This window comes from Sphingomonas bacterium (assembly GCF_903644135.1).
In the GTDB taxonomy this organism is placed as follows: domain Bacteria; phylum Pseudomonadota; class Alphaproteobacteria; order Sphingomonadales; family Sphingomonadaceae; genus Sphingomonas.
The window spans coordinates 1-56,559 of the sequence record NZ_CAHJXA010000001.1 but is presented as its reverse complement, the minus strand read 5'-3'; the positions used below and the strand labels follow the sequence as shown (position 1 = coordinate 56,559).

Annotated in this window: 51 protein-coding genes and 1 pseudogene (1 of these 52 only partly in view); 25 read left to right on the top strand and 27 right to left on the bottom strand. The window is 67.3% G+C overall.

Translation table 11 applies throughout. The features are described 5' to 3' along the window. A protein-coding gene (locus tag HUU96_RS00260; RefSeq protein WP_174290855.1) for a hypothetical protein crosses the window boundary here: on the bottom strand, positions 1-184 show its start. It extends 953 nt beyond the left edge of the window; only the first 184 of its 1,137 coding nucleotides appear in the window; it begins with the start codon at positions 182-184; its stop codon lies beyond the left edge, outside the window. A 22-nt stretch (positions 185-206) separates the two neighbouring features. Between HUU96_RS00260 and HUU96_RS00255 the strand changes: the two genes are divergently transcribed. Continuing rightward, positions 207-524, top strand: a complete 318-nt coding sequence (locus HUU96_RS00255) for a hypothetical protein (protein ID WP_174290854.1) — start codon at positions 207-209, stop codon at positions 522-524. After that, on the top strand, positions 521-1,375 hold the full coding sequence (gene kdsA / locus HUU96_RS00250; protein WP_302480206.1) for a 3-deoxy-8-phosphooctulonate synthase: 855 nt from the start codon (positions 521-523) through the stop codon (positions 1,373-1,375). The genes HUU96_RS00255 and kdsA overlap by 4 nt, the downstream gene beginning before the upstream one ends. Positions 1,376-1,410: 35 nt before the next feature. On the opposite strand, the gene HUU96_RS00245 is transcribed toward kdsA, so the two are convergent. Genes HUU96_RS00245 through HUU96_RS00235 form a run of 3 tightly spaced genes read right to left on the bottom strand, consistent with a single transcriptional unit; the run spans position 1,411 to position 3,805 of the window. Continuing rightward, on the bottom strand, positions 1,411-2,016 hold the full coding sequence (locus HUU96_RS00245) for a histidine phosphatase family protein (protein WP_174290852.1): 606 nt from the start codon (positions 2,014-2,016) through the stop codon (positions 1,411-1,413). After that, positions 2,013-2,819, bottom strand: coding sequence for a 3-deoxy-manno-octulosonate cytidylyltransferase (locus tag HUU96_RS00240; protein ID WP_254604802.1), 807 nt, complete (start codon positions 2,817-2,819; stop codon positions 2,013-2,015). The genes HUU96_RS00245 and HUU96_RS00240 overlap by 4 nt, the downstream gene beginning before the upstream one ends. After that, positions 2,816-3,805 (bottom strand): KpsF/GutQ family sugar-phosphate isomerase, encoded by a 990-nt coding sequence (locus tag HUU96_RS00235; RefSeq protein WP_174290851.1) that lies wholly within the window; start codon positions 3,803-3,805, stop codon positions 2,816-2,818. The genes HUU96_RS00240 and HUU96_RS00235 overlap by 4 nt, the downstream gene beginning before the upstream one ends. A gap of 334 nt (positions 3,806-4,139) precedes the next feature. On the opposite strand from HUU96_RS00235, the gene HUU96_RS00230 reads away from it, so the two are divergent. The 5 genes from HUU96_RS00230 (at position 4,140) to HUU96_RS00210 (ending at position 10,687) form a co-directional block, all read left to right on the top strand. Beyond that, the gene (locus HUU96_RS00230) at positions 4,140-5,423 is read left to right on the top strand and encodes a glycosyltransferase family 4 protein (protein ID WP_302480205.1); all 1,284 of its coding nucleotides are present in this window, start codon (positions 4,140-4,142) and stop codon (positions 5,421-5,423) included. Next, complete coding sequence (locus tag HUU96_RS00225; protein ID WP_174290849.1) at positions 5,420-6,622, top strand: hypothetical protein; 1,203 nt, start codon at positions 5,420-5,422, stop codon at positions 6,620-6,622. Before HUU96_RS00230 ends, HUU96_RS00225 begins: the two co-directional genes overlap by 4 nt. Next, positions 6,619-8,229, top strand: a complete 1,611-nt coding sequence (locus HUU96_RS00220; RefSeq protein WP_174290848.1) for a capsular polysaccharide export protein, LipB/KpsS family — start codon at positions 6,619-6,621, stop codon at positions 8,227-8,229. Before HUU96_RS00225 ends, HUU96_RS00220 begins: the two co-directional genes overlap by 4 nt. Positions 8,230-8,435: 206 nt before the next feature. Then, positions 8,436-9,491 carry a capsule biosynthesis protein gene (locus tag HUU96_RS00215; protein WP_254604800.1) on the top strand — a complete coding sequence of 352 codons (1,056 nt, stop codon included), beginning with the start codon at positions 8,436-8,438 and terminating at the stop codon, positions 9,489-9,491. A gap of 47 nt (positions 9,492-9,538) precedes the next feature. After that, on the top strand, positions 9,539-10,687 hold the full coding sequence (locus HUU96_RS00210) for a glycosyltransferase family 4 protein (RefSeq protein ID WP_254604798.1): 1,149 nt from the start codon (positions 9,539-9,541) through the stop codon (positions 10,685-10,687). A gap of 6 nt (positions 10,688-10,693) precedes the next feature. Here HUU96_RS00210 and HUU96_RS00205 read toward each other — a convergent pair whose 3' ends face one another. Then, positions 10,694-12,007, bottom strand: a complete 1,314-nt coding sequence (locus HUU96_RS00205; protein ID WP_174290845.1) for an SAM-dependent methyltransferase — start codon at positions 12,005-12,007, stop codon at positions 10,694-10,696. A gap of 134 nt (positions 12,008-12,141) precedes the next feature. Here HUU96_RS00205 and HUU96_RS00200 point away from each other — a divergent pair, with 134 nt between their 5' ends. Next, positions 12,142-13,308: a lipopolysaccharide biosynthesis protein gene (locus tag HUU96_RS00200; RefSeq protein WP_174290844.1), complete on the top strand. Its 1,167-nt coding sequence runs from the start codon at positions 12,142-12,144 to the stop codon at positions 13,306-13,308. 73 nt (positions 13,309-13,381) lie between these two features. Here HUU96_RS00200 and HUU96_RS00195 read toward each other — a convergent pair whose 3' ends face one another. Beyond that, positions 13,382-14,575, bottom strand: a complete 1,194-nt coding sequence (locus HUU96_RS00195) for a polysaccharide biosynthesis/export family protein (RefSeq protein ID WP_174290843.1) — start codon at positions 14,573-14,575, stop codon at positions 13,382-13,384. Between the two features lie 187 nt (positions 14,576-14,762). Between HUU96_RS00195 and HUU96_RS00190 the strand changes: the two genes are divergently transcribed. After that, the gene (locus HUU96_RS00190; protein WP_174290842.1) at positions 14,763-15,218 is read left to right on the top strand and encodes a phasin family protein; all 456 of its coding nucleotides are present in this window, start codon (positions 14,763-14,765) and stop codon (positions 15,216-15,218) included. Between the two features lie 9 nt (positions 15,219-15,227). Here the strand turns inward: HUU96_RS00190 and HUU96_RS00185 are convergent, their stop codons facing one another. The 3 genes from HUU96_RS00185 to HUU96_RS00175 are packed head-to-tail and all read right to left on the bottom strand — an operon-like array spanning position 15,228 to position 21,383. After that, positions 15,228-16,889, bottom strand: coding sequence for an efflux transporter outer membrane subunit (locus HUU96_RS00185; RefSeq protein WP_174290841.1), 1,662 nt, complete (start codon positions 16,887-16,889; stop codon positions 15,228-15,230). Then, positions 16,889-20,200: an efflux RND transporter permease subunit gene (locus HUU96_RS00180; protein ID WP_174290840.1), complete on the bottom strand. Its 3,312-nt coding sequence runs from the start codon at positions 20,198-20,200 to the stop codon at positions 16,889-16,891. Before HUU96_RS00180 ends, HUU96_RS00185 begins: the two co-directional genes overlap by 1 nt. 7 nt (positions 20,201-20,207) lie before the next feature. Further along, positions 20,208-21,383 (bottom strand): efflux RND transporter periplasmic adaptor subunit, encoded by a 1,176-nt coding sequence (locus HUU96_RS00175; RefSeq protein WP_174290839.1) that lies wholly within the window; start codon positions 21,381-21,383, stop codon positions 20,208-20,210. 252 nt (positions 21,384-21,635) lie between these two features. Here HUU96_RS00175 and rpiA point away from each other — a divergent pair, with 252 nt between their 5' ends. Genes rpiA through HUU96_RS00145 form a run of 6 tightly spaced genes read left to right on the top strand, consistent with a single transcriptional unit; the run spans position 21,636 to position 28,167 of the window. Beyond that, positions 21,636-22,322: a ribose-5-phosphate isomerase RpiA gene (rpiA, locus tag HUU96_RS00170; RefSeq protein WP_174290866.1), complete on the top strand. Its 687-nt coding sequence runs from the start codon at positions 21,636-21,638 to the stop codon at positions 22,320-22,322. 51 nt (positions 22,323-22,373) lie between these two features. Beyond that, the gene (gene tkt / locus HUU96_RS00165; RefSeq protein WP_174290838.1) at positions 22,374-24,455 is read left to right on the top strand and encodes a transketolase; all 2,082 of its coding nucleotides are present in this window, start codon (positions 22,374-22,376) and stop codon (positions 24,453-24,455) included. Next, the gene (tal, locus tag HUU96_RS00160; protein WP_174290837.1) at positions 24,455-25,579 is read left to right on the top strand and encodes a transaldolase; all 1,125 of its coding nucleotides are present in this window, start codon (positions 24,455-24,457) and stop codon (positions 25,577-25,579) included. The genes tkt and tal overlap by 1 nt, the downstream gene beginning before the upstream one ends. Positions 25,580-25,605: 26 nt before the next feature. Further along, complete coding sequence (gene gnd / locus HUU96_RS00155) at positions 25,606-26,592, top strand: phosphogluconate dehydrogenase (NAD(+)-dependent, decarboxylating) (RefSeq protein WP_174290836.1); 987 nt, start codon at positions 25,606-25,608, stop codon at positions 26,590-26,592. Between the two features lie 34 nt (positions 26,593-26,626). Next, complete coding sequence (locus HUU96_RS00150; protein ID WP_368039717.1) at positions 26,627-27,424, top strand: Cof-type HAD-IIB family hydrolase; 798 nt, start codon at positions 26,627-26,629, stop codon at positions 27,422-27,424. Continuing rightward, the gene (locus HUU96_RS00145) at positions 27,421-28,167 is read left to right on the top strand and encodes an HAD-IIB family hydrolase (protein ID WP_174290834.1); all 747 of its coding nucleotides are present in this window, start codon (positions 27,421-27,423) and stop codon (positions 28,165-28,167) included. The genes HUU96_RS00150 and HUU96_RS00145 overlap by 4 nt, the downstream gene beginning before the upstream one ends. Position 28,168: 1 nt before the next feature. On the opposite strand, the gene HUU96_RS00140 is transcribed toward HUU96_RS00145, so the two are convergent. The 4 genes from HUU96_RS00140 to HUU96_RS00125 all read right to left on the bottom strand — a co-directional run bounded on the left by HUU96_RS00140 (position 28,169) and on the right by HUU96_RS00125 (position 32,991). After that, positions 28,169-28,897 carry an NTP transferase domain-containing protein gene (locus HUU96_RS00140; RefSeq protein WP_174290833.1) on the bottom strand — a complete coding sequence of 243 codons (729 nt, stop codon included), beginning with the start codon at positions 28,895-28,897 and terminating at the stop codon, positions 28,169-28,171. A 4-nt stretch (positions 28,898-28,901) separates the two neighbouring features. Then, positions 28,902-29,993 carry an inositol-3-phosphate synthase gene (locus HUU96_RS00135; RefSeq protein WP_174290832.1) on the bottom strand — a complete coding sequence of 364 codons (1,092 nt, stop codon included), beginning with the start codon at positions 29,991-29,993 and terminating at the stop codon, positions 28,902-28,904. Continuing rightward, entirely contained in the window at positions 29,993-30,871 is an 879-nt protein-coding gene (locus HUU96_RS00130) for a CDP-alcohol phosphatidyltransferase family protein (RefSeq protein WP_174290831.1), read from the bottom strand. Before HUU96_RS00130 ends, HUU96_RS00135 begins: the two co-directional genes overlap by 1 nt. A 65-nt stretch (positions 30,872-30,936) precedes the next feature. Continuing rightward, positions 30,937-32,991, bottom strand: a complete 2,055-nt coding sequence (locus HUU96_RS00125) for an NAD(+) synthase (RefSeq protein WP_174290865.1) — start codon at positions 32,989-32,991, stop codon at positions 30,937-30,939. A 113-nt stretch (positions 32,992-33,104) separates the two neighbouring features. Between HUU96_RS00125 and HUU96_RS00120 the strand changes: the two genes are divergently transcribed. The 6 genes from HUU96_RS00120 (at position 33,105) to HUU96_RS00095 (ending at position 38,372) form a co-directional block, all read left to right on the top strand. Beyond that, positions 33,105-33,386 (top strand): DUF427 domain-containing protein, encoded by a 282-nt coding sequence (locus HUU96_RS00120; protein WP_174290830.1) that lies wholly within the window; start codon positions 33,105-33,107, stop codon positions 33,384-33,386. A gap of 40 nt (positions 33,387-33,426) precedes the next feature. Continuing rightward, positions 33,427-34,287, top strand: coding sequence for a 3-methyl-2-oxobutanoate hydroxymethyltransferase (gene panB, locus HUU96_RS00115; protein WP_174290829.1), 861 nt, complete (start codon positions 33,427-33,429; stop codon positions 34,285-34,287). An 88-nt stretch (positions 34,288-34,375) separates the two neighbouring features. Beyond that, positions 34,376-35,089, top strand: coding sequence for a tetratricopeptide repeat protein (locus HUU96_RS00110; RefSeq protein WP_254604796.1), 714 nt, complete (start codon positions 34,376-34,378; stop codon positions 35,087-35,089). Further along, positions 35,086-36,414 carry an outer membrane protein assembly factor BamB family protein gene (locus HUU96_RS00105; protein WP_174290827.1) on the top strand — a complete coding sequence of 443 codons (1,329 nt, stop codon included), beginning with the start codon at positions 35,086-35,088 and terminating at the stop codon, positions 36,412-36,414. Before HUU96_RS00110 ends, HUU96_RS00105 begins: the two co-directional genes overlap by 4 nt. A gap of 40 nt (positions 36,415-36,454) precedes the next feature. Further along, a complete protein-coding gene (gene der / locus HUU96_RS00100; protein ID WP_174290826.1) occupies positions 36,455-37,825 on the top strand; it encodes a ribosome biogenesis GTPase Der in 1,371 nt (456 codons plus the stop codon). 109 nt (positions 37,826-37,934) lie between these two features. Further along, complete coding sequence (locus HUU96_RS00095) at positions 37,935-38,372, top strand: Hpt domain-containing protein (protein ID WP_174290864.1); 438 nt, start codon at positions 37,935-37,937, stop codon at positions 38,370-38,372. 93 nt (positions 38,373-38,465) lie between these two features. Here HUU96_RS00095 and HUU96_RS15005 read toward each other — a convergent pair. From HUU96_RS15005 to HUU96_RS00075, 4 genes and pseudogenes are all read right to left on the bottom strand, one after another. Next, positions 38,466-38,891: pseudogene (locus HUU96_RS15005) on the bottom strand (DUF418 domain-containing protein); the annotation flags it as partial. Positions 38,892-39,607: 716 nt separating this feature from the next. Further along, positions 39,608-40,081, bottom strand: a complete 474-nt coding sequence (locus HUU96_RS00085; RefSeq protein WP_174290825.1) for a cytidine deaminase — start codon at positions 40,079-40,081, stop codon at positions 39,608-39,610. Continuing rightward, complete coding sequence (locus HUU96_RS00080; RefSeq protein ID WP_254604795.1) at positions 40,078-40,746, bottom strand: GH25 family lysozyme; 669 nt, start codon at positions 40,744-40,746, stop codon at positions 40,078-40,080. Before HUU96_RS00080 ends, HUU96_RS00085 begins: the two co-directional genes overlap by 4 nt. After that, positions 40,739-41,236, bottom strand: a complete 498-nt coding sequence (locus tag HUU96_RS00075) for a UPF0262 family protein (protein WP_254604793.1) — start codon at positions 41,234-41,236, stop codon at positions 40,739-40,741. Before HUU96_RS00075 ends, HUU96_RS00080 begins: the two co-directional genes overlap by 8 nt. Positions 41,237-41,334: 98 nt before the next feature. On the opposite strand from HUU96_RS00075, the gene HUU96_RS00070 reads away from it, so the two are divergent. Beyond that, a complete protein-coding gene (locus HUU96_RS00070) occupies positions 41,335-42,837 on the top strand; it encodes a replicative DNA helicase (protein ID WP_174290823.1) in 1,503 nt (500 codons plus the stop codon). Here HUU96_RS00070 and HUU96_RS00065 read toward each other — a convergent pair. The 8 genes from HUU96_RS00065 to HUU96_RS00030 form a co-directional block, all read right to left on the bottom strand. After that, positions 42,834-44,309 (bottom strand): DUF4403 family protein, encoded by a 1,476-nt coding sequence (locus HUU96_RS00065; protein WP_174290822.1) that lies wholly within the window; start codon positions 44,307-44,309, stop codon positions 42,834-42,836. The two genes, HUU96_RS00070 and HUU96_RS00065, sit on opposite strands and share 4 nt — an antisense overlap. An 84-nt stretch (positions 44,310-44,393) precedes the next feature. Then, a complete protein-coding gene (locus HUU96_RS00060; RefSeq protein WP_174290821.1) occupies positions 44,394-45,152 on the bottom strand; it encodes a phosphoadenylyl-sulfate reductase in 759 nt (252 codons plus the stop codon). Further along, on the bottom strand, positions 45,145-45,612 hold the full coding sequence (locus HUU96_RS00055; protein ID WP_174290820.1) for a DUF934 domain-containing protein: 468 nt from the start codon (positions 45,610-45,612) through the stop codon (positions 45,145-45,147). Before HUU96_RS00055 ends, HUU96_RS00060 begins: the two co-directional genes overlap by 8 nt. Next, positions 45,605-47,236, bottom strand: coding sequence for a nitrite/sulfite reductase (locus HUU96_RS00050; protein WP_174290819.1), 1,632 nt, complete (start codon positions 47,234-47,236; stop codon positions 45,605-45,607). Before HUU96_RS00050 ends, HUU96_RS00055 begins: the two co-directional genes overlap by 8 nt. Next, positions 47,236-47,532, bottom strand: a complete 297-nt coding sequence (locus HUU96_RS00045) for a DUF2849 domain-containing protein (RefSeq protein ID WP_174290818.1) — start codon at positions 47,530-47,532, stop codon at positions 47,236-47,238. Before HUU96_RS00045 ends, HUU96_RS00050 begins: the two co-directional genes overlap by 1 nt. After that, positions 47,529-48,320 carry a uroporphyrinogen-III C-methyltransferase gene (cobA, locus tag HUU96_RS00040; RefSeq protein ID WP_174290817.1) on the bottom strand — a complete coding sequence of 264 codons (792 nt, stop codon included), beginning with the start codon at positions 48,318-48,320 and terminating at the stop codon, positions 47,529-47,531. Before cobA ends, HUU96_RS00045 begins: the two co-directional genes overlap by 4 nt. 73 nt (positions 48,321-48,393) lie before the next feature. Then, complete coding sequence (locus tag HUU96_RS00035; protein WP_174290816.1) at positions 48,394-49,806, bottom strand: succinylglutamate-semialdehyde dehydrogenase; 1,413 nt, start codon at positions 49,804-49,806, stop codon at positions 48,394-48,396. Positions 49,807-49,849: 43 nt separating this feature from the next. Beyond that, positions 49,850-51,208 carry a protein adenylyltransferase SelO family protein gene (locus HUU96_RS00030; RefSeq protein WP_174290862.1) on the bottom strand — a complete coding sequence of 453 codons (1,359 nt, stop codon included), beginning with the start codon at positions 51,206-51,208 and terminating at the stop codon, positions 49,850-49,852. A gap of 37 nt (positions 51,209-51,245) precedes the next feature. Here HUU96_RS00030 and HUU96_RS00025 point away from each other — a divergent pair, with 37 nt between their 5' ends. From HUU96_RS00025 to HUU96_RS00015, 3 genes are all read left to right on the top strand, one after another. Further along, the gene (locus tag HUU96_RS00025; protein WP_174290815.1) at positions 51,246-52,103 is read left to right on the top strand and encodes an alpha/beta fold hydrolase; all 858 of its coding nucleotides are present in this window, start codon (positions 51,246-51,248) and stop codon (positions 52,101-52,103) included. Between the two features lie 6 nt (positions 52,104-52,109). After that, positions 52,110-53,246 (top strand): glycosyltransferase family 4 protein, encoded by a 1,137-nt coding sequence (locus HUU96_RS00020; RefSeq protein WP_174290814.1) that lies wholly within the window; start codon positions 52,110-52,112, stop codon positions 53,244-53,246. A 69-nt stretch (positions 53,247-53,315) separates the two neighbouring features. Beyond that, complete coding sequence (locus HUU96_RS00015; protein WP_174290813.1) at positions 53,316-54,719, top strand: NAD(P)H-dependent flavin oxidoreductase; 1,404 nt, start codon at positions 53,316-53,318, stop codon at positions 54,717-54,719. Here HUU96_RS00015 and HUU96_RS00010 read toward each other — a convergent pair. Beyond that, positions 54,682-55,998, bottom strand: coding sequence for a hypothetical protein (locus tag HUU96_RS00010; protein WP_174290812.1), 1,317 nt, complete (start codon positions 55,996-55,998; stop codon positions 54,682-54,684). The genes HUU96_RS00015 and HUU96_RS00010 overlap by 38 nt on opposite strands. 36 nt (positions 55,999-56,034) lie before the next feature. Beyond that, on the bottom strand, positions 56,035-56,559 hold a 525-nt coding region (locus tag HUU96_RS00005; RefSeq protein ID WP_302480204.1), incomplete at its 5' end, for a 2-hydroxyacid dehydrogenase.

Below are 56,559 nucleotides of genomic sequence, written 5' to 3'. Positions count from 1 at the left end.
CTGCGTTCTCGATCGTCCAGTCGGCGCGGGCCGGCGATGCCGTCTTGCGGTTGGAGACGGCGAGCGGGACGCCGGTGCGCTCGCTCCAGCGCGCCGCCGACTGGCGGTACAGGGCGTGGTAATGCCGCACGCCGCGCGGATCGAAGCCGCCCATGTAGAATATTTTACGCTTGAACACGGTCACTCCCGACGCCTACCCGGCAGCCATGGCTGAAAGCGTACCAGATGGTTCCGGGGCCCCGGTCCGCGACTACTGCTATTTCCTTGACCACCGCAAATATAACCGCAACCGCGGCTGCCGCCGGCACGACAACCTGTACGGCATCAACGGCGGCGGGGGGGAGCTGGATCGGTGGCAGGCGGACCGCGAACTGCGTGAGCATATGATGGGCGAGGGCGATCCGATGGCGTGGCCGACCTGGCTAGGGTGTGCGGTGTTCGGCTGGTTTTTCTTCAACTATCACGGCGGACGGTGGGCATGGCGTGGCCAGCTCGTGCGCCGCTTCATAAGGGCACCGCAGTGACTGACTATCCGTATCCCGAACCTTCTCCTGCTCACCACGTCCACGTCGGTGAGAGCGCGGGTGCGGTTACGTTCGGCAACGACCTGCCCTTCGTGCTGATCTCCGGCCCCTGTCAGATCGAGAGTCGCGACCACGCGATGATGATGGCCGAGGCGCTGAAAGCGATCGCGGCCGAGGCGGACGTGCCGTTCGTGTTCAAGTCGTCCTACGACAAGGCCAACCGGACCTCGCTCTCGGGCAAACGCGGCATCGGCCTCGACGAAGGTTTGCGCGTGCTGGCCGACATCCGCCGGGAGCTGGGCGTACCGGTGCTGACCGACGTCCATGACGTGGAGCAGGCGAAGGCGGCGGCGGAGGTGGTAGACATCATCCAGATCCCCGCTTTGCTGTGCCGCCAGACTGATCTGCTGCTCGCGGCCGGCGAAACCGGAGCGGCGGTGAACATCAAGAAAGGCCAGTTCCTCGCACCGGAGGACATGGCGCAGGTAGCAGCGAAGGTCGCCTCGACCGGCAACAATCGCATCCTGCTGACCGAGCGGGGGACGTCGTTCGGCTATCATAAGCTGGTGACGGATTTCCGTGCGTTGCCGATCATCGCGCGAACCGGCTGGCCGGTGATCTTCGACGCGACCCATTCGGTGCAGCAGCCGGGCGGCCTCGGCGGTGCCAGCGGCGGCCAACGCGAGTTCGCGCCGGCGCTGGCGCGGGCGGCGCTGGCAGTCGGGTGCGCGGGTGTGTTCGCGGAGGCGCATGATGATCCTGATGCGGCACCGTCGGATGGGCCTGTGATGCTGCCGTTGACGTGGATGCGGCGGGTGTTGGGAGACCGCAGGCTCGTGGTTCCCGGCTGATCGAGCCAGCGTGGCCGAAAGTCGATTAGGGCAGACTATCTCTGCGGCGGTCGGACATCCCAGGCAGCTACACGTAGCGCCCCGGAAGGCTCTTCAATTATCTGGCCGAAAGCGCCAGTGCGTAGTTTCAGCGAGGATGGCCGGTCCATTGAACACGCCAGCAGGGCGAACCGTGCCGCGCCGTTGCTGGTCACCAACAGGACGTCGCCGCGCGGACGTTCGGCGAAGAGGTGTCGCCACGCGGCAATCCTGGCTTCGGCAGCCACCTGCCATCCTGCGGGCGCGAGGGCCTGCTCATCCCAAGCGCGGAGTGCTGCAGCGCCGACCCGGGCGGCGATCAGATCATCCGGCTTACCCTCGTCCTCGCCGTGATCGATTTCTGTCAGCCAGTCCGCGACTTGTACCGGCGGAGAAGGCTGCAGACTTGCTACGATCAGTTCTGCTGTGCGACGCGTCCGTTTCAGTGAACCGGCGAGCACGCGGTCGAAGGCGATGCCGAGATTGGTGAACCATTCCCCCAATGCGGTCGCTTGCCGCTCGCCCTCTTCGGTCAGCGGCAGGTCGCTCGCCGACCCGATCCGCACGGCCGGCACCCCGGGCGGGAAAGTATTGCCGTGACGGACAAGGTAGAAGCTGATCATCCGCTTAAGGTATCCGCCCCGCCCGCGATCAATCGCTCCGCGCGAAGAATATCGGCTGGCGTGTCGATGCCGCTCATAGTGAACGGCCCGCTTTGCAGTTCCACAGTCTGGATCGTCAAACCCAGTTCGAGGATGCGTAGCTGTTCGAGCCCCTCCAACACTTCGTTAGTCGACGGAGGGACGGCTTCGATCGTTATTAAGGCATCCAGCGTGTACGCGTATAGGCCGAGGTGCTGGTAGACCGGTGAAGTCGCGGCTTCGCGCCGTAATAGCTCCTCACCGCGTATCTGTGGTAGCATGGCCTTGGAGAACCATAGCGCACGGCCGTCATCAGCGCGAACGCAGGTGGTACCACTCGTCGGTGACGAGCATTTGTGAGCCCGCAACGCATCGAGCGCCTCCCAGCCGAGCCGCACGACCGGCGTGGCGCAGTCACAATCTCCTCGAGCGAGGCGCTGCAATACCAATTGGATGGCGTCCGGTGGTATAAACGGGGTATCGCCTTGTAGGCAGCAGACGATGGTCGGAGGTGCCGGCCGATCAAGGGCCGCGACAAGCGTCCGGGCAGAGCCGGTCGCTAAGGTTTCGTCCGTCATCACCGCGGTGCAGCCAAGGTCCCGCGCGTGTTTGAGAACGCGCTCGTCGTCCGTTGCCACCAACAGCTCGGTGTCGTCCCCCGCGATCGCTGCCCGCCCGACATCGACTACGCGCGAGAGAAGCGTGCGGCCGCCGATCATCATCAACGGCTTGCCGGGTAGTCGCGTCGACCCCCAACGAGCCGGAATGACCACCAGCGCTGTCACGCTACGCCGACGCGTAGAACGTCATGGACATGAACGATGCCGATCAGCTGGTCGTTGTCGCAGACGAAAAGCTGCGAAATCTTGTTCATGTTCATCACAGCCAGAGCTTCGGTGGCGAGGGCGTCCGCCGAGACGACGAACGGTTGCAGGGACATGTGATGCTTTACGGGATTATTGATGGAGGCGGAGGCGAGACTCCGTCTCAGGTCGCCGTCTGAGAAGGCACCGGCGAGTCCGCCGTCTTTATCCAGAACTGCGGTAATGCCAAATCTCTTCGTCGTCATTTCTAATGTTGCTTCGGCGATGGAAGCGTTCAGCGCTACCTCGGGAATCTCGTGACCCGTGCTCATGATGTCCGCGACTCTGACCAGCCGCGCTCCTAATTGCCCGCGAGGGTGCAGGACGCGAAAGTCATCGGATGAAAAGCGCCGGCGCTCAAGTGCTGCCACCGCGAGAGCATCGCCCAGGCAGGCCTGGATCGTCGTCGAGCTGGTCGGCGCCAGGTCGTTCGGGCAGGCCTCCTGCACCTGTGGCAAAACCATAGCTAAATCGCTGCAGCGAGCCAGTGTGGAGGTCCTACCAGCGGTAACGCCGATCAGCTTAATTCCAAACCTCGCGCAATGGTTCAAGATGTCTGCCAGTTCGGATGTCTCCCCGGACCACGACAGGGCAAGGACAATGTCGCCGCCGGTGATGACGCCGAGATCGCCGTGACTGGCTTCGCTGGGGTGGAGGAACATTGATGGCGTACCCGTGGAGGCCAACGTTGCCGCAATCTTTCGGGCTACCAGGCCGCTCTTACCCATACCGGTGAGGATGATCCGTCCGGGCGTTGAGACAATGAGTTCAACAACGTGTGTGAACACGGCACCGAGATCGGTCCCGTCCATCTGTTGCGCCAACGCATCCAGCGCGCGACGTTCGATCTCGATCGTCCGCAAGGCCGAGGCAAGAGGTGAGCGAGTGACAGCAGGCGTTTCGATCATGAGGCCCGATATAGGGTAATTCTGGAACGCCAGCCAAGCCGGTCGAACCGTTCGGCCGAAGCTCCGCCTGGATGAGCTGCTGCCGGTCCGATGGACACGAGGTTAAGCTACCTGCGTCTGCTGCTCGAAGTCCATGGGGCCGAAATAGCCTGATTAGCGCAACAAACTGCTCGTTAAACGCGCCAGTCAACCGGGCGCTAAGTTGCATCCTTTCGGGCGGCACCCTAACGCTCTCATATGGTGACTGAGGGCAAGGCACGTGCGGATCGGGGTTGATGGGTACAACCTCGCCATGCCGCATGGGACGGGGATAGCCACTTACGCGACGGAGTTGGTGGAGACGCTGCATACGCTCGGTCACGAGGTCGACGGAATTTTTGGCATTAATGTTCCTGCGAACAAGTCGCTGCGTCAAGCGACTTTCTTTCATTATTATCAACGGCTGCCCGATCTGCCACTCCTAAAAGCGCGAAGTGTTCGCTCGGCCAGCAGGACCAAGCGAGTGGTTCGCGCATGGCGGAACGGCCGCGATTATTTGCGGGCGTTCGTTGCGCATCGCTCACGCGAGGTGCCGCGCGATAGTGACGTGTTGACGAATGATGGCGTTAATGTAATTCCCGCGTTCGACCGTATCTTCACCACCGACCGTTTGTTCGATGATGCGATGTTTGTCTTTGCGCGTACTGGGCGGTTCTCCACCTTCAGGGTGCCTAATCCTCCCGAGATCATGCACTGGACCTATCCGGTGCCAGTGAAGCTGGCAGGCAGCAGAAATATCTATACGCTCCACGATCTTGTCCCATTAAAGCTTCCCTACACGACACTCGACGACAAGACTCTGTATGGAAGCCTCATTTCGGGGTGCCTGAAGCACGCTGCGCAGATTTGTACCGTCTCAGAGGCAAGCAAGTGCGACATCATCGATCGATACGATGTTGACGCTACGAAGGTCACCAATACCTATCAAACGGCAACCGTAGCGCAGAGATTGCTCGACAAAAATGTAGATCAGAATGCGCAGGACATTGAAAGCATCTTCGGATTGGAGCGCCGCGGCTACTTCCTTTTCTTTGGCGCGATCGAGCCCAAGAAGAACATCGGTCGGTTAATCGAAGCTTTTCTCTCTTTGCGAACCAAGACACCCCTTGTGATCGTCGGTGCACGAGCGTGGCAGAGCGAGAGAGAACTACAACTTATGCCCGGAGGCGGCGCGAGCGGAGCAGCTGGGACGTTCGTGGGTCCTCGCGATCAGACGATCATCCGCATCGACTATCTATCGCGTGTGATGCTAGCCAAGTTGACGCGTGGTGCGAAGGCGGTGGTGTTCCCTTCGCTGTACGAGGGGTTCGGCCTGCCCGTGCTCGAGGCGATGCAACTCGGCACGCCAGTCATCACCTCTAATACGAGCTCGCTACCCGAGGTAGCGGGTGGTGCCGGGCTGCTGGTCGATCCCTATGACGTCGACTCGCTGGTGAAGGCAATGCGCCGGCTTGATCGTGACGAGGCGCTCTGCGCGGCGATGGCGGCGCGCGGGCTTGAACAGGCGAGGCTCTTCTCGCGCGAGCGGTACGGTGAACGGCTGACGGAGCTCTACCGAGCGGCTATGGCGTCGCAATGATCCACGAAAGCCGCGTCATCGCCACGGAAGGCGACGCGCTCCTCCTCAACCCGTTCGCCTTCTGGCCCGATATTGCTAGCCGTCTGGTCGGATTGGGAGGAAGCGAGGCTGGCGAGAACCCGGACTACGTACTTCATACGCTCTATGTCTCGTGCGGAGCAGGTCCGATCCTGTTCACGCTACGCTTCGCTGGACTCAAGGCAGACCGCGGCACCTTAATCCTCCGCGTCCATGAACTACCGGAGGTTATGGGTGCTCATGCGCGGCAGATCGCGCTGTCGCAGACACAGCTTACCGAGCTTATCCGCAACGGCGGCACCGTGTCGCTCGGCGCGACAGCGCGCCCGGGGCATCACTACGCCATTCTCGGCTACATCTATGGCGACACCGTCGCTACCGCTGACGAACTGGCGGTGGAGGTGGTGCGACGCACCCCCGACCCGAACGACCCACTGCGCCCGACCGCTTTCCGGGCGGAGGCGAGTCGGGTTTCCATGGCACCGCAGATCGTCGGCGAGCGCGAGGGTGTTCTTGCCACGCCAGTATCGCAGCTGTGTACTGCGCAACAATTGGCGGAGCCGGTGTTCAAGGCGCTACTCGACCAGCTTGGCGGCCTGCCAGGCCGGTCAAGGATCGATCGGTGGGAGCAGGTGTTTCTGGCCCGTGTGCTTGACCGCTACGACGTCGCCCGTTCGGGCGCGCGGGGACTGGGCATCGGCGCACTTGACGATGCAATCGCTCCCTGGTTGGTCCAGCACGGTTGTTCGCTGCTGCTCACTATCCCCAACGACCCGCCCGCGGACCTCGATCTATCCCCGCAGGTCGAGGTGCGGCGGCTCGATCCGCTCGCGATCGACGAGATCGACGGTTTCGATTTCGCTTGGGCGACGCGCGCCGGCGGGGTGGGTGGACGTGAACGACAGGAGGTTCTGCGCTTCATCGAGGACAGCTTGCGGGCGCTTAAGCCGGCCGGCTTGCTGACGCTGGTCGTGCCGATCGACGTCGCGCCACGGCCGATCGGCGAAGACAGCGGACCAATGCTGCGGCGGCCAGACATCGATCGCACGGTGCTCCTGTTGCTATCGCGCGGGCATCAGGTGGCACAGATCTGCCCTTGGGGCGATGCGGTCGCTGACGCGGACGAGAGCGAGGCACTGATGGTCTCGGCGTTTGGACTGATCGTTCGCAAAGCAGCGTGACCCTCGTGCGGGTGCCGATCCGCGTGCTGCGCTCGCCGCCCTTTCCGGGGGTGGACCCTGCCGTGGCCACAATCGAGGCAGCCGCGGCCGACGAGCGCGATGCCGATCCAAAGCTTAGGCAGACCCCGGCGTCGGAGATGGTGCGGGCCGCCGTGGGCGGCACCTTCTGGGGCCGGCGTGTCGTAGGGCGGGCGCGGCTAATCGTCACCGACGGGGACCCGCCCGGGGCCGACCTGAGCGACGCGGTTGTCGTGGCCACCGGTGACGTGCGGGCCGCACGGCGTCGCGGAGCGCTGGTCGTGGCCTCTGGCGAGTTCGATCCTTGGCCGCTGATCGTTGCGGCGCGGACGGTCACTGCACCAAGCGCCAGCGAGATCGCCGCGTTAGCGCTCGCCGCTGGCAAACCGGTGACCAACCCGGCGGGTATGGAGATCGTTGACGCTGATCGGCTGGTCGCGCGGGCACTCGGCGACCGCTACCGCGACCCGTTTACCGGCGGAATTATAGGCGTTGAAGCCGCCATTGCGCTACTCGCGCACTGGCGCGCTCTGATCGATGCAAATCGGGGCATCTCGGCCGCGACCGGGATGGCGTTCTGGAAACGCAGCGAAGTCGCCCGCCTTCTCTGGGACGGGCGCCCCAGCAAGCTGCCCTTCCTGAAGCCTGATGCGGCGATCGCTCGGGCTCGGCGTGAGGGTGGAGCGGTTGCTGCCTGGCCGGCGCGGGTACCGGCCGACTTTGCTGAGCGGGCGATGGCTGCAGGGGTGCCGGTGCGTTGGGTCGAGGACGGGTTCCTGCGCTCGGCGGGACTCGGTAGCGACCTGCTGCCGCCGCTGTCGCTGATCGTCGATGACCTGTGGCCCTATTTCGATCCCGCCCGGCCGAGCCGGCTCGAGACGCTGCTCCAGACCACTGAGTTCGGCACGGACCTTCTCGCCCGTGCCGCTACCTTGCGGAGGACTATCGTTGAGCGGCGGATTGGCAAGTACCGGGTCGGCGGCGTTGCCGAGTCGCTCGATCTGCCCGCCGACGCGCGACTCGTGGTGGTCATCGGACAAGTCGAGGACGATCTGTCGGTGTTGCGCGGCGGTGGCGGCCTGACCAATCTGTCGGTGATCGAGCGTGCTCGCGCGGAAGAGCCGAACGCCTTTATCGTCTACCGCCCTCACCCTGATGTCGAGGCGGGCCACCGCAAGGGAGCGATCCCCGATCCGGTCGCGCTGGCGCTGGTCGACCGGATCGATCGCGGCGGCTCGCTCGACGCGCTGCTCGCTCGCGCTGCCGCGCTCCACACGCTGACGTCGTTGACCGGCTTCGAGGCGCTCATGCGGGGCGTGCGGGTGGTAGTGCATGGCGGCCCATTCTACGCCGGCTGGGGGTTGACCGAAGATCGCGGCGCTCCGTTTCCACGTCGGACGCGCCAGCTTACCCTCGATCAACTCGTCGCGGTCGCGCTAATTCTGTACCCTCGGTATCTCGATGCCCGCACCGGTTTGCCCTGCACCCCGGAGCAGTTTACCGAGGGGTTTGGAGGTGTTGGCGTTCATGGAGGTTGGTTGGTGCGTCTACGTCGCTGGCAGGGCCGAGTGCGGCGGCTGTTCGGCTAGAGTGGATTAATATGCGGCATGACCGGCGTTCTAGGCGGCACGGCTTCCTATTTCTGCAGGGGCCACATGGCGTCTTCTTCCGTCGTCTTGGTGACCGGCTCGCTTGGGAGGGCCAGCGGGTTGAGAGGATCAACTTTAATGCCGGCGATCGGCGAGATTGGGGCCGGGGTGGGCACGACTTCACCGGTTCAGAGGAAGAGTGGCCGTTGTTCCTCGATGGCTTCATAGAGACGTACGGCATTACCGACCTGGTGCTCTACGGCGACTGCCGCCCGCTTCACCATGCGGCGCATGGTATTGCCCGGTTGCGGGGCTGTCGCATCCACGTTTTCGAGGAAGGCTATATTCGGCCTGACTTCATGACGCTGGAGCGCGATGGGGTTAATGGCAATTCAACGCTGTCGCGCGATCCGGACTGGTATTGTGCGCAGGCGGCGAGCCTACCACCCGCACCCGACTTGTCGCCAATTCCCGGGAGCTTCGAACGGCGGCTGGGTGAGACGATGCGCTACCATTGGTTGATGACCACGCGGCGGGTACAATTCCGGCATTACCGCAACCACCGGCCGCTGAACACGCCTGCCGAGGCGGCCGGCTGGCTGTGGAAATGGGCCAAGCGACCGCGCGACAGGAGTCGTTCTGCTGCGGCGCTGCGCTCGCTAGGCGATCGCCCTTTCTTCTGCTTGCCGCTCCAGCTGTCGTCGGACGCGCAGATTCGCATCCATTCGCCTTTTGCCGACATGGCCGTCGCGATCCGCTACGTTGTGCGCAGCTTTGCTCGCCATGCGCCGGCGGACACGGTGTTGGTGGTGAAGCAGCATCCATTGGCCGCGGACATGGTCAATTACGAGCGGATCGTGTGCACGGAGGCGAAGCAGGCCGGGGCGGCGGCGCGGATCCTATATCTGGAACGGGCCAACATCGATATGCTGGTCAGCCGGGCGCTCGGCGTCGTCACCGTCAACAGCACCACCGGCACGCTGGCACTGCGGCAGGGCACGCCGACCAAGGTGCTGGGCCAGGCGGTCTACGACATCCCGCGCATCACTCATCAGGGCTCGCTCGACGCCTTCTGGTCGCATCCGGTAGCGCCCGAGCGTAAGGTATACGAAGCCTTCTGCCGAGTGCTGCGCGATCGCTGCCTGGTCTATGGCGGCTATCACAGCGACGAGGGGCTCGACCAACTGGTGGAAGGGTCGGCCCGGCGGTTGCTCGCCGAAGACAATGTCGCTGAGCCGATGCCGACCCTAACCGCGCTATGAACGGCGACGCGGGTCATGCGCCAGAGATCGTCCTCGATTTGTCGCGATTGCTCGCCCGGCTGCTGCGTACGACCCCTACGGGGGTCGACCGGGTCGAGCTGAGCTATGCCCAGACGCTACTTAAATTGGTACCCGAACGGCTGGTATTTGGTGCCCGCTTTCCCAAGGGCCTGTATGGCCGGCTTGATCCGGCTGCGGTCAAGCGCTTCATCGATCATACGGCCGAGCTGTGGAAGGCTCCCAAACGCATAACACGGCGGCAGCTTCGGCCGATCGCTGCGCGCCACCTGTTTGCGCTGCGTCCGCGCCGCATCCCGCCGCGGCAGGGTCGGCGGGTGTTCCTTCAAACTTCGCCTCATCAGATCGAGCGAACCCAGCGAATGGCGCGCATCCTCGCCGGGGAGGATGCGAAGTTCGTCACGATGGTCCACGACCTCATTCCCATTACGAACCCCGAATATGTCCGTCCAGAGAGTGATGCCGCTCATCGCCAGCGCATCGCCACCATTAAGCTGCTGGCCGACGGCGTGATCGCCAACTCGGCAGCGACGCGCGATGCGCTGGTTGCTCATGTCGGTCGCGAGCGGGCGCTGCTGGTCGCCATCGCCCATCTTGGCACCGACCTGCACGGGCCCGTCGTGCCAATGCCCAGCGAGCAACCATATTTTGTGTGCGTCGCCACGATTGAGGCGCGCAAGAACCACCTGCTGCTACTGAACATCTGGCGGCGCATGGTCGAAGAGCAAGGGAAGGGTGCGCCGATGCTCCACCTTATCGGCAAGCGCGGCTGGGAGAATGAGCAAGTCGTTGATATGCTCGAACGCTGTCGCTCGCTACAGGACCATGTCGTCGAGCATCACGATCTCGACGATCGAGCGATGCGGGCGATAGTGGCGGGGGCACGGGCGCTGGTTCTTCCATCGTTCGAGGAGGGATTTGGAATGCCGGTCGCCGAGGCGCTGGCGGCGGGAACGCCGGTGATCGCAGCCGATATCGCGGCCCTTCGCGAAGTCGGCCGGCAGGTGCCCGACTATCTCGATCCGCTCGACGGCCTTGGCTGGCGCGCTGCGGTCGAGGATTATGGCCAAGCTGATTCGCCGCGCCGAGCGGCTCAGATGGCTCGACTGAAAGGCTGGCGGCCCTGCACCTGGGAGCACCATATGGCAATCGTACTGGAACTCATCGATTCATTATGATGGCCGTTACCGCCTCTTGCGGATCGCCAGCCCAAATGAGGTCGTGACGTAGCTGCCTAAGGCCAGCTTGAAATGGACGTCGGCGGCGTAGGGGGGCATGTCGACGACCTGATCCTCGGGCTGGTCGCCCTGATCGAATGTTATCGGCAGCACCTCATGGCCTGCGGATGCCATCTTCCTGGCAAAATTTTCGATGTCGCTGCGGCGGAACAAGACCGTCCCGCCCTTCCTGATCGTCCGCGTGTCGGAGGTCAGGTTGAACTCGGTGGTGTGCACCGCCACGCCGCCCGGCTTGAGCGTATCGAGCGAGCGCTCGATAAAACGAAGGCCCGCATCGATCGAGCCGAGGTGCTCCAGCGAGCAGGACGACCAGCAGAAATCATATCCTGTTCGGTTATCGGGAACCGCGTTCATGTCGATGGCGTCGACCTCAACCCGCTGAAAGAACTGCTCGGAGGGGCAGACCGCCGAATCGCTCAGCGCATCAACGGAAAGAAGATGTTGCGCCGATGCCTGCCAGCGTTTGGCACGCCGGTCTTCAGCGCCCAGATCGGTTGCGGTGACGAACGCGCCGTATGCAGCGAAAAGCGCGGGTAACGGCTCGATTCCGCAGCCAAAGCCAAGACCCCGTGCTCCCTCCATCAAACTGCCCATCGTTTCCAGAACGCGGCAGATCCAGACATATTCCCATTGCTTGCGGTGCTGATGCTTGGGACGGTGCATGAGCGCCAGCCAGCGGTCATAGTCCGGCTCGTCGAATTGAGCAGCAGTGCACATCTGCGATCGAACGTCCGCAAGCGTCGCGGGACCATCGACGACCAATCCCGACGAGCTGCCGCGGGGTCCGAAAATGATCGCCTTGGCGGCGGCGAGCTTGCGTGCGAAAGCGGGTCCATCGACGTGCTGATCGGTCTGCAGCGTCAGCGCGGAGGCGCTCGCATCCGTATCATCGAGGATACGACCAAGAAACGCGTAGGCGTATCCCTGCTTGACCATGATCGGCAAGCGATGGCGGCCGCCGGCCGCTGCCAGTTCGGCCAGGTCGATCAACAACCTGCTCTGTACCTTGGCCGGACCTCCGTCTTCGGGCGATGCCATCGCATAGAGCGTCAGCGTTCCTCGCGTGGCTTTCAACTGTGCAAAGATCAAATCGATCGTCAGCGGACCGGGATCGAAGCTCGTATAATTAGTGTGAAACGCCGCTTTCGCATCGACGGGCGCGATCGAACCGCCCAGCCCTGCGATGCTGCTCTTCGCCTCGGGCCAGAAGGCAAACGGGTCGAGAGAATACGCGGTCGACGCGCCATACTTGCCGAACATGCGCCGGGCGTTAGCCGACCACTTGGCAGGCGTCATCAGCAATCGTTCACTCCCCTGTCGACCAGACGATCTGTCTGAGCTAAACCGCTGAAGTCAAGCGAGGGTCCCTCGCCAGGAACAAGGTTGATCGATCGATGCATGGTGTCATCCAGCCGGTGGGCATGGACGTTCGGCGGCACGAGACCCGGCTGACGCGCCTGCGCGAGAGCCTGTACGGCTATCGCTGGTTCCTTGGCCTGGTGGTCACGCCGACGCTGCTGGTAGCGGCTTATTACTACCTCATCGCTTCGAACCAGTATCAGTCGGAAACCCATATTCTGGTTCGCGCTGCCGAGCAGCAGAAGCCGCAGGCGTCGGGCTTGGGTGCGCTGCTGTCGGGCGGCAGCGTTGATGCGGCGGGACCGGAGGGAATGAGCGTCGCCGACTACCTCACCTCGCACGACGTAGTGGCGACGCTGCGCAGCAAGCTTGACCTGGTGAACCGCTATCGGCGACCCGGAGTCGATTGGTTTTCCCGGTTGTGGGGCGGCGACCAGCCGACCGACGAGGCGCTGCTGAAATACTATCTCGCTCAGACCAAGGTCGAAGTGAACAGCGGCACTGGAATAACCGTGATCCAGGCACGCGCATTCACTCCTCAAGACGCCTATGCGATCGCGACGGCGCTGCTCGACCTGGGCGATCAGCGTGTGAACTCGCTCAATAACGCCGCCTACAAGGATGCAATCGCCTCACAGGAGCGGCAGCTGCGTCAGGCGCAGGATAATCTCGCGCGAGCGCAGGGGGCGATCAGCAGCTTCCGCGCTAACCAAGCCGATATCGACCCGACCGGCACCGGGACGGCTCAGACCGCACTCGTTACGCAACTGACCGGCGCGCTCGCATCCGCGCGAGCGCAGATGGTCAGCGTCGGCCAGACCATCAATCGCTCCAGCCCACAATATATCGCGCTCGCCCGTCGCACGGCGGCGTTGCAGGCACAGGTCGATGCGCAACAGTCAAAGCTGGCGGGGAGCGGTGGCTCCACTATCGCGTCACAGGTTGCTGGCTACAATGAGTTGCTGATGCGCCAGCAATTTGCGCAACGTCAATACGAGACAATCGCAACTGCACTAGACCGAGCCCGTCAGCAAGTGATCGACAAGCATCTCTACTTAGTGCGTGTAGTTAATCCCAATGTGCCCGAGAAATCGCAATTTCCGCAGAGGGGCAGGGTGACTCTGACCGTCTTCTTCTCGCTACTGGTTGCTTACGGCATCGGATGGATGCTGGTCGCCGGCGTGAAGGAACACGCTGCCTGATTGGCGTGGCTGGAGCAGACTTCAAGAACATTGCCTGGATGCTATGCGACGGTTTCGATCTAGCTTCTCAGCTTTAGTTCGAGACCGTCGCCTTCACCGTGAATACCGGCGTGAACAACAAGTTGAACAACTCGATCAATTTCCTGGTCTGGTTGATCTTGGCGTTGGCGATATAGATCACGTCCTTGTCGCGCATCGCAAAGCGCTGGGCCAGGAAGTAGCTCGACGGCTTGTCCATATCCAGCCGGTATACCATCGGTGAACCGGCGAGGGCGGCACGGCTCTGGCCCTGCACATCGGGCGGCGGCGCATTGTCGCGGAAGACGAACACCGCTGTCGGGTTGGCGCGGTTGTCGTCGGGGCCGCCCGCCTGGGCAATGGCCTCGGCCAGTGATAGCGAGGCGGAAGGGAAAGGTACCTGAGCCACCTTGTTGGCGGCACCGAACACCTCGAACGTGCGCGGCCGGCGGATCACGTCGATGCGGTCGCCGGGCAGCAGGATGATGTCGCCCGCCCCGCCCGACTCCACCGCGGCTAGATAGGCCTCGGCGAACTCACCGCCGCGACGGACACGGACGACGGTGTTCTCCGGGCCGCCCAAGGTACCGACTCCGCCGGCGGCGGCGATCGCGTCGAGCAAGCGTTCGCGCTCAAGGCTGAGCTGCTGGCGACCCGGCCGCGCGACATAGCCGCTGACCAGCACCGTGTTGTGGACGTTCTGTGCCACGGCGACCAGCACCTGCGGCGACTGCGACAACCCGCGCAACCGCTGGACGATCGTTTTCTCCAGGTCTGCGGACGTGTGGCCGGTTGCGGTCAGCCTACCGATATACGGCAGCACGATGGTGCCGTCGTCGCGCACGGTCACGCCGTTGAGGCTCTGCGCACGGGCGGTCGGATCTGGAGCGGCGCCAGACACCGCACCGCCAGCCGCTCCCAGGCTCTGCGAACCGCCGAACAGCGTCACGCCGACTTCGAACACGGTGATCGACAGCACGTCCCCCGGCCCGATCAGATCGACTCGCCCCGGCCTGTCCAGCGCGGTCAGCTGGCTCGCGCTCATCAACGCCACCGCGCCGCCGGCCGGCAGCGAGGAAGCATCGAGGTTGACGATCTTGAACCCGATCTGCAGCGCCTCCTTGCGCTCGCCCGCCACCACCTGGCCGGCATCGGGACCGCTATGGGGCAGGGACGAGCAGGCGCTGACGGAACAGCACAGGAGCGCGACCAGAGCCCGGATGGGCCGGCGCGGGTAAACAATTGACATCACGTTACTCGATACCCCGTAGAGGAGCCGCTTCTAGTCGGCCCGATAGGTCAAGCCAAGCCGCTTGCCCGATCCCTTCTCCTTCGATGCACGCCGGGACCATGCCGTGCAACCGGTGCCGGGGTCGGCCGTTAAGGCCGGGAAAGCAGCGCCGGCGCTTTTGCCGGCGGATCGAGGGACCCTGACCATGGCCGACGATATCCAGCAAGCGATCGACGGGAACGACGCTGCCGCGCACGGTGCCACCGACCAGGCCGCGGGCGCTGCGAAGAGTACGGTCGATACGCTGCGCCAAGGAGCGGAACAGGCTCGCAACGCCTTCAACGATCACGTTGTCGAGCCGGCCAAGCGCGCCGGCGAGGCGCTGAAGGAGTCGGGGCAGAAGATCGCGGAGGGCAGTTCGGCGCTCGGCTCCAAGCTGATCGACCAGGCGGAGACTAACACCAGCCAGGCGTTCGCGGCAATGCGCGCCGCCGCCAGCGCCAAGGACCTGTCGGAGGTGATGAGGATTCAGGGCGACTATCTGCGTGAGCAGGGCCAGCGGTCGATGAACCAGGCGCGCGAGGTCAGCGACCTGATCATGCAGTTCGGCCGCAACGCCGTCGCGCCGCTCCGCGGCGGGCAGGATGGGCCGCAAAACTGATCGGGTGGTTCAGGGTCTCGCCGTCGGCCGCGATCCTGGATTGGCTGGGGGCAGCGGGTCCTCGTTCCGGGGAGCGCCGGTCGGAGTGACCGGCTGCGGTCCGTTACGCGCGGCGTCCAGCGTCGCATCGCCGCCCAGCACCCGGTATAGCGTGGCGCGATTGCTGCCGCCGTTGAGCAAGGTCGACACCAGCGTTTGCTGCGAGGTGTAGAGCGTGCGCTGGGCGTCCAGGCTCGACAGGAAGGTGTCGATACCGCCGCGATAGCGGGCGTTGGTGAGGTTCAGCGTGTCCTGCGCCGCGGCAACGCCCTGGCGGTTGGCGCGCAGCTGATCGACCAGCGTGCCCTCGCGGGCCAGTGCGTCGCCGGTCTCCTGAAAGGCGGTCTGGATCGATTTCTCATAGGTCGCCAGGGCCACGTCGCGCTCCGCCCGGGAGTAGCGGACGCCAGCGATGCCCGCGCCGGCGCGGAAGATCGGGTAGCTCACGCTGGGCGACACCGAATAGGTGAACGCGCCGCCGGTGAAGAGCGACGACAAGGCCCCGCTCGCCAGCCCGGCCAGCCCGGTCAGGGAGATGCGCGGCAGCAGCGCCGCCCGCGCCGCGCCGATCTGGGCATTGGCGGCGCGTAGTTGATACTCCGCCTGGACCACGTCCGGCCGGCGCAGCAGGACGGTCGAGTCGAGCCCCGCCGGCAGCGGCGCGATCGTTCCCGACGCCTGCTCGATGTCGGTCGACAACAGCGCCAGGTCGACCGGCGCGCCGACCAGCAGCTGGAGCGCATTGGCGTCCTGCGCCAGCAGGGTACGCTGCTGGGCGAGGTCGGCCTGGGCGGTGGCGAGGATCGACTGCGCCTGGCTGAGGTCGGTGCGCGGGGCGATGCCGCCCTTCAGCCGCGCCTGGGTCAGGCGGACGCTGCTCTGGGCGACATCGGCGGTCTGCTGGGCGACCTTCAACAGCGTCGCGTCGGCGGCATAGGTGAGCCACGCGGTGGCGATGTTGCCGATCAGCGACAGCCGCGTCGCGCGCGCCGCCGCCTCCTGTGCGAAATACAGGTCCTGCTGGGCGCGGGTCAGCGAGCGGACGCGGCCGAACAGGTCCGCCTCGAACGCAGTGACACCGACGTCGAGCAGGAAGGAGTTGCCCGACGTGCTGGTGACGGTGGAGGTGCCCGCCGCGCCGCCGTTGGTCGTACCGGTCCCGGTCGTGCCGCTGCCAGTGCCGCCTGTCCCGATGGTGCCGGTACCCGTTCCCGTCCCGGTGCCGGTTCCACCGGTGCTGCCCGACGAGGCGATCGTCGAGGTGCCGCTGCCGCCGCCGCTGCGGGTATAGCGAGCGGCACCGTCGACCTCGGGCAGCAGGTTGGCGCGCTGGATGCGATATTGCGATCGCGCCGCGGCGATGTTGGCGACGGCGACGCGCAGGTCGCGGTTGTTGACCAGCGCCTGGTCGATGATCTTCTGCAGGCGCTGGTCGAGGAACACCTGCCGCCAGGTCACGCTGGGCAGCGTCGCTTCCGACTGGGCCAGATAGGGATCGCCCTTCGGCCAGGACGGCGGCACCGGCAGGTCCGGGCGGAGATCCTTGGGGGCGAGATTGCACCCCGACGCGGCGAGCGCGATCAGCGCGAGCAGGCCGGCCAGCCGCCATTGGCGCAGGACGGAACGGGGCATCAGCTGGGCTCCGGCGCGGGCAGGGCGGGGGTGGCGGGAGGACCGGCGAGCAGTGGCTGAGGCGGCGTCCCGCCCTGCGGACCGTTATCCCGACCATTGCCGCGATTCTCGCCGTCATCGTCGCCCTGATGGCCGGTCGGTCGCCCGCGCAGCTTGGCGATGCCGTCGCGCACGCCGCGGCGGACCAGGACGAAGAACAGCGGGATGTAGAAGATCGCGAGCACCGTCGCGGTCAGCATCCCGCCGATCACCGCCGTACCGATCGCGATCCGGCTGTTCGCGCCCGCGCCGGTCGAGATCGCCAGCGGCAGCACGCCGAAGATGAAGGCGAAGCTGGTCATCAGGATCGGGCGCAGACGGATGCGGGCCGCCTCCAGCGCCGCCTCGATCACCCGCTTGCCCTGCTTTTCCGCCTGCTCGGCGAACTCGATCATCAGGATCGCGTTCTTCGCGGCGAGGCCCATCGTCGTCAGCAGGCCGATCTGCAGGTACACGTCGTTGGTGAGGCCGCGCAGCGTCACGAACACGATCGCGCCGACCAGCCCGAGCGGGATGATCAACAGCACCGCGACCGGAATCGACCAGCTTTCGTACAGCGCCGCAAGGCACAGGAACACGACCAGCAGCGAAAGGCCGTACAGCACAGGTGCCTGCCCCGAGGAGACATTCTCCTGATAGGACAGCCCGGCGAGCGAGATGCTGGTGCCGGGGATCTGCCCGGCCAGCTTGCGCATCGTCTCCAGCGCCTGGCCGGAGCTGGTGCCGGGCGCGGACTGGCCCTGGAATTCATAGCTCTGGACGCCGTTGAAGCGCGACAGCGATACCGGTGCCTGCCCCCAGTGCGTGGTCGCGAAGGACGAGAACGGCGTCATCTGGTTGGTCGAGCCGCGCACATACCATTGGTTCAGGTCGGACGGCTGCGACCGATACGGCGCATCGCCCTGCACATAGACGCGCTTGACGCGGCCGCGGTCGAGGAAGTCGTTGACGTACGAGCCGCCCCAGGCGGTCGACAGCGTCGCGTTGACGTTCGCCTGGGTCAGGCCGAAGCTCGACAGCTTCTGTGGGTCGACATCGACCTTGAGCGTCGCCACATCGGGCAACTCGGACAGCCGCACCCCGACCAGGCTCTGCTCGCCCGCGGCTGCGGCGAGCAGCTTGTCGCGCGCCGCCTGGAACTTGTCGAGGCTCATCCCCGAACTGTTCTGCAGCTCCACCGTGAAGCCGTTGGACTGGCCGAGGCCGCGGACTGCCGGCGGTGCCAGAGCGTATACCTGAGCGTCGCGAAAATTGGCGAACGCGCCCGAGGCACGCTCGCTGATCGCATCGGCGGTATTGACCTTGCCCTTGCGATCCTTCCAGTTCTTCAGCGCGGTGAAACCAAGGCCGGTATTCTGCCCGCCAGGGCCACCGCCCAGCGTCCGCCCCGCCGACGAGAATACCGCAACTACGTTCTTCTCGCTGTTGAGGTAGTAATGCTCGACCGCCTGCTGCACCTCCTGAGTGCGGTTGAGCGTCGCGCCGGGGGGGAGCTGGAACTGGACCAGGCCGATACCCTGATCCTCGGTCGGTAGGAACGCGGTCGGCAGCCGCAGGAACAGGATCGCCAGCAGCGCCACCACGCCGGCATAGATCAGCAGGAACAGCCATTTGCGGTCGATCGCCGTCTTGACAGTGGCCGTGTAGCGCTCGATCCCCTTGTCGAAGGTCGTGTTGAACTTGTCGCGGCCGGTCGCCACCCACTGCGCGGCGCGGGGGAAGCGGCGCCCCGCCCAGCTTTGCTGCACCCCGTCGCCGTCGAGCTGCTTCTGTTTGAGGAGGTGGGCGGTCAACGCCGGCGTCAGGATCAGTGCGACCATCACCGACAGGATCATCGCCGACACGATCGTCAGGGAGAACTGGCGGTAGATCACGCCGGTCGAGCCGCCGAAAAACGCCATCGGCAGGAACACCGCCGACAGCACCAGCGCGATCGCGACCAGCGCGACGGTGATCTCGTTCATCGACTCGATGGTGGCGTCCCGCGGGCTCATGTCCGGGTTCTCGTCCATCAGCCGCTCGACATTCTCGACCACGACGATGGCGTCATCGACCAGGAGACCGATGGCGAGGACCAGACCGAACAGGGTCAGCACGTTGATCGAGAAGCCTGCGACATAAAGGATGCCGAAGGTGCCGAGCAGCACCACCGGCACCGCGATCGTCGGGATCAATGTCGCCCGCCAGCTTTGCAGGAATACGAACATGACGATGACGACCAGGATGATCGCTTCGATCAGTGTCTTGACCACCTCTTCGATCGACAGCTTGATGAAGTCGGTAGAGTCGTTGACGAAGGTGTATTGATAGCCTTTGGGGAAGCTCTTGGCCTGATCGGCGACCAGCTGCTTGACGACCTCGGCGGTCTTCAACGCGTCCGAGCCAGGCGCGAGCAATACCGCCAGCCCGGCACCGGGATGACCGTTGATCCGGCTGACCACACCATAGGTCTCCGATCCCAGCTCGATATGGCCAAGGTCACGCAGCCGCACGACAGCACCGTCCGGCTGGGTCTTGACGACGATCTGTTCGAATTGGGCGGGGGTCTGCAGCCGTGATTGTGCGGTGACGGTGGCGTCGAGATACTGGTTCGCGGCCGCCGGCTGCGCGCCAAGTTCACCGGCGGAGACCTCGGTATTCTGCGCGGTTATGGCGGTGGTGACGTCGGACGGCATCAGCTGGTAGGCGAGCAGCTTGTTGGGATCGAGCCAGACGCGCATGGCATATTGCGCACCAAAGACGTTGGTGTCGCCGACGCCCTTGGTGCGGCCGAGCTGGTCCTGCAGGTGCGAGACCAGATAGTCCGACACGTCGCCCGAGTCGGTCTGGTCGCTGGCGTCGTACAGGCCGACGACCAGAAGGAAGTCAGGATTGGATTTCTTGACGATCAGTCCCTGCGACTGGACCTGCTGAGGCAATCGCGCGAGCGCTTGCTGGACTTGGTTCTGGACCTGGACCTGGGCGATATCGGGGTTGACGCCCTTGTTGAAGGTGACGGTGATCACCACCGTGCCGTTGCTCGACGACTGCGACTGGAAATAGAGCAGCCCGTCGATACCGGTCAGCGATTGCTCGATCACCTGCGTCACCGAGTCCTGGACGGTCTGGGCGTTGGCGCCCGGATAGGTGGCGCGGACGGTCACCTGCGGCGGCGCGACATCGGGATATTGCGCGACCGGCAGGCCGATGATCGCGCCCACGCCCGCCAGCATGATGATGATCGCGATCACCCAGGCGAAGATGGGTCGATCGATGAAGATACGGCTCAGCATCGCGGCGTCAGCCTGCCCGGCTCTTGCCGGCCCCTTGCTTGCCACCCTTGCCCGGCGGCGGGGCCTGTACCTTCTGCGGCGTATTGGCCGGCACCGGCTGCACCTGCTGGCCGGGCTTGAGCTTGCCGAGACCCTGGACGATCAGCTTGTCGCCGCGCGCGACGCCGCTGGTCACCACCCAATAGGCACCGTCCGTACGGGTGGTGGTCACCGGCTTCTGCACCGCCTTGTTGCCCGGACCGACGACCATGACCGTGGCGTTGCCCTTCTGATCGCGGCTGACGCCCTGCTGGGGCAGCAGGAAGGCATCATGATTGATCCCTTGCGAGAAGGTCGCGCGCACGAACATGCCTGGTAGCAGCAGCCCCTGCGCATTGGGAAACCGGGCGCGCAGCGTCACGGTGCCGGTGCTCTGGTCGACCAGAGCCTCCGTGAACTCCACCGCGCCGGTCTGGGCATAGTCGCTGCCGTCGTCGAGCTTCAGGTGGACCGCGGCGCTGGTCGCGGTGACCCCGCCCGACGCCAGCGACCGCCGTAGACCAAGCAACGCCGCCGCCGACTGCTGGATATCGACATAGATCGGGTCGAGGCGCTGGATCTGAGCCAACGGGTCGGTCTGGCTGGCCGACACCAGCGCGCCGACGGTGAACAGCGAGCGGCCGATCCGCCCGGTGATCGGGGCCGGCACCGTCGTGAAGTGCAGGTTGAGCCGCGCCGTATCGAGCGCGGCCCGGTTCTGCGCGACCGAGGCGGCGGCCTGGCGCGCGGTCGCGACGGCGTTGGTATAGTCCTGCTTCGACACCGCCTCGATCGCCGCGAGCGGCTTGTAGCGGTCGGCCTGAGTGCGAGTCGCCTCGGCATTGGCCTGCGCGCTGGCAAGGTTGGCCGCGGCCTGGTTGGTGGCGGCGCGATAGGCGCGCGGATCGATCTCGTAGAGCGCCTGCCCCTTGGTCACCAGCGAGCCCTCGGTGAACAAGCGGCGGAAGATCACGCCGCTGACCTGCGGCCGCACATCGGAATTCTCATAGGCGGAAGTGCGCCCGGCCAATTCGGTGGTGAGCGGCGTGTCACTCGGCTGGAGGACGACATAGCCCACTTGCGGTGTGCCCTGGCCCGGCTGCCCGGCACCGCCGCCCTTGGATTGCTTGTCGCCGCCGCCGCTGCACGCGGCCAGAGCCAGCATCGAAACCGCCACGGCACCGCTTGTATATCGTGCCGCAACCGGCCGGTTCGTCCACGTCGCCACGCGCGCTTCACCCTTGATGGCTCGCCGAATGGAGGTCGGCGGGCGATGGTTCGCCAACAGAAGGTCGGCAGGCAGGGGCCTTTAAGCCCGATCAAACACTCGGCGCCACCTTTGTGTTCATATTTTTGTGCAGGTGCGAGAAACCAAATGGCGGGTGCGTTCACGGCGAAGGCTGCTACACGCGCGATCATGCAGGACGACGACAAGCGGGCGGCGGCCCTAGCGGCGGTCGCCGAGGTGCGCGACGACATGCTGGTCGGGCTGGGCACCGGATCGACCGCTTATTGGGCGATCGCGGCGCTTGGCGAGCGGGTCGCGGCCGGGCTGCGGATCAGCGTTGTCGCCACATCGGAGGCGAGCGCGGCACAGGCACGCGACCTTGCCATCCCGCTGCTCGACATGGCCGAGGTCGGCGCGGTCGACCTGACCATCGACGGCGCGGATGAGATCGACGGCCGCTGTTTCGCGATCAAGGGCGCGGGCGGGGCGATGACGCGGGAGAAGATCGTCGCCGCCGCCTCGCGCCGGATGGTGGTGATCGCGGACGGGTCGAAGCGCGTCGAGCGGATCGGCGGCGTGCCGCTGCCAGTCGAGGTGCTGCCCTTTGCGCAGGCGTTCGTCACAGCGCAGTTGAAGGCGCTTCGCGGCCACTCCGTGCTGCGAGAGAAGGACGGTGCGCCCTACCTCACCGACAGCGGCAATTTGGTGCTCGACGTGCAGTTCGCGGCGATGCGCTATCCGGTGTCGCTGGCCAGGAAGCTCGACGCGCTGCCCGGTGTGATCGGCCACGGCCTGTTCCTGCGCGAAGTCGATGCCGCCTATATTGCCGATGGCGGGATCGTTACGACACTGGAACGCTCCCGCTCGCTCGGCTAAGGGGCAACCAGTCGACGCCTGTTGCGTTCAGCCGCAAAGCGAGAACCAGATATGACCGATACCATAACCCCTCCCGCTCCGGCTGGTGTGCACGAGGATGGCAGCCCGGAGCGGCTGGCGATCGACACCATCCGCACGCTGGCGATGGATGCGGTGCAGAAGGCCAACTCCGGCCACCCCGGCACGCCGATGGCGCTGGCACCGGTCGGCTATACGCTTTGGTCGAAGTTCCTGCGCTACGATCCGGCGACGCCTGACTGGCCCAATCGCGACCGCTTCGTGCTGTCGGTCGGGCACGCATCCATGCTGCTCTACAGCCTGATCCATCTCGCCGGCATCGAGGAGATCGACGCCGAGGGGCAGAAGACCGGCAAAGAAGCGGTCAGCATGGAGGACATCGAGCAGTTCCGCCAGCTGTCGTCCAAGACCCCCGGCCACCCCGAATATCGCCACACCACCGGCGTTGAGACCACCACCGGACCGCTCGGCGCGGGCTGCGGCAACTCGGTCGGCATGGCGATCGCGGAACGCTGGCTGGCGGCACGCTACAACAAGCCCGGCTTCGAGCTGTTCGACCATGACGTCTACGTCCTGTGCGGCGACGGCGACATGATGGAGGGGGTGTCGTCGGAGGCGGCGAGCCTTGCCGGGCATCTCAAGCTGTCGAACCTGTGCTGGATCTACGACAGCAACCACATCTCAATCGAGGGGTCGACCGATCTCGCCTTTGACGAGGATGTCGGGCTGCGGTTCGAGGCCTATGGCTGGAACGTCATCCATGTCGACGACGCCAACGACACCGCTGCGCTGACCGCCGCGATCGAGAGCTTCAAGGCGTCCGACCAGCCGACCTTTATCGTCGTCCACTCGGTGATCGGCTGGGGCAGCCCCAAGGCGGGCAGCGAAAAGGCGCATGGCGAGCCGCTGGGCGAGGACAATGTCCGCGCCACCAAGAAGGCCTATGGCTGGCCGGAGGACAAGAGCTTCTACGTTCCCGACGGCGTGGCCGAGCATTTCCGAGAGGCCGTAGCGGGGCGCGGTGCACCGTTGTGTGAGGCATGGCAGACGCTGATTGCCCGCTACAAGGAGCAGTTTCCGGAGGAGGGCAAGCAGCTCGACGGGATGCTCGGCGACGAGTTGCCCGACGGCTGGGACGCCGACATCCCGGTGTTCGAGCCCGACGCCAAGGGCATCGCCAGCCGCGAGTCGTCGGGCAAGGTGCTCAACGCCATCTCGCCGCGACTGCCATGGCTGGTCGGCGGCTCGGCGGACCTGTCGCCCTCGACCAAGACCGACATCAAGGGTCGCGACTCGTTCGAGGCCAACAATTATGGCGGCCAGAACTTCCACTTCGGCGTGCGCGAGCATGGCATGGGGGCGGTGGTCAACGGCATGTCGCTGTCGCACCTCAAGGCGTACGGCTCCACCTTCCTGGTGTTCCTCGATTACATGCGGCCGCCGGTACGGCTGGCGGCGATCATGGAGCTGGGCTCGACATTCGTCTTCACGCACGATTCGATCGGCGTCGGCGAGGACGGGCCGACCCACCAGCCGATCGAGCAGATGGCGATCCTGCGCTCGACTCCGGGCCTCGACACCATCCGCCCAGGCGACGCCAACGAGGTCGCGGAGGCGTGGCGCTGCATCGTCACCACCGGCAATCGCCCGGCGGCGCTGATCCTGTCGCGCCAGGCGCTGCCGACGCTCGACCGCGAGAAATACGCCTCGGCCAAGGGGCTGGCGAAGGGCGGCTACGTCCTGGCCGATTGTGACGGCGATCCCGAGGTGATCCTGATCGCCACCGGCAGCGAGATGTCGCTGGTCGTCGACGCGCACGAGCAGCTGATCGCCGACGGGGTGAAGAGCCGCGTCGTGTCGCTGCCGAGCTGGTATCGCTACGAGCTGCAGGACGACGACTATAAGGAAAGCGTCCTGCCCAAGGCGGTGACCGCCCGCGTCGCGGTGGAGATGGCGGGCGAGCTGGGCTGGGATCGCTATGTCGGCAATGTCGGCGTGGCGATCACCATGTCGAGCTTCGGCGCGTCGGCGCCGATCAAGAAGCTGCAGGACAAATACGGCTTCACCGTCGACAATGTCGTCAAGGTCGCCAAATCATTGATGGAGAAGAAGTGATGGGCCGGCTCAACGATCTCAAAGCGCAGGGCCAGGCGGTGTGGCTCGACTTTGTCGACCGCAAGTTCCTGAACGAGGGCGGCCTCAAGAAGCTGGTCGAAGAGGATGGCCTGACCGGCGTCACCTCCAACCCGTCGATCTTCGAAAAGGCGATGGGCCATGGCGACGCCTATGACGACAGCCTCGCCAATTACGACAAGCAGCATCCCGGCGCGGCGACGATCGACCGCTACGAGGCGCAGGCGGTCGAGGACATTCAGGTCGCGGCCGACACGCTGCGCCCGGTCTATGACAAGCTCGACGGCAAGGACGGCTATGTCAGCCTGGAGGTGTCGCCCTACATCGCCGACGACACCGACGCCGCGATCAGCGAGGCGCAGAAGCTGTGGGCGATGGTCGACAAGCCGAACCTGATGATCAAGATACCCGGCACGCTGGCGGGGGCGCCGGCGATCAGCGCGACGATCGCGCAGGGGATCAACGTCAACGTCACGCTGCTGTTCGCGCTCGACGCCTATATCCGCGTCGCCGAGGCCTATGCGACGGGGCTGGAGGAGCGGGTGCGGCAAGGCCAGCCGATCGACCGCATCGCGAGCGTCGCCAGCTTCTTCGTCAGCCGCATCGATGGCAGCATCGACAAGGAGATCGACCGCCGCGTCGGCGAGAACGATCCGGAGAGCGAGGCGCTGAAGGCGGTGCGCGGCAAGGTTGCGATCGCCAACGCCAAGCTGGCGTACCAGTGGTTCCTCGACTTCGAGAAGTCCGAGCGCTGGCAGGCGCTGGCCGCCAAGGGCGCGCAATCGCAGCGCTTGTTGTGGGCGTCGACCGGGACCAAGGACAAGGCCTACCCGGACACGCTGTATGTCGATTCGCTGATCGGCCGCGACACGGTCAACACCATGCCACCGACGACGATGGACGCGTTCCGCGAACGCGGCACGGTGGCGGCGGCGCTGGTCGAGGGTGTGGACGAGGCCAAGCACGTTCTGGCCGAGGCCGAGCGGCTGGGGCTGAAGCTGACCGGCGTTACCGACACGCTGGTCCTCGAAGGCGTCGCCTCGTTCGCGAAGGCGTTCGACGACCTGCTCGGCGCGCTTGCCGCGAAACAGCCGGCGCACGCCTGAACCCTACGCAGACTACGGAGACCCGCATGAAGATCGGAATGATCGGCCTTGGCCGGATGGGGGCGGGCATCGTCCGCCGGCTGATGCGCGCCGGGCATGAGGCGGTGGTCTTTGACCGCGATGCCGAGACGGTCGCCAAGCTGGTCGGCGAGGGCGCACAAGGGGCCGAGTCGCTCAAGGACATGGCGGCGAAGCTGGACACGCCGGCGATCTGGTGGGTGATGCTGCCCGCCGGCGATCCGACCGAGGAGACGATCACCACCATCACCGAGCACGCCCGCGAAGGCGACATCATCATCGACGGCGGCAACACCTTCTACAAGGACGACATTCGCCGTGCCAAGGCGCTGCGCGACCATGGCGTGCGCTATGTCGATGTCGGCACCTCTGGCGGCGTCTGGGGGCTGGAACGCGGCTATTGCATGATGATCGGCGGCGACAAGGATGCGGTCGACCTGCTCGATCCGATCTTCGACGCGCTGGCGCCAGGGCTCGGCAGCATCCCGCGCACTCCCGAGCGTCAGGACAAGCCGGAGGACGACCCCCGCGCCGAAAAGGGCTATATCCATGCCGGTCCCGCTGGTGCCGGCCATTTCGTCAAGATGATCCACAACGGCATCGAATATGGCCTGATGCAGGCCTATGCCGAGGGCTTCGACATCCTCAAGGGTAAGTCGTCCGACAAGCTGCCCGAGGATCAGCGCTTCGACCTCAACCTGACCGATATCGCCGAGGTGTGGCGGCGCGGCAGCGTGATCTCCTCGTGGCTGCTCGACCTCACCGCTTCCGCGCTCGCCAAGGACCAGATGCTGGAGCGTTTCACCGGCAAGGTCGCCGATTCGGGTGAGGGCCATTGGACGGTCGAGGCAGCGATGGAGGAAGCGGTGCCGGCGCACGTCCTCACCACCGCGCTGTTCGCGCGCTATCGCAGCCGCGTCGACCATGTGTTCGGCGACAAGGTGTTGTCGGCGATGCGCTTCGGCTTTGGCGGGCATGTCGAGATGCCGCAATGATCCGGCTGGCGTAATGAACCCTTTGCGATTGCTGGTGTCCGATGTCGACGGGACGCTGGTCGACAAGGCGAAGAAGCTGACCCCCGCCACCGCCGATGCCGTGCAGCGGCTGACGGCAGCGGGGTGCGGCTTCACCATCATCAGCGCGCGGCCGCGATCGGGGATGATACCGATCGCCGACACGCTGGGCCTCGATGGGCCGATGGGGGCGTTCAACGGCGGCCTGGTGTTCCACCGCGACGGGCGGGTCGACGAGCACCACGTCATTGATCCGCAGGCGGCGCGCGGCGTCTTCGCGATCGTCGACGGCGCGGCGGTCGATCGCTGGGTGTTCGCCGATGACCGCTGGTACGCCTCGACCGACCAGGGCGTGCATGTCGAGCATGAGCGGATCGCCTCCAACCAGGCGCCGGTGGTGCAGGACGCGTTCGACGACCTGCTCGACCATGCCGACAAGATCACCTTCGTCAGCGACGATCCGGCCCTGCTGGCAGGATTGCTGGAACAGTGCCGGACTGCCTTCGGCGATCGCGCGACCATAGCCCAGTCGCAGACCTATTATCTCGACGTGACCGCGTTGCAGGCCAACAAGGGCGACGGCATCGTCGCGCTGGCCGCAGCGATGGGTGTCGACCTGGCCGAAACCGCCGCGATCGGCGACCAGGCGAATGACCTGCCGATGCTGGCGCTGACCGGCTATGCGGTGGCGATGGGCAATGCCCCCGCGCACGTCCAGGCTGCCGCCGATGCGGTCACTGCCGGCAACGACGCCGACGGCGTTGCCCACGCCATCGACACCCTGATCCTTCCTCGCATCGGAGCACCCGCATGAAGCAACTGGTCGCGTTCGACCTCGACGGCACCCTGGCGGAGAGCAAGGGCCAGTTGCAGCCACCAATGCAGGAGGCGCTGGCCAACCTGCTCGACGTCGCCGATGTGGCGGTGATCTCGGGAGGCGACTGGCCGCAGTTCGAGAAGCAGGTGGCGAGCCGGATGCTGCCGCGCGCCAACCTCCATCGGCTGTGGCTGATGCCGACGACGGGGACCAAGCTCTACACCTTTGACGAACGCGGCTGGCATCCGGTCTATGCCGAGCTGTTCGAGGACGAGACCAAGAAGAAGATCCTGGAGGCGTTCGATGCCAGCCTGGAGGCGACCGGGTTCAAGCCCGAGCAGACCTGGGGCGACCTGGTCGAGGATCGCGGCAGCCAGATCACCTTCTCCGCGCTCGGCCAGCAGGCTCCGATCAAGGAAAAGGAGCATTGGGATCCGGATTTCGCGAAGCGCAAGGTCATCCAGGCCGACCTGAAGCAGCGGCTGCCGGGCCTGTCGATCAACATGGGCGGCGCGACCTCGATCGACATTACCCGCGAGGGCGTCGACAAAGCGTACGGTTTGAAGAAGTTGCGCGACGCGAGCGGCATCGCGCTGGAGGCGATGATGTTCCTGGGCGACGCGATCTTCCCGGGCGGCAACGACTATCCGGCCAAGGAGCTGGGCCTCGACACGGTGCGGGTGCGCGATCCACAGGAGACCGAGTCGGTCATCGCCGGGATCGTCGCCTGCCTGAAATGAGCTATCCCGCCGCCACGGCGCGGCGGGGCAGTGCGGTCTGCGCCAGCCACGCCTCGGCGTGACGCAGCGCGGCGGCGTCGTCGACATCGATCCAGTCGAGGTCGCTGCAATCGACGACCCGCGCGCGCCCCTGCACCGCCAGCATCCGCACTCCCTCGGTCAGCGACGGATCGGCGAGCTTGGCCAGCGCCTCGAACAGTGGCGTGCCGATCGCGAAGACGCCGGTGTCGTAGCAATCGTGCGGCACCATCTCCTTGCCGATGGCGGTGATCCGCTCGCCGCGGGTAGCGACACAGGTCACGTCCAGCGGATCGACCCAGGGATGCCCCAGCCGCCGATCGATGCCGAGCCGGAGACCGTCGCCCGCCCCCACTCGCGCCAATCGCGCATAGAGCGCCGGCTCGACAAGGTGGTCGCACATCAGCAGGAGCGCGGGCGCGCCGACCAGCAGCGGTGCGGCCGCCAGCGCCGATACGCCATTGGGGCGGCGAGGATCGCTGCGCACCGTCTCGACCGCGATCGGCAGCGACGAGGTGGCAAGATGCGCCTCGATCGCGTCCCCGCCATAGCCCAGCACCAGCACCGCGCGGGTAATCCCGGCCTCCGCCAGCCCGGTTAGCGCGTGATCCAGCAACGTCCGCTCGCCGACGACGCACAGTGGTTTAAAGGGCGTGGTGTCGCGCAGCCGGGTGCCTTCGCCAGCCGCCAGGATGATCGCGGTGTCGATCATCGCCTCAGGCAGCCCTGATGAACTCCTCGACCGCCTCATGCGCGAGGTCGTCGGTCATCTGGGTACGGGGATGCTTGCAGAAATAAGCGCTGGCGGGGTCGACGACGCCCTTGAGGCCACGGTCGCGCGCGATCTTGGCGCAGCGGATCATGTCGATCGCGACGCCGGCCGAATTGGGGCTGTCCTCGACCGACAGCCGCAGCTCCAGGTTCATCGGCACGCCGCCGAACAGCTGCCCCTCCATGCGCAGGAAGCAGACCTTGTTGTCGTTCTGCCACGGCACGTAGTCGCTGGGGCCGATATGGACGTTGTCGTCGTCGAGCCGCTCCGCCGTCACCGACTGCACCGCTTCGGTCTTGCTGATCTTCTTCGACTCGAGGCGGCGATGGTTTGACATGTTGAGGAAGTCGGTGTTGCCGCCGGTGTTGAGCTGGTAGGTGCGGTCGAGCTTCACGCCGCGCTTGGCGAACAGGTCGGTCAGCACGCGATGGACGATGGTGGCGCCCAGCTGCGCCTTGATGTCGTCGCCGATGATCGGCACGCCGGCATCCTCGAACCGCTTCGCCCATTCGGGGTTGGACGCGATGAAGACCGGGATATTGTTGACGAAGGCCACGCCCGCTTCGAGCGCGCACTCGGCATAGAATTCGGTCGCCTTCTGGCTGCCGACCGGCAGGTAGTTCATCAGCACGTCCGCGCCCGACGCCTTCAACTCGGCGACGACATCGGCCTTGGTCGGCTGAGCGTCGTTGGCGACGATGAAGGTGCGGTCGTCCTTGTAATCGGCCATGTGCTCGGCGACGCCGTCGAGCACCGCACCCATCTTCACCACCGTGCCGGTCGCCGGTATCGTCGCCGCGAAGACGGCGGTGCAGTTGGGCTTGGCGAAGATCGCCTCCGCCACATCGCTGCCGACCTTGCGCCGGTCGACGTCCCACGCCGCCACGACCTTGATGTCCGAGGGCTTATAGCCGCCCACTTCCCAGTGCATCAGGCCGACCATGTCGTTCGCGCCTTCGCGGTAATGTTCCAGGCCCTGCACCAGCGAGCTGGCGCAGTTGCCGATGCCGACGATGGCGATGCGGATGGCAGTCATTAACGGTCCCTTGTTGGCAGGGCGGGCGAAAAGCCGTCGCCGCCCCTGATCGGTGAGGTGGATGACACCAAGCCATGCTCGACGCGGCGGTGAAGGGCCAGCCCCACCGCCGTTACGGCCGACAAAGCTACGATCTCCGCCCACCAGAAGATGCGCGGATTGCCCGCCAGACAGGCGATGGCGATCAGCGCGACGCGGACATTGGCGCTGAGCAGCGACTGCACGCGCATCGCCGGCACCGCGCGCCGGGCATAGCGGGTGGCGAGCACCAGTGGGCGCGGCTGCCGCGCCAGCAGCCGCTCGAATGGCAGGCCCAGCCGGTCCGGTGCCCCGGCCAGCCGATCATAGCCGCGCATCAACAGCGGCGCATCGGCGCTCGGATAGACCGGCGTCGGCGCGGCGACCCCGCGCACGCGGCGGTGAAAGCGGGCCCGCTCGCCCTCGTACAGGCTCGACTGGCCGATATGGGCCGCGCCGGCAAGGACCGCCAGCATCCAGCCCTCGCCGGTGCCGATCGACAGCGCCATCGCGACATAGATCAGGATAAAGACGCCATGGTCGCACAGCCCGTCGAGGAAGCGGCCCAGCGGGCTGGCCGTGCCGGTCGCGCGCGCGACCATGCCGTCGAGCCCGTCGGCGATCAGCCAGGCGACCGAGAGCGCGAAGCCGAGCAACACCTCGACCGCGCTGGTCCAATGAGCATAGCAAAGCGCCGCGCCGATGCCCAATGCCAGACCGGCAAGCGACACCGCGTTGGCCGAGATACCGGCAGCGACGGCAGGAGCTAGGAGGGCACGGGCCGCTGGATGGATCAGCCAGAGGTTGGTCGGGTCCTCGATCCGGCGGTCGCGCGATCCATCCGGAGGAGGAGCTGTCATGACCACGTCATGATGCGCCGGGAGCGGCGGCGATGCAAGCCGGGACAGCGGGTTGCGCCGTGTATTCATGGCGTGTTCACCCGCAGCTCATCGCGCCAGACGTCCGCTTTCCCATCGGCAGGCGCGCGCCAGTCGCCCCGCGGCGACAGCGCGCCGCCGGCCGAAACCTTTGGTCCGTTGGGAAGCGCGGAACGCTTGAACTGGCTGGTCGCGAAGAAGCGCAGCAGGAATTTGTCGAGCCAGCCGACGATGGTCGGCAGGTCATAGGCGACGCGTTTGTCCTTCGGACAATCCTCCGGCCAGCGCCCCGCCGCGGCATCGCGCCAGGCGTGCCAGGCCAGGAAGGCGATCTTCGACGGCGCAAGGCCGTGGCGGATCACATAATGCGCGAAGAAATCGTTGAGCGGGTAAGGCCCGATTGCGCTTTCCGTGCTCTGGATCGCGCCGGCGGCGTCGGCGGGAACCAGCTCGGGCGAGATTTCGGTGGCGACGATCGCCGCCAGGATGGCGTGGGTCGCCTCGTCATACTGGTCGCTGCGGATGCACCAGCGGATCAGGAACTGGATTAGCGTCTTGGGGACGCCGGCGTTGACGCCGTAGTGGCTCATCTGGTCGCCGACGCCATAAGTGCACCACCCCAGCGCCAGTTCGCTCAAGTCGCCGGTGCCGAGCACCAGCCCGCCATGTCGGTTGGCGAGGCGGAACAGGTAATCGGTGCGCAGGCCGGCCTGCACGTTCTCGAAGGTGACGTCGTACACCGGCTCTCCGGCGGCGAAGGGATGGCCGATGTCCGCCAGCATCGTCCGCGCGGCGGGGCGGATGTCGATCTCCTCCGCGGTGACGCCCAGCGCGCGCATCAGCGCCCAGGCGTTGGCCCTCGTCGCCTCGCCGGTGGCGAAGCCGGGCAGGGTGAAGCCGAGGATGTCGGTGCGCGGCCGGCCGAGCCGGTCCATCGCCTTGGCCGCGACGATCAGCGCGTGGGTCGAATCGAGCCCGCCCGACACGCCGATGACCAGCGACGCGCTGCCGGTCGCGGTCAGTCGGGTGGCGAGTGCCTCGACCTGGATGTTGAATGCCTCGTAGCAGTCGGCGTCGCGCTTCGCAGGATCGTTGGGGACAAAGGGGAAGCGGCGGACGGCGCGCTTCAGGCCAATATCCTTCACCGCCGCGTCGTGGTCGAAGGCGATGCGGCGGAAGCTTTTCTCCGGGTCGCCCGCCAACCGCGCGGCGTCGTTGAAGGTGCCGGTGCGCATCCGTTCCTGCTCGATCCGCTCGGCATCGACATCGGCAACCAGCAGCTCGCCGGCGGCGGGGAAGCGGCTCGACTCGGCGATCAGCTCGCCCAGCTCGTGGACCATGCCCTGCCCGTCCCAGGCGAGGTCGGTGGTGCTCTCGCCGGGGCCGGCGGCTGAATAGACATAGGCGCAGGCCGCGCGCGCCGATTGCGACGCCGCCAGCAGCGCCCGCTCGCGCGCCTTGCCGATGACGACGTTGGAGGCCGACAGGTTGCAGCAGATCAGCGCCCCCGCCAGCGCGCCGGCAGTCGACGGCGGGGTAGGGGCCCAATAGTCCTCGCAGATTTCGGCGTGGAAGACGAAATGCTCGTGATCGCTCGCCGCAAACAGCAGGTCGACACCGAAGGGCGCGGTCTGGCCGGCGACGGTGATGTGGCAGCCGCTCTCGATCCCCGCGCCGCTCGCGAACCAGCGCTTCTCGTAATATTCGCGGTAGTTGGGCAGGAAGGTCTTGGGGACGACTCCCCGGATTCGCCCCCGCGCGATCACTACCGCGCAATTGTACAGCCGCCCGTTGCGCGGCAGCGCCGCCCCGACCAGCAGCACCGGCGCCAGCCCGGCGCTCGCCCGTGCTACCTCGCCGATCGCCGCCTCGGTAGCGTGATGCTGCGCCGTCTGCAGATGGAGGTCGTCGATCGCATAGCTGGTCAGGTTCAGCTCGGGATAGACGATCAGGTCGACGCCCTCGGCATTGCCCTGCTCGGCCAGCGCGATCGTCGCGCGGGCGTTGGCGGCGGCGTCGCCGACGGTGGCGCGGGGAGTCGCGGCGGCGACCCGGACGAAGCCGTGACGATGGATCGAGAAGAAGGGGTGGTCGCCGCCCATCGCGGCCTCATAGCGACGCAGGGCGAACCGCGCCACCACGACAGCGGGGGCAGCGTGACGCCGACCCGATACCGGACTAATGCGAGCCGAACCGCTTTGCAGGAGAAATCACTATGCCCACCGCCAGCTGGCACGGCCACGACGTCGCCACGTCCGACGACACGGTCGTCGTCGAGCGCAACCACTATTTCCCCGCCAACAGCATCGACCCGGCGCTGCTGGAAGACAGCGCCACCCGCACCATCTGCCCGTGGAAGGGCACCGCGCATTACAAGACGCTGGTCGTAGACGGCGAACGCAACCCCGACGCGGTCTGGTATTATCCCGATCCCAAGTCGGCAGCGGCGGAGATCAAGGGGCGCTACGCGTTCTGGAAGGGCGTCGCCGTCGCCTGATCGGCTGGCGGCAGGGCTCGCGCGGGTATATCGCGGGGCTATGTCCACCACCTACACGCTCGACACCGCGACCAGCCGCGCGACGCCGACGCCGGCCCCGCTCAAGCGGCTGACGGTGCCGGCGATCCGGCGGCAGAAGGGCGGCACGCCGCTGGTGATGCTGACCGCCTATACGGTGCGCACGGCGCAGCTGCTCGACCCGCATTGCGACCTGCTGCTGGTCGGCGACAGCCTGGGGCAGGTAATCTATGGCCTGCCATCGACGGTGCCGGTGACGCTGGAGATGATGGCGGCGCATGGCGCGGCGGTGGTGCGCGGCAGCTATCATGCGGTGGTGGTGATCGACATGCCGTTCGGCAGCTATGAGGCGTCGCCGGAGCGCGCGTTCGAGAGCGCGGCGTTCCTGCTCAAGCAGACCGGCGCGGCGGCGGTAAAGCTGGAGGGGGGCGAGGCGATGGCATCGACGGTACGCTTCCTGTCCGAGCGCGGCGTACCGGTGATGGGCCATGTCGGCCTGACCCCGCAGGCGGTCAACATGCTGGGCGGCTATGGCGCGCGCGGCCGCACCGAAGCGGAGGCGGACAAGATCGTCGCCGACGCGCAGGCGATCGCCGACGCCGGCGCGTTCGCCATGGTAGTCGAGGGCGTGGTCGAGCCGATCGCGGTGGCGATCACCCGCGCCGTTGCCTGCCCGACGATCGGCATCGGCGCGTCGGCGCAGTGCGACGGGCAGGTGCTGGTCGCCGAGGACATGCTCGGCCTGTTCGAGCGCACGCCGCGCTTCGTCAAGCGCTTCGCGGCGATGGCGGAGCTGATGGGCGAGGCGGCGGCGACCTATGCCGCCGAGGTGCGCGAGCGGCGCTTTCCCGGCCCGGAACAGGTCTACGCCGCCAAGCCCTGACCGCCCCCGGGCGCATCCCTTTCGTTTCGCGGCGTCCCCGGCTAAGGCTGCGCGCTCGCACCTCCCCGCCCGACCGGAGCTATCGCCCTTGGCCGCCAAGCCACCCGTCACGCCGCCCACCGACCAGGCGTTCCTGCGCGAGGTCGACGACGAGCTTCGCCGCGACCAGTTGCTCGGCTTCTGGCGGCGCTGGGGGCGGGCGCTGGTCGCCGCGATCGTCGGCGGGCTGGCGCTGTTCGCCGGCTTCCTGTTCTGGCAGCACCGGCGCGAGGCGGCTGCGGGCAGTCAGGGCGAACAGCTGACCCAAGCCTATGACGCGCTCGGCAATCGCCAGTTCGGCGCGGCCATGCCGCCGCTCGCCGCGCTCGCCGGGTCCAATCGCGACGGTTATCGTGCGATGGCGACATTCAGCCAGGCCGATATCCTGCTCCAGCAGAACAATGCGGCTGGCGCGGCGGCGAAGTTCGCCGGGCTGGCCAGCGATGCCTCGCTCGCCAAGCCGTTCCGCGACCTGGCGCTGATCCGCCAGACCGCGGCAGAATATGACCGGCTGAAGCCGCAAGTGATCGTCGAGCGGCTGCGGCCGCTGGCGGTCGCGGGCAGCCCCTGGCTGGGCAGTGCCGGCGAGCTGCTGGCGGCGGCGTATCTGCGCGAAGGGCGGCGCGACCTTGCGGCGACTCTGTTCGGGCAGATGGCGCAGGGCGACGATGTGCCACCGACGCTGCGTCAACGTGCGGTTCAGATGGCCGGTGTACTTGGCGTCGACACGGCGACGCCCGACGGGGAAGCAAAGGCGAAATGATGAGGAATGTTCGCAGGGCCGCGATGGTCGCCGCGCTGATGGGTCTGAGCGCCTGCGGTATCTTCAAGCACAAGCCCAAGACCACGCCGACGACCGGCAACCGTATCGCCATCCTGGCATCCGAGAACGCCATCGCCGCCGACAAGACGATCGCCGACGTCCAGGTGCTGCTGCCCGCCGCCGAGACCAACGACAGCTGGACCCAGTCGGGCGGCAACGCCGCCAAGTCGATGGGCCACCTGACGCTGGCCGCCAATCCCGAGAGCCGCTGGACCGCGCGGATCGACGGCGGCTCGCCGCGCGAGCGGCTGGCGGCGAGCCCGGTGATCGCCGAGGGCAAGCTGTTCGTGATCGACGTGCAGGCGGTGGTCCATGCCTTTTCCGCCGATGGCGGCACGCCGTTGTGGACGACGTCGCTGTCCGACGACGATCGCAACAGCCGCGCCAAGTTCGGCGGCGGCGTCAGCTATGACGACGGCAAGGTCTATGCCGATGACGGCCTGGGCGACGTGGTCGCGCTGAACGCCGCCGACGGCAAGGAAGCGTGGCGCGCCAAGCCCGGCGGCCCGCTGCGCGGTGCGCCGACCATCGCCAACGGCAACGTCTATGTGCTGAGCCAGGACAACCAGATCTTCGCGCTGGGTGAGGGCGACGGCAAGGTGCAGTGGACCGGCAATGCGACGATCGAGGCGCAGGGCGTGTTCGGCGTCGCCGCGCCGGCCGCCAGCGCCGGGTCGGTGGTCGCCGGCTTCTCCAGCGGCGAGCTCAACGCCTATCGCTACGAGAATGGCCGGGTGCTGTGGCAGGACGCGCTCAGCCGCGCCTCGATCACCACCTCGGTGTCCAGCATCGCCGACATCGACGCCGATCCGGTGATCGACAATGGCCGCGTCTACGCGGTCGGGCAGGGCGGCCGCATGGTCGCGCTGGAGCTGTCGACCGGGCAGCGCCTGTGGGAAGAGAACATCGCCGGCATCTCGACGCCATGGATCGCGGGCGAGTGGCTGTTCGTCGTCACCGACGATGCGCGGCTGATCTGCCTGGCGCGCTCCAACGGCAAGGTGCGCTGGATCGCGCAGCTGCCGCGCTTCACCAATGCCAAGAAGAACAAGGGCGATCAGGTGACGTGGTATGGCCCGGTGCTGGCCGGCGGCAAGCTGGTGCTGACCAACTCGCAAGGGTCGATCGTCTACGCCTCGCCGACCGATGGCAGCGTCGCGGCGACGGTGAAGGTTAAGAAGGCCGCCTTCTCCCAGCCGCCGGTGGTGGCGAACGGGACGCTCTATACGCTCGACGACCGGGGCCGCATCACCGCCTGGAAGTAGCGCGCGTGACGTAGCCGGCGGGGCGGGGTAGGGCATGGCCATGTCCCGCCTCCCCACCGTCGCGATCGTCGGCCGCCCCAATGTCGGCAAGTCGACGCTGTTCAATCGCCTGGTCGGCAAGAAGCTGGCGCTGGTCGACGATCGGCCCGGCGTCACCCGCGACCGGCGCGAGGGCGAGGGGCACCTCGTCGGCCTCGACTTCCGCGTCATCGATACCGCCGGGTACGAGGATCACGACGCCCAGACCCTGCCCGGCCGGATGCGCCTTCAGACCGAGGCGGCGGTGGCGGACGCCGATGTGGCGCTGTTCGTCGTCGACGCGCGCGCCGGCATCGTGCCGCTCGACGAGGAGATCGGCCGCTGGCTGCGCGGCTCGACGACGCCGGTGGTGCTCCTCGCCAACAAGGCGGAAGGGCGCGCCGGCGAGCAGGGCATCCTGGAGGCGCACGCGCTCGGCTTCGGCGATCCGATCGGCTTCTCCGCCGAGCATGGCGAGGGGGTCGTCGACCTGCTGGAGGCATTGCTGCCGCTGATCGGCGATCTGCCGGTCGAAGAGGAGGAACAGCATGACGGCGGCGAGGATGCGCCGCTCAAGCTCGCCATCGTCGGCCGTCCCAATGCCGGCAAGTCGACCCTCATCAACAGGGTGCTCGGCGAGGATCGGCTGATCACCGGGCCGGAGGCGGGAATCACCCGCGATTCGATCTCGATCGACTGGGACTGGCCCAACCCGAAGGGCGGCACCCGCGCGGTGCGGCTGATCGACACTGCCGGGATGCGTAAGCGCGCCAAGGTGCAGGACAAACTGGAGAAGCTGTCGGTCGCCGACGCCCTGCGCGCGATCGACTTCGCCGAAGTGGTGGTGCTGCTGCTCGACGCGACGCTGGGGCTGGAGGCGCAGGACCTGCGCATCGCCGATCGCGTGCTGGAGGAAGGGCGCGCGCTGGTCATCGCGATCAACAAATGGGACGTGGCGGAAGGGCCGTCGTCGCTGTTCAACGGCATCAAGAAGGCGCTGGAGGACGGGCTGAGCCAAGTAAAGGGCGTGCCGCTGCTCACCGTGTCGGCGGCGACCGGGAAGGGGCTGGACGCCATGATCGAGGCGTGTTTCGAGACGCGCTCGGCCTGGTCGAAGCGGGTCGGCACCGGCGAGCTCAACCGCTGGTTCGAGCGGGCGCTCGTCGCCAATCCACCGCCCGCCCCCGGCGGCCGGCGGATCAAGATGCGCTACGTCACTCAGATCAAGACGCGGCCGCCCAGCTTCGTCATCTTCGGCACTCGCGTCGACCAGTTGCCGGCGAGTTACGAGCGCTATCTGGTCAATTCGATGCGCCGTGAACTCGGGTTCGGGGCCGTCCCGGTGCGGCTGACGATGCGCGCGCCCAAGAACCCCTTCGACACCAAGGAATAGCGCTGCGTTCCGCGCCGGATTGGATGTTGCGGGAACGCCTTGTTTACCGGCCCCGCTATACATGGGGACCGGCTTCTCAATGGGCAGCTAAGCCCCGGAGGAAGAGAACGTGTCGTTCGAAGGCAGTACCTTGGTCGATTGGCAGGCCTATGGCCGATCGCGCAGCGAGCTTGGCGCAGGATTCGTGCGCATTCTCGGCTATTTCCGCGAGGACGGCTACAAGTCGGTCGTCGCGCTGGAAGAGGCGATGCGCGCCCATAACGCTCCCGCCATGGTGATCCCCGCGCACACGCTGAAGGGCGAATCGCGTCAGTTCGGGGCGGAGCCGCTCGGCGCGCTGGCCGAGACGATCGAGACGATCGCGCGTGACTGCGTCGAGGCGCAGGACACGCCGGAGAGCGCGCTGGAGCATGTCGCTCAGCTGCGGCCGCTGTTCGAGCGCACGCTGGCGCTGCTGGAGCGCGAGGCGAGCCCGCTGGTCGAGCGTCGCCCGATCGTGGGCGGCGGGTTCGGCCGCAAGGCTCCGGTGCAGTTCGGCCGCGCCTGATCCGGGCGCTTCACCACGCATCGCCTGCAGCCGTCCGCGCGCGAGACTGCGCCACAGCCACTCGAACGGCCCGTAGCGGAACCGGCGCAACCACGGCTCTGACCAGCCGAGGATCAGCAACCAGACGACCAGCACGACCAGGTACAGCGCCGCTCGCGACAGATGCCCGTACCAGCCCAGACCATAGCCATAGAAGAAGGTGGTGCAGAGCAGCGAGGTGGCGAGATAGTTGGTGAACGCCATCCGCCCCGCCGCCTCCAGCCGGCCCGTCAGGCGACCACCGGGCCGGGCGAGCAGCAGGATCAGGCAGGCCCAGCCGACGATCATCACCGGCCGCAGCGGCACCGATAGCACGAGAGTGGCCAGCGCGATCACCTCCATGTCGAAGCCGCTGTGCCACGTCCACCAGGTCAGCGCGGCATAGCCGGGCAGGCCGATGCCGAAGCATACCGCGGCCCAGCGCCGATAGCGCGCTCGCGGCCAGGCACCGGCAAGCAGGCCGCTCTTCAGCGCGGCCATCCCCAGCATCATGTAAGCCAGCGTCTCGGGTCCGACAAAGGCCAGTGTGCGCCACGGCGTCTGGATGGCGTCGGGCCAGCGATAGCCGAATTCAGTGGCATAGCCGCCGCGATAGCCCGCTAGGTCGCGGGCGAGCACGGCCGCGCTCGGCCGGCCGAACGTGTCGACAAAGTCGCGGTAATTGGCAAGGGCGGCAGCGCTCGGATGCGGCGCATGGATCGCCGCGACCGCCATGGCCATCGCGACCGGCAATCCGGCGCAGAGCAACAGCTCGATCGCCAGCAGCAGGGTGGCAAGGATGATCAGCCTGTGCGTCTCCAGCCGGCGCAGGAAGAAGGCGATGGCTCCGACCAGCGCATAATGCTGGAGGATATCGCCCCACCAGACGAGGAACAGATGGGCGATGCCGAACGCCAGCAACCACGCCATGCGGCTGAAATGAACGCGCGCGGCACCGACGCCGGCCGCTTCGGCACGGTCGGTGACGAGCAGCAGCGACGCGCCGAACAGGAACGAGAACAGCCCGCGCATCCGCCCGTCGACCAGCGCCGCGTTGATCGCCCAGGCGGCGGTGTCGAACGGGCCGTGAGCGCCATAGGCGGCGGGGTTGGAATAGGCGGCCTCCGGCATCCCGAACGCGACGATGTTCATCAGCAGGATGCCGAGCACCGCCACGCCGCGGATCAGGTCCAGCGATGCGATCCGACCGGCGGCGATCACCGGCGCGGGACGAGGCCGAGGTCGGCCGGCCCAAAGGCGTCGGGCAGCAGCTGTGACAGGCGATAGCTGACGATCGCCTCGCCCTCAGCACCGCCGCAATGCACCGGGAGGTCGCGGCCGCCGATCTGCGCCGCTTCGTTGAGTATCTGACGGCACCGGCCGCAGGGGCTGACCGGGGTCGCGCCGGTCGCCCGACCCTCCGCGTCCATCGCGCCGCCGATCACCCCAACCGCGACGATGTCGCCCAGCCGTCCCTGCGCGCTCGCCGTCGCGACCGCCACCGTCTCGGCGCAGAGCGACAGGCCGTAGCTCGCATTCTCCATATTGGCACCGGTGATCAGGCTGCCGTCGGTCATCAACAATGCCGCGCCGACCGCGAACCGCGAATAGGGCGCGTGGGCATGGACCGCCGCCGCGCGCGCCGCCGCGACCAGCCGCTGCGCATCGGCGTCGCTCGACCCGTCGCTCATGGTGCGACTACGTCCCAGTTCACCGGCCCCTCGATCCCCCGAACGCGGTGGATGCCCGACGCACGCCATAACCGCCATGGCCGCGCCGCATAGCCGGGCGCGAAGCCGCTGGCCATCGCCCAGATCGGCCGCTCGATCGCGGCGCTCAGCCGGTAGCGCGCCTCCACCGCGCGGCTGACGCGCAGCAGCATCGGCTTGCCGGTATGCGCCTCCACCGTCGTGATGAAGCGCCGCACGTCTGCCACCAGCGTGTCGCGATCGGGCCGCGCCGCACAGTCGTCGCGGAACGACAGGTCGACCGCGGCGGGGAGGGCGTCGCCCGCGGCGGGCACGACCACGTTGAAGGCGTTGGCCTGCGCGCGGGCGGGCCGGCACAGCGAGTAGAGGTGGACCGCGCCGCGCCGCAGCCCCGCCTCGGGCAACGCGCTCCAGTTCGCCTCGAAGCTCGGCTCGCGATCGGTGCCCGCGGTCGCGACCTGATAGGCGAAGTCGGCTCCGGCGGCGCGGACCGTCGGCCATTCCGCCGCCGGCGGGTTCTCGCCGAGGTCGAGCCCTTGCAGCGGATAAGTCCGCTTCGACGGTGTCCAGGCGGTGGCGAACTGCCAGCCGCCGATCACCGCCATTCCCGCCAGCGCCAGCAACGCCGCCATTCCCAGCCTAGCCACGAATGTGCAGCACACAAATAAGCGTGAACAACCGCCGCGCAGTGTCGAAATCGACCTCGATCTTGCCCGCCAGCCGCTCCTGGAGCATCGTCGCGGCGTCGTCATGCAGGCCGCGGCGGGCCATGTCGATCGTCTCGATCTGTTGCGGGGTGCTGGCGCGGATCGCCTGGTAATAGCTGTCGCAGATCGCGAAATAGTCCTTGATCGCCCGGCGGAACCGGCCGAGCGCCAGCACCAGCGTCTCCAGGTGGCTGCCGTCCTCGCGATACAGGTGCAGCCCCAGCCGCCCTTCCTCCGACTCAAGCTTGAGCCGATAGGGGCCGGCATAACCGTCGGCATGGACCCGCACCGGCGCGAACGAGTTGCCTTCGATCAGGTCGAAGATCGCGATCCGCCGCTCCTGCTCGACATCGGCCGAGCGCCAGCCGAGGCTGTGCTCGTCCAGCTCGACATGGCTGATGCGCCGATCCGCTTTCCGGGTGTCCGCCACCGACGCGGGATAGCTCTGCCGCCGCCGCCTGTCACTTATCCCCATCATTCCGGCGCAACCCCGTTGAGCGGGGCGGGGCGGCAGCCCACAAGGCGGCGATGGCAACCCTGGCATTCCCCGTTCCGGCACCCTCCAACGCGGTCGGCAACGAGCCGCAGCTGCCCCGCAACGTCGAGGCGGAGGCGGCGATGCTGGGTGCGATGATGATCGACAATCGCCTCGCCGACGACCTGATCGATCGGCTGGAGCCGGCGCATTTTTACGAGCCGCTGCACGGCCGCATCTTCGCCGCGATCAAGACGCTGCGCAGCAACGACATGCTGGCAACGCCGGTGACGCTCCGGCCGATGTTCGAGGCCGACGAGGGGATGCGCGAGCTGGGCGGGCCCGCTTACTTGGCGGGGCTGACCGGCTCGGGTGCGGGGCTGATCGGCGCGCGCCAGTTCGCCACCCAGATTTACGACCTCGCCATGCTGCGCGCGCTGGTCAGCGTCGGGCGCACGCTGGTCGACCGGGCGATGGACACCAGCGAGGAAGTCAACCCGCGCGGCCAGATCGAGCAGGCCGAGGAGGAGCTGTTCAAGGTCGCCGCGGACGGCGGCGTGCAGGAGAGCGTCAAGACCTTCGCCCAGGCAACGACCATGGCGGTCAAGATGGCCGAGCGGGCGCTCAACTCCGGCGGCAACCTGTCGGGCGTCACCACCGGGCTCGATTCGCTCAACGCCAAGATCGGCGGGATGCATCACAGCGACCTGATGATCCTCGCCGGCCGTCCCGGCATGGGCAAGACCTCGCTCGCCACCAACATCGCCTTCAACGCCGCCCGGCGCTGGATGCGCGACATGGCTGACGGGATCGCCCCGGCGCAGTCGGTGGGGGCCAAGGTCGCATTCTTCAGCCTGGAGATGAGCGCCGACCAGCTCGCGACGCGCATCCTCGCCGAACAGTCGAAGATCAGCTCCGAATCGCTGCGGATGGGCAAGATCAGCAAGGCGGAGTTCGGCCAGCTTGCCGCCGCCGCCGCCGAGCTGGAGAACCTGCCGCTGTTCATCGACGATACCGGCGGCCTGTCGATCGGTTCTCTCCACACCCGCGTCCGCCGGCTGCAACGGCGTCACAACAACGAGATCGGGCTGGTGGTCGTCGATTACCTCCAGCTGCTCACCGGCTCGGGTAAGCAGAGCGACGGCAATCGCGTCCAGGAGATTTCCGAGATCAGCCGCGGGCTCAAGACCATGGCCAAGGACCTCAACGTCCCCGTCCTGGCGCTGTCGCAGCTCAGCCGCGCGGTGGAGCAGCGCGAGGACAAGCGGCCGCAATTGTCGGACCTGCGCGAATCGGGGTCGATCGAGCAGGATGCCGACATGGTCTGGTTCGTCTATCGCGAGGATTATTACGTCGCTGCCAAGGAGCCCAAGCGGCCGAGCGAGGGCGACGACTCCAAGACCTTCGAGGACCATTCGCGCTGGGCGGCGGACATGGAGCGCGTCTATGGCCTCGCCGAGCTGATCGTCGCCAAGCAGCGCCACGGCGCGACCGGCAAGGTGACGATGAAGTTCGACCCGACCATCACCCGCTTCAGCGATTACGCCGGCTATTAGCCCGGCCGATAGCTGATCGACGCCGCTCCCGTTGCGCGCACCGGCAGGAACAGCCCCTTGCCGGTGACCTTGATCTGGCCGTTGCGCACCTGCGTCACGTTGGCCGACAGCATGAAGTCGCCCTCGCGCTTGGCCGCGATCGCGGTGCGTGCCGAGCCAAGCACCTTGGCATAATCCTTCGCGAAGTCGTGGCTGAGCGAGTCGCGGATGCTGTCGCGCACGCCCGTGTCGTTGAACAGGGCGACCAGCAGGTTGGCGACGTGGCTATCCGTGTCGCTGGCGAGGCGGACGTCGCGGGCGCGGATCAGCTGCGACCCGGCGGCGTTGTACGGGATCGCAGTCAGCCAGATCGTGCCGTCCGTGGCTATCCACGAATGAGTGCGCGCCTTCACCTTGGTCTCGACGCCGATCGCGAGATGGCCGCCGTCAGTGGCGTAGATGGTGACCTTGCCGAACTGGGCATCGACCGGGCCGATGCCCTTGAGGTTGATCCCCTTGGCCGCCAGTTTCTGCAACGTGCGCTGGACCACCGGCTCCAGCTGCGCATAGTCGGCGAGGACGGGGATAAAGAATTGCAGCCCACGCTCACCGATCGACGGCGAGGGCGGCGGCAGCGGCGTCGGCGCGGGATCGGCCGGGCGATCGCCGACGAACGTCTCGGTCACCGCCTCGGCCGCGAGCACCATCTCCAGATTGCGTCCCGTGACCTTGTAGCCGCCAAAGCCGAGCTGCTTGGGCGTGATCCGCATCCAGGCCGGCGGGTTGGCGCGGTTGAGCTGCAGCGAGGTGAAGCCCTGCCGCCATGCCTCGCCAAGCTTGTCGCGCAGGTTGAGCTTGGCGAGCTGCGCCGGCAGGCTGCGTTCCAGGTCGGCGATGACGGGCTTCAGCCGCTCGTCGGCCTTGTCGGCGAAGACGATGCGCTTGCCGAGGAAGTCGATGCCGGGCGGCGTGCTCCAGTCGTAATCGATCGACACCTTCGCCACCGGTCGCCAATCACCCGCGACCGACAGCCGCGCGGTGGCGTGGACGACCGCTGCCCCGGTCGCGGTCTTGCTGACGAGGCCGCCGACATTGTTGGCGGAGATGGTCGCGGTCACCGGCATGGTGATCCGCAACGTCGACCCGCTGCCGCCGAGCGCGATGCGGCCGCGCACCACTTGGCCGACGATCCGGCAGCCGAGATTGGGCACGACCTTCACCTTGGCGATGCCCAGGTTCACGCGCTTGGCGGGGACGCAGCTGTCCTGATGCTGATCGATCTTCCACAGCTGCTTGGGCGTCTCCTGGTCGATGGCCGCTTCGAGGTCGGTCAACGGCGCGCTCACCGGCACGACGATGGTCGATGTCTCGGACGGCAGTTGCGCCGCCGTGTCGACGCGCGGCGGGGCCGGGTTGCCGCCCTTGTGGGTGCACCCGGCGAGCGCGAGCACCGCAGGCGCTGCGGCAACGACGAAACGAGGAGGACGATGCAAAACTGGCTCCGGCGCAAGCGCCGAGGCGCGTCGGAAAGCTAACCGATGATAAGGCGATTGGCTCCGAACGGCATCGGCAGCCGCTTAGAAGATCGGGTCCTCGCCCGGGCTTGCCGGCTGGTGGATGCCGCATTCCACCTTGTCCCAGCCGCGCCAGCGTCCCGATCGCGGATCGTCACCGGGCAGCACCTTGCTGGTGCAGGGCGCGCAACCGATCGAGGGATATCCCTGCGCCTCCAGCGGATGGCGGGGCAGGTCGTGAGCGGCGAAATAGCCGTCGAGGTCCGCCTTGGTCCAGTCGGCGAGCGGATTGAGCTTGAGCTTGCCCTCGTCCGCCTCGAACCGCGGCAGCGCGGTGCGGGTGCCGGCCTGGAAGCCCTTGCGACCACTGATCCACGCCCCGAACGGCAGCAGGGCGCGGCGCAGCGGCTCGACCTTGCGCAGGTCGCAGCAGCCGTCGGGGTCGTAGGACCAGCGCAGCCCGGTCCCGTCCTTCAGCTGCAGCAGCCGGGGATCGGGCCGATAGACGCGCAGATCGGTCAGCCCCAGCCGCTCGGCAAGCTCATCGCGATAGGCAAGAGTCTCGCCGAAGATCTTCTGCGTGTTGGTAAAAATCACCGGCACGTCGCGGTCGATAGCGGCGACCATGTGCAGCAGCACGGCCGATTCCGCCCCGAACGACGACACCGCCGCCACGCGGCCGGCCAGTTCGCCCGTCAGCAGCTCCGCGAGCATCGCCGCGGCAGGCACGCCGATGAAGCGCTCCTCCATCGCCGCAGCGTCTGCAGCGGTGACGATCGGGCCGACTTCGATGACGTCGAGCCGGCGTGCGGCTTCAGCCATGACGTTGCTTCCAAACCGGCACCGCGCGATCGGCGGCAGGCTGATACTGGTTGGCGTAGCGGCCGAGCGCGCGATTGAGGGTCGCTGGATCGATCGGTGCCTCGGGAGCGAAGCTGTCGAATCCGCAGCGGCGCATGAACGACAGTTGGTCGACCAGCACGTCGCCGGCCGCGCGCAACTCGCCACCATATCCCGCCTCACGCAGCAGCCGCGCCGCCGAATAGCCGCGGCCGTCGCGAAAGCTGGGGAAGCTTACCTCTACCAGTGCCAGCCGCCGCAGGTACGGCAGCAGCGCGCGCGCATCGTCGCCCGCCTCCAGCCGCACCGCTTTTGTGTCGTCCTGGTCGGCCAGGAAGGCATCGAGCGTCACTGCCGGCTCGTCGGGCGCGGCGTCGTCGCGGAAGCGGAGCAGCGCGTCGGTGTTGCCGGCCAGGTCGGCATCGTCGGTGGCCTCAACCATAGATCGCCTCCTTGAACGGCTCCATGCCGACCCGGCGATAGGTGTCGAGGAAGCGCTCGCCGGCCTCGCGCACGATGAGATATTTGTCGGTGACCCGCTCGATCGCGTCGACCACGCCGTCCTCGTCGAAGCCGGGGCCGGTGATCTTGGCGAGGCTGACGTCCTCCGCGCCGGAACCGCCGAGGAGCAGCTGGTAGTTCTCCGTGCCCTTCTTGTCGACGCCGAGGATGCCGATGTGACCGGCATGGTGGTGGCCGCAGGCGTTGATACAACCACTGATCTTGAGCTTGAGCTCGCCCAGTTCGCGCTGGCGGCCGAGATCGGCGAAACGGGTGGCGATCTTCTGCGCGACCGGGATCGAACGCGCGTTGGCGAGGCTGCAATAGTCCAGGCCGGGACAGGCGATGATGTCGCTGATCAGGTCGAGATTGGCATCGGCCAGCCCGGCCTCGCTCAGCGCCTGCCACACCGCAGGCAGATCGACTTGGCGAACATGGGGCAGGACGATGTTCTGGCTGTGGGTGACGCGCAACTCGTCGAACGAATAGCGCTCGGCAAGGTCGGCCATGACGTCGATCTGTTCGGCCGAGGCGTCGCCGGGGATGCCGCCGATCGGCTTCAGGCTGATCGTGACGATGGCATGGCCGGGCTGCTTGTGCGCGGCGACGTTCTGATCGAGCCAGACGGCGAAATCGGGATCGCTGCGGTCGGTCTCGGCCGGCGCATCGGCGGCGAAGGCGGGGACTGCGAACATCGCCGTGATCCGCGCCAGCTCGGCGGCGGGCGGATCGATGCCCAGCGCCTTCACCTGGACATGCTCCTCGTCGACCTGGCGGCGATATTCGTCGGCACCGATCTCGTGGATCAGGATCTTGATGCGCGCCTTGTAGATGTTGTCGCGCCGGCCATAGCGATTATAGACGCGCAGGGCAGCCTCAAGATAGCTCAGGATATCAGCGGCTTCGACGAAATCCTTGATCTCCGGTGCGATCATCGGCGTCCGCCCCATGCCGCCGCCGACGAACACGCGCGCACCCAGCCGGCCGTCCCGCTCCACCAGTTGCAGGCCGATATCGTGCAGCCGCATCGCCGCGCGATCCTCGTCGGCAGCGATCACCGCGATCTTGAACTTGCGCGGCAGGAAGCTGAATTCGGGATGGAAGGTCGACCATTGCCGGATCAGCTCGGCCCAGGGGCGCGGATCGGCTACTTCGTCCGCGGCGGCCCCGGCGAACTGGTCGGAGCTGATGTTGCGGATGCAGTTGCCGCTGGTCTGGATGGCGTGCATCTCGACCGTTGCAAGATCGGCAAGGATATCGGGCGCTTGCTCCAGCTTGATCCAATTATACTGGATATTCTGGCGCGTGGTGAAATGGCCGTAGCCGCGGTCATAGGTGCGGGCGATGTGCGCCAGCATCCGCATCTGTCGCCCGTCCAGCGTGCCATACGGGATGGCGACGCGCAGCATGTAGGCGTGGAGCTGGAGATACAGGCCGTTCATCAGCCGGAGCGGCTTGAACTGATCCTCGGTCAGGTGCCCGGCGAGGCGGCGCTGCACCTGGTCGCGGAACTCGTCCACCCGGGCGTCGACGATGCTCTGGTCATATTGGTCGTAGCGGTACATCAGATCACCCAGGCCCCTGCCGAAGGACCGGCAGGCTTCAGCGTCAAGTCGGGGCGCACCGTCGGGCCAAGCGCACGCACGCGGTCCTTGATGTGCGCGGGACGGGGGCCTTGCGGCGTGTCGGTCGCGTCGATGAGGTAGGCCGCAGTGACCCGCCGCGCGCCTTCCTCGGCCTGCGCCAGCGCGTCGCCGCCGCCGCCGACATCAGCGGCCTCCTCGACATGGCGCGACCAGCCGCTGCCGGTCCACCAGATCACGTCGCCGGTAGGCAGGTCGTTGCCGGTCAGCAGCTTCATGCCGCTACCTCATCCGCGATGCGAGCCCAGCGGGCGAGCTTGTCCTCGGCGTCCGACAGCTCGACGACCTCGCCGACGACGATGATCGCCGGGCTGGCGACGCCCTCGCGCTTCACCATCGCGCCCAGGTCGGCGAGCAATGTCTTGAGCGCGCGATGGCCGGCGAGCGTGCCGCGCTCCAGCACCGCGACCGGCATGTCTGGGGCGACGCCGTCGGCGATCAGCTTGTCGGCGATCGCGTCGGCGGTGGCGACGCCCATGTAGATCACCAAGGTGCGGCCTTGACCCGCCAGCCCCGACCAGTCCTGCTCGCTCAGCCCCTTGCACTGGCCGGCGACGAACGAGACGGCCGACGCATGATCCCGGTGGGTGAGCGGCAGCATCGCCTCCGCCGCACAGCCCAGCGCCGCCGAAACGCCGGGGATCACCTCGACCGGCAGGCCGGCGGCGCGCACCGCCTCCACCTCCTCGCCGCCGCGGCCGAAGATGAAGGGGTCGCCGCCCTTCAGCCGCACGACGATCGCGCCGGTCTTCACATGCGCGACGATCAGCGCGTTGATCGCATCCTGCGGCAGCGTGTGGCGCGCGCGCTGCTTGGCGACCGAGATGCGCTGCGCAGCGGCGGGGGCGAGGTCGAGGACGCGCGGATCGATCAGGCCGTCATGAACGACAACGTCCGCTACCCTCAGCGCCTCGACCGCGCGGACGGTGAGCAGCCCCGGATCGCCCGGGCCGGCACCGACGAGGATCACGCGCCCGCGGGCTTGGGGGTCGAGCAGACTGGCCATGCTTCGCCAGATGAGCCCGCCGGCCACACTCCGCAATGGTTTCGATGCTTGGTCGGTGCGTAGGCCAGCTTCGTCAGCCATCGCGCAGGCCGATACCGATCGAGGCCCGCGCCGACTCCGCCTCGTTGGAGGTCACCGGATAGGCGCAATTGTCCGCCTCGTACCAGGATCCGGGCCGGTGATTGCCCGACCAGCCGGTGCCGCCCGCCGGAGCCGATGCCGCGGCCGCGATCGTCGGCCGGTTCCAGTTGACGATGCCCGCCCGTGTTCCCGCCCAGAAGCGGTCATAGAGCGCCGGCGTCTGGCTGATCAGCGATGCGGCCAGCCCGAAGCGGGTGGCGTTCGCCTCGGCGATGGCAGCGTCGAAGCTGTCGACGCGGACGACCTGCAGGATCGGCCCGAACAGCTCGATGTCGGGCCGCTCGGCGATGCCGGTCACGTCGATCAGCGCCGGCGTCAGGAAGGGTAGATGGTCGTCGCGCCGTTCGGGATGGCGCAGCGCCCGGCCGCCGCGCATCAGCAGTTCGAGGAAGCTCTCGGTCAGCGCATCCGCGGTCGCATTGTCCCGGACCGGTCCCATGAAGGGAGCGGGGCTGTCGTGCGGCGCGCCGATGATCAGGCGGCCGATCAGGGCGTTGACCGCGGCCAGCAACGGCTCGGCAAGCCGCTGCTCGACGATCAGTCGTCGCGCCGCCATGCAATGCTGGCCGGCACCGGCAAAGGCGGACTGCACCACCAGCACCGCGGCGCTGTGGAGGTCGGGCGTGTCCCACACGACGATCGGGTTGTTGCCGCCTAGCTCGGTCGCCAGCAGCGTCTCGGGTCGCGCCGCCAGGCTGCGGGCAAGCGCCAGGCCGCTGCGGGCGGAGCCGGTGAACAGCACGGCGTCGACATCGGGGTGCGCCGCCAGCGCCTTGCCCTCCGCCGAACCGCCGATAAGGAGGCGCAGGCACTCGGGCGGCAGGCCGGCGGCGTGGAAGCACTCCGTCAGCGCCGTGGCGCTGGCCGGGACCTGCTCCGACGGCTTGAACACCACGGCATTGCCGGCGAGCAGCGCCGGCAGGATACGGCCGGCGGGGAGCAGCAGCGGCGAGGGGAAGGGCGCGATCACCGCGACGACGCCATGCGGCTTGTGGCGCACCGCCAGACGCGCGCCGAGCGGGGCATCGATGCGGCGCTGGGCGGTGCGCTCGCCATAGGCGCGGATGCAGATGTCGACACGGGCGATCACCGCCTCGACCTCGGCGCGCGCCTCCCATAGCGGCTTGCCGGTCTCGCGGGCGCAGGTGTCCGCCAATGCCTCGCTGCGCTGGCGCACGACGTTGGCGAAACGGCGCAGGGTCTCGCTGCGGAAGCCGAGCGGTTGCGCCGCCCAGCCGCTCCAAGCGGCGCGGGCGACCGCCACCTCCGCGTCGACATCGCCGGCCGTGCCGCGCCACAGCTCGATGCTGGTCGCGGGTTCGTGCGAGATCAGCGCGTCGGGCATGGTGCCCTATGTGACCGCGCCGCCCTCAAGGGCAAGTCAAGGATCAGGCGAGTGCTTGCCCCATCGCACGGATCGCGGCCACCTTGGCGTCGAACGGTCCCCAATCGTCGTCGCGGTCGATCGCCGCCCAGATCGCCTCGACCTCATCGATCAGCATCGAGCAGGGGCCGCCTTGCCAATAGGGGTGGTTGCGCGACGTGCGGGGCTGATAGCTTGCGAGCGCCGCGCGCACTTCCTCCCAGTCATCTGCGTAGCTGGCCGGCAACGTTCCGCCGAACGCATCCCAGAAGAAGCGTTCGAGCGCGACGCCGGTGCGGCGCATAGCCCGCTCGACGACCTGGACAAGCGCACGGTCTTCAGCGGGGCCGCGCGGCGTGACGCCAAGCCGCCACAGCATCGCCGCGGCGATCGCCGGCTGGTATCGCTCCGCAAATCGCTCCAGCGCTGCAATCAAAGGTTCGCTGTCGGCGATCAGCCGCAGCGAGGCGGCGAGCTGCATCACGTCCCAGTGGATCGCCTCGGGCTGGCGGCCAAAGGCGTAGAGGCCGCCCTCGTCGAAATAGGCGGCGACGAAGCCGGGGTCCCAGGTCGGCGCGAACCGCCACGGGCCATAGTCGAAGCTCTCGCCGGTGACGTTGATGTTGTCGGAATTAAGCACGCCATGGACGAACCCCGCCGCCATATAGCCGGCCGCCAGCGTCGCGGTGCGGGCGACGACGAGGTCGAGCAGGCGGATCGGGTCGTCGCTATCCTCGCCGTACAGCTCGCGCAGGACGTAGCCGGTCAGCGCCCGCAGTCCCGCCTCGTCGCGCAGATAGGCGAGCCGCTGGAAGCTGCCGATCCGGACATGGCCGTGGCTGAGCCGCACCAGCACCGCCGAGCGGGTCGGCGAAGGCTCGTCGCCGCGATGCAGGGCCTCGCCGGTCTCGATCAGCGAGAAGCTGCGGCTGGTCGCCACGTTCAGCGCCTCCAGCATCTCGCTCGCCAGCACCTCGCGCACGCCGCCCTTGAGGGTCAGCCGGCCATCGCCGAACCGGCTCCACGGCGTCGTGCCGGAGCCCTTGGTGCCGAGGTCCATCAGCCGGCCGCGCGCATCGCGCAGCTGCGCGAAGGTGAAGCCGCGACCGTCGCCGATCTCGGGATTGTAGTGGCGGAACTGGTGACCGTGATAGCGTAGCGCCAGCGGCTGCGGCAGCGTGCCCGGCATGGCCACGAACCGGCCGAAATGCGCGCACCACTCGTCGTCGGTCAGCTCGCTCAGGCCCACCTCCGCGGCGGCGCAGTCGTTGCGGAAGCGCAGCCTTGCCTGCGGGAAGTCCGCCGCCTCGACCGGATCGTAGAAGCCTTGCCCGAGCGACAGGAGGGCGGCGGCGGGCCGATATGCTTGCGGGGAGAAGGGCATCCGGCGATATGGGGCGCGGGTCACCGGGGGCGCAACCATGTCGGCGTATCAGCAGCTGTACTGGACCTCGCCCGACGGGCTGAAGCTGCACGCCCGCGACTATGCCGGCGATGCGAGCCGTCCGCCGATCGTCTGCCTACCAGGGCTGACCCGCAACGCGCGCGATTACGACACGCTCGCCGCGCGGCTGGCGGGACGCTGGCGCGTGCTCGCCGTCAACCTGCGCGGGCGCGGCGGCAGCGAGGCGGCGAAGGACCCGATGAGCTATGTCCCGGCGACCTATGTGGCCGATGTCCAGGCGTTGCTCGCTGATCAGGGGATTGGACGGTTCGTCGTGATCGGCACCTCCCTGGGCGGGATCGTCACGATGCTGCTGGCCCGGGCGGGGGCACCGATCGCCGCGGCGCTGCTCAACGATGTCGGGCCGGAGATCGAGCCGGTCGGCCTCGCGCGGATCAAGGGCTATGTCGGTCGCGCGTCCAGCTTCCCGACTTGGATGCACGCCGCGCGCGCCGTCGCCGACACCAATCGCGACGTCTATCCCGACTGGCGGATCGAGGACTGGCTGGCGATGGCCAAGCGGCTGTACCGGCTGACGAGCGCCGGGCGGATCGTCCTCGACTACGACCTCAAGATCGCCGAGCCGCTGCGCAACCCGGGTGCGGAGACCGGCCCCGATATGTGGGCGGCGCTGTCGGCGCTGCGCGACGTGCCGACGCTGGTGGTGCGCGGTGGCCGGTCGGACATCCTGTCGGCGGCGACCGCCGAGCGGATGGTCGCGGGGCTCGACCGTGCCGAGCTGACGACGGTAGCGGGAGTCGGCCATGCGCCGACCTTGTCCGAACCGGCGCTGCACGAGCCGATCGACCGGCTGCTCGCCCGGGTGGTGGCCTGAACGTCGATGGCCGCGCCGGTCCGCATCCTCCACCTCCATTCCTCCTTTTCCCTGGGAGGCAAGGAGGCGCGCGCCGTTCGGTTGATGAACGCATTCGGCGACGCGGCGCGGCATGTGATCGTCTCGGGCGTGCCCGATGCGCTCGGCGCGCGCGACGCGATCGCCAAGGGCATCCGCTACGAGATCGCGCTGGACCCGCCGTCGCTGACCGGCCGGCCGGCGGTGACGCGGTTCGAGGCGATCGCGCGGTTCATGCGCGGCTTCGACCTGGTGCTCACCTATAATTGGGGCGCGATCGACGGGGTGATGGCGCGGCGGGTGTTCGGCAAGCAGGCACCGCCGCTGGTCCATCACGAGGACGGCTTTAACGCCGACGAGGCGGCCGGGTTGAAGCGCGAGCGCAACATCTATCGCCGCATCGCGCTGCCCGCCGCCCATGCGCTGGCGGTCCCGTCGCAGGCGCTGGAGCGGATCGCGCTCGGCACCTGGAAACAGCCCGCCTCCCAAGTACGCCGCATCGTCAACGGCATCCCGACGATGCTCTACGCGCAGCGGCCCGATCTCAAGGCGATCCCCGGCCTGGTCCGCCGCAAGGACGAGGTGGTGATCGGTGCCGTCGCCGGCCTGCGCCCGGTCAAGGACCTGCCCAAGCTGGTGCGCGCCTGTGGCGGGCTTGCCGGGCGGTTCCGCTTGGTGATCGTCGGCGAGGGGCCGGAGGAGGGCGCGATCCGCCAGGCCGCGGCGATGATGGGGATCGCCGACCGGCTGGTCATGCCCGGCTTCGTGCCGCGCTCCTACGCCTATACCGGGCTGTTCGACATCGCCGCGCTGTCGTCGTCGAGCGAGCAGTTCCCGCTGGCGGTGGTCGAGGCGATGGCGGCGGGGCTGCCGGTGGTGTCGACCCCGGTCGGCGACGTGCCGGTGATGCTGTCGGCGCATAACGCACCGATGATCGGTGCCGAGATGGGCGAGGTGCAGCTGCGTGATGCTCTCCAGCAACTGGTCGCCAACCCCGAGCTTCGCCACGCCCTGGGAGCCGCCAACCAGGCCAAGGCGCGCGCCGAATATGACGAGGGGGTGATGATCGCCCGGTATAAGGCCTTGTATGAAGAGGCGATCGGCCGACCCGGCGCGCTGGGGTAACAAAGGTTAGGGCTCGCCTGCGGCGTCCTTTGGCTTTACGGGACGTAGCTTCGCCGGGAGTGACGACACGTGTTCAAGGGCCTGACCCCGATCAACTATCACGGCCGTGAAGTCTGGCCGCTGGTCGAGGGGGGCAAGGGCGTCGCCGCGACCAACCACGCCTCGGCCGGGGCCTGGGCGGCCGCTGGCGGCATCGGCACTGTCTCCGCGGTCAACGCCGACAGCTACGATCCCGAAGGCAAGATCGTGCCGCAGGTGTATCGCGAGCTGACCCGGCGGGCGCGTCACGAGGAGCTGATCCAGTACGCCATCGACGGCGCGGTCGAGCAGGTCCGCCGCGCGTTCGAAATCGCCGGCGGCAAGGGCGCGATCAACATCAACGTGCTGTGGGAGATGGGCGGGGCCCAGCGCGTGCTGAACGGCGTGCTGGAGCGGACCAAGGGGCTGGTTGCAGGCGTCACCTGCGGCGCGGGGATGCCCTACAAGCTCAGCGAGATCGCCGCCTCCTACGAAGTATCGTACCTGCCGATCGTCAGCTCCGGCCGCGCCTTCCGCGCGCTATGGAAGCGGGCGTACAGCAAGGCGGCGCAGTGGTTGGCGGCGGTGGTCTATGAGGACCCGTGGCTGGCCGGCGGCCATAACGGCCTGTCCAACGCCGAGGACCCGCTGAAGCCCGAGGACCCCTATCCGCGCGTCAAGGCGCTGCGCGAGACGATGCGCGAGGGAGGCATCCCCGACACGACGCCGATCGTGATGGCCGGCGGCGTCTGGTACCTGCGCGACTGGAGCGACTGGATCGACAATGCCGAGCTGGGCGCGATCGCGTTCCAATATGGCACGCGTCCGCTGCTGACGCGCGAGAGCCCGATCCCGGAAGGCTGGAAGCAGCGGCTGATGACGATCGAACCGGGCGAGGTGCTGCTCCACCGCTTCTCGCCGACCGGCTTCTACTCATCGGCGGTGCGCAACCCGTTCCTGCGGTCGCTGGAGGCGCGGTCGGAGCGGCAGATCGCCTTCTCGACGCAGGAGGCGGGGGACCATGTCTTCCAGCTCGACGTCGGCGTGAAGGGCCGCAACTTCTGGGTGACGCGCGGCGACCTGCTGCGCGCGCGCGAGTGGTTCGGGGCCGGCTTTACCGATGCGTTGAAGACGCCCGACAACACGTTGGTTTTCGTCAACCCGCAGGAAAAGGCGGAAATCCGCAAGGATCAGGCCGACTGCATGGGTTGCCTGTCGCAATGCCTGTTCTCGTCCTGGGCGGACACCGAGACCAACTCCACCGGGCGGCTGGCCGACCCGCGCAGCTTCTGCATTCAAAAGACGCTGCAGGAGATCGCTCACGGCGGCGATACCGAGGCGAACCTGATGTTCGCCGGTCATGCCGCCTATAACTTCAAGCGTGACCCGTTCTATTCCAACGGCTTCGTGCCGACGGTCAAGCAGCTGGTCGATCGTATCCTGACCGGCGACTGAGCCAGCGGGCGAGCGTCCAGCCGGCGGCGACGATCAGGAACGGCATCGCCGGAAAGTGATAGCGGATCTGGCCGGTGAAGGCGAACGCGGTCAGCGTCACGAACGCCGGCATACAGCCGAGCAGCGCCAGTCTTGTGTCGGCATCGCGCCGGACGATCCCGCGCCCGCCGACGACCAGAGCCGGCACGGCCAGTAGCAGGATCGCGAAATAATAGAGCTGGTCGACCACCGCCACGATCGTCCAGCCTCGCTCCTCATCGGGATAGCTCTCGTGCATCGACCAGAAGGCGTCGCTGTCCTTACGCCAGAGCAGCGCCATCTTCTTCACGCCCAGCGCCGTCCAGCGCAGCGGATGCGCCACAATCCAGCCCTTGGCGAGCGACTGGAAGCGGTCGTTGAGCTCGACCTGCCGCTCGACGCGCTGGTCATAGCCGATGCCGCTCCGGTCCCAGACTGGCGTGGTTTCCCACCCCGTCCAGTCGCCGGTCGCGCCATCATATGCCCCGGTGAACAGGGCGATGCCGCCATTGGTCGAGACCAGCACGGGACTGCCCAGCGCCCGCTCGTTGCGCAATGTCCAGGGCAGGATGACCGCCGCCATGGCGACGTGTACGATCAGCAGCGCGCGTAGCCCGTCGCGCCAGCGCAGGTCGCGGTAGACCAGCAGCAGCGCGACGACGCCGCCGACCGGAAAGAACAGCAACTGCGCGCGCATCAGCGTTGCCACGCCGAACATCAGCCCCGACGCGACCAGCAGCGGCCAGCGCCGCCGGCCGGCGATCAGCAGCGCGAAGGCGGCGATAGCGACGGCGGTCGACGCCGTCTCCGACAGCGGCGCGCCGGCATAGACGACGTTGGCCGGGTACAGCGCATAGAGCAGCCCCGCGATCCGCCCCGCCGCCAGGCCAGCGCCAAGCGCCGCCGCCAGCCACAGGATCAGCGCCAGCGTCGCCGCCGCGGCCAGCAGGTTGACGAGCATCGGGCCGAGAACGGCGCTGCCGGTCAGCCAGATCGATCCCGCGAGCAGGCCGGGGAAGCCGACCGGCCAGAAGGCGGTAGGATGCCCAGCCTCTTGATAGCCCATTCCCTGCGCCAGCTCGGTCGCGCGCAGCAGATACCAGGCACCGTCCGAGAAGGGCGTCTGCGGCCAAACCAAGATCAGCGCCACTCGAACGCCGAGCGTCAGCGCGAACAGCGCCGGCACGATCCATCGCGCTGTCGTCAGATGCGCGAGGATGCCGCCTTCCCGCGGCGCAGCGACGATGCGGACATTCTCCATGGCTGGCGAGTGTAGCCCGCCGCGCCTAACAAATGCTCAAGCCCAGCCTTCCAGCACCTGATCGGGCGGGCGATGGCCGTCAGCCCACATGCGGATGTTCTGGATCACCCGCTCGCCGGTCGCGAGCCGGCCCTCATAGGTCGCCGAGCCCATATGCGGCGTCATCACCACATTGGGCAGCGCCAGCAGCCGCGGGTCGATGCTCGGCTCGTGCCGCCAGACGTCGAGCCCGGCCCCGGCCAGCCGCCCCACCTCCAGCGCGGCGACCAGCGCGTCCTCGTCGACGATGCCGCCACGGCTGGCGTTGATGAGGTAGACATGCGGCCGCATCAGCGCGATCCGCCGCGCGTCGAGGAGGTCGCGGCTGTCGGCGTTGAGCGGGGTGTGGATGGTGACGATATCCGCCGTTGCCAGCATCGCGTCGAGGTCCGCGTGCCAGGTTGCCGCCAGCTGCGCTTCCACCACGGCGGGCAGGCGATGGCGGTTGTGGTAGTGGATCGCCAGGCCGAACGCGCGCGCGCGCATCGCCACCGCCTGGCCGATCCGCCCCATGCCGACGAT

What these genes read in the sequence shown, in the direction of transcription:
- HUU96_RS00130 (WP_174290831.1), bottom strand. Translation starts at nt 30,871, where the DNA reads ATGACAGCTCCTCCTCCGGATGGATCGCGCGACCGCCGGATCGAGGAC.
- HUU96_RS00010 (WP_174290812.1), bottom strand. Translation starts at nt 55,998, where the DNA reads ATGGAGAATGTCCGCATCGTCGCTGCGCCGCGGGAAGGCGGCATCCTC.
- tal (WP_174290837.1), top strand. Translation starts at nt 24,455, where the DNA reads ATGGGCCGGCTCAACGATCTCAAAGCGCAGGGCCAGGCGGTGTGGCTC.
- HUU96_RS00125 (WP_174290865.1), bottom strand. Translation starts at nt 32,991, where the DNA reads ATGGGCGGCGACCACCCCTTCTTCTCGATCCATCGTCACGGCTTCGTC.
- der (WP_174290826.1), top strand. Translation starts at nt 36,455, where the DNA reads ATGTCCCGCCTCCCCACCGTCGCGATCGTCGGCCGCCCCAATGTCGGC.
- cobA (WP_174290817.1), bottom strand. Translation starts at nt 48,320, where the DNA reads ATGGCCAGTCTGCTCGACCCCCAAGCCCGCGGGCGCGTGATCCTCGTC.
- HUU96_RS00255 (WP_174290854.1), top strand. Translation starts at nt 207, where the DNA reads ATGGCTGAAAGCGTACCAGATGGTTCCGGGGCCCCGGTCCGCGACTAC.
- HUU96_RS00060 (WP_174290821.1), bottom strand. Translation starts at nt 45,152, where the DNA reads ATGGCTGAAGCCGCACGCCGGCTCGACGTCATCGAAGTCGGCCCGATC.
- HUU96_RS00020 (WP_174290814.1), top strand. Translation starts at nt 52,110, where the DNA reads ATGGCCGCGCCGGTCCGCATCCTCCACCTCCATTCCTCCTTTTCCCTG.
- HUU96_RS00025 (WP_174290815.1), top strand. Translation starts at nt 51,246, where the DNA reads ATGTCGGCGTATCAGCAGCTGTACTGGACCTCGCCCGACGGGCTGAAG.
- HUU96_RS00085 (WP_174290825.1), bottom strand. Translation starts at nt 40,081, where the DNA reads ATGAGCGACGGGTCGAGCGACGCCGATGCGCAGCGGCTGGTCGCGGCG.
- HUU96_RS00235 (WP_174290851.1), bottom strand. Translation starts at nt 3,805, where the DNA reads ATGATCGAAACGCCTGCTGTCACTCGCTCACCTCTTGCCTCGGCCTTG.
- HUU96_RS00225 (WP_174290849.1), top strand. Translation starts at nt 5,420, where the DNA reads ATGATCCACGAAAGCCGCGTCATCGCCACGGAAGGCGACGCGCTCCTC.
- HUU96_RS00140 (WP_174290833.1), bottom strand. Translation starts at nt 28,897, where the DNA reads ATGATCGACACCGCGATCATCCTGGCGGCTGGCGAAGGCACCCGGCTG.
- HUU96_RS00145 (WP_174290834.1), top strand. Translation starts at nt 27,421, where the DNA reads ATGAAGCAACTGGTCGCGTTCGACCTCGACGGCACCCTGGCGGAGAGC.
- HUU96_RS00195 (WP_174290843.1), bottom strand. Translation starts at nt 14,575, where the DNA reads ATGTCAATTGTTTACCCGCGCCGGCCCATCCGGGCTCTGGTCGCGCTC.
- HUU96_RS00180 (WP_174290840.1), bottom strand. Translation starts at nt 20,200, where the DNA reads ATGCTGAGCCGTATCTTCATCGATCGACCCATCTTCGCCTGGGTGATC.
- gnd (WP_174290836.1), top strand. Translation starts at nt 25,606, where the DNA reads ATGAAGATCGGAATGATCGGCCTTGGCCGGATGGGGGCGGGCATCGTC.
- HUU96_RS00045 (WP_174290818.1), bottom strand. Translation starts at nt 47,532, where the DNA reads ATGAAGCTGCTGACCGGCAACGACCTGCCTACCGGCGACGTGATCTGG.
- HUU96_RS00050 (WP_174290819.1), bottom strand. Translation starts at nt 47,236, where the DNA reads ATGTACCGCTACGACCAATATGACCAGAGCATCGTCGACGCCCGGGTG.
- HUU96_RS00120 (WP_174290830.1), top strand. Translation starts at nt 33,105, where the DNA reads ATGCCCACCGCCAGCTGGCACGGCCACGACGTCGCCACGTCCGACGAC.
- tkt (WP_174290838.1), top strand. Translation starts at nt 22,374, where the DNA reads ATGACCGATACCATAACCCCTCCCGCTCCGGCTGGTGTGCACGAGGAT.
- HUU96_RS00030 (WP_174290862.1), bottom strand. Translation starts at nt 51,208, where the DNA reads ATGCCCTTCTCCCCGCAAGCATATCGGCCCGCCGCCGCCCTCCTGTCG.
- HUU96_RS00200 (WP_174290844.1), top strand. Translation starts at nt 12,142, where the DNA reads ATGCATGGTGTCATCCAGCCGGTGGGCATGGACGTTCGGCGGCACGAG.
- rpiA (WP_174290866.1), top strand. Translation starts at nt 21,636, where the DNA reads ATGCAGGACGACGACAAGCGGGCGGCGGCCCTAGCGGCGGTCGCCGAG.
- panB (WP_174290829.1), top strand. Translation starts at nt 33,427, where the DNA reads ATGTCCACCACCTACACGCTCGACACCGCGACCAGCCGCGCGACGCCG.
- HUU96_RS00105 (WP_174290827.1), top strand. Translation starts at nt 35,086, where the DNA reads ATGATGAGGAATGTTCGCAGGGCCGCGATGGTCGCCGCGCTGATGGGT.
- HUU96_RS00035 (WP_174290816.1), bottom strand. Translation starts at nt 49,806, where the DNA reads ATGCCCGACGCGCTGATCTCGCACGAACCCGCGACCAGCATCGAGCTG.
- HUU96_RS00185 (WP_174290841.1), bottom strand. Translation starts at nt 16,889, where the DNA reads ATGCCCCGTTCCGTCCTGCGCCAATGGCGGCTGGCCGGCCTGCTCGCG.
- HUU96_RS00135 (WP_174290832.1), bottom strand. Translation starts at nt 29,993, where the DNA reads ATGACTGCCATCCGCATCGCCATCGTCGGCATCGGCAACTGCGCCAGC.
- HUU96_RS00070 (WP_174290823.1), top strand. Translation starts at nt 41,335, where the DNA reads ATGGCAACCCTGGCATTCCCCGTTCCGGCACCCTCCAACGCGGTCGGC.
- HUU96_RS00190 (WP_174290842.1), top strand. Translation starts at nt 14,763, where the DNA reads ATGGCCGACGATATCCAGCAAGCGATCGACGGGAACGACGCTGCCGCG.
- HUU96_RS00175 (WP_174290839.1), bottom strand. Translation starts at nt 21,383, where the DNA reads ATGCTGGCTCTGGCCGCGTGCAGCGGCGGCGGCGACAAGCAATCCAAG.
- HUU96_RS00055 (WP_174290820.1), bottom strand. Translation starts at nt 45,612, where the DNA reads ATGGTTGAGGCCACCGACGATGCCGACCTGGCCGGCAACACCGACGCG.
- HUU96_RS00245 (WP_174290852.1), bottom strand. Translation starts at nt 2,016, where the DNA reads ATGATCAGCTTCTACCTTGTCCGTCACGGCAATACTTTCCCGCCCGGG.
- HUU96_RS00205 (WP_174290845.1), bottom strand. Translation starts at nt 12,007, where the DNA reads ATGTTCGGCAAGTATGGCGCGTCGACCGCGTATTCTCTCGACCCGTTT.